This is a genomic window from Salmonella sp. SAL04157, from assembly GCF_046551635.1.
GTDB lineage: Bacteria > Pseudomonadota > Gammaproteobacteria > Enterobacterales > Enterobacteriaceae > Salmonella > Salmonella enterica.
In genome coordinates this window covers 1-56,182 of record NZ_JBGDVS010000005.1, presented here as the reverse complement: position 1 = coordinate 56,182, position 56,182 = coordinate 1, and the positions used below count along the sequence as shown (strand labels likewise).

Genomic DNA, 56,182 nt, shown 5'->3' with positions numbered 1-56,182 from the left:
TTCTCATCCAACAGCATCAGGGTCAGCACCTGCGTACTCTTCCCGTCCGCCAGCAGGACACTGCTCACCGGCGTGAAGGTCGAGGTCTGTTTGTTCACCTCCGTCGCCTGCACGGTCACCTGAGTGTCACTCCGCGAAGAGCGGTTGCCCTTCGTGTCCACCGCCACACCGCTGACGGTGTACGTGTTCACCCCCTGCGCCGATGACAGGTACGCCGGCAGCACCACCGCATAATCTCTTCCGTTCTGCACAATTTTACCGCCGGCTGCGTTCAGGGCTGAAGCATCCCAGTCGATGCGTTCCAGTCCATGCCTGCTGTTCACTGATACCCCCAGAGACTTCTGCTCACCGGTATAGCCCGTCACCAGGTCTGCCGTCTTCAGGCGGACAATCTCTTTCTTTCGGTACTCGAGCACAATATTATTGTTACGCTCCACCAGGTCATACTGGCTGCCAGCCAGGCTTCGCATCGCCGCCACCGCGGTCGGGTCCACCTGGGCGCGCCACGGCACCCCGAGGTGGTAATTCATATTCAACGTCAGCCGGGTGTCGCTTTTCCCTGACTGGCCCTGACGCTGTTCCGCCCCCAGGGTGATCAGCGGCACCGGGGTATAGTTAATCCCGACCGTGATGGCATGCGGGTTCCTCTGGCGACTGTCCACCCCGAACAAGGCGACTTCTTTGCCATAGTACTGCTCATACGTGAGCTTGCCGCCCAGCTGCGGCAGCGACGGTACCCAGGCCTGCCCCCGGACATCCCAGCCGTTTGCTGGCCGCTCCTGATAATCCTCCAGGTCCGGAGAGTCTTTCCATCCAGACAGACGCAGGTAACTATTGACACCCAACTTCAGGAAGTTTCGCCAGTACTCAAGACCGGCGCCGGCACGCGCATGGTCCCGGGACAGGTCGAAATCCCCGAACAGGTTGCCGCCCAGCATGTAGGTGGAGGTGGAGTGACGCCAGCCGGCGCCGAGGCTGGCCTGGGTACGGCTGTCGGTACGGTGCAGGCTACCCTGGGTGAACACAAGGTTATCGCCCTGGTCATACAGCGGCAGCAGCAGGTCAAACTGCGAGTTTTTCAGGGAGAAGTTTTTGTCCGCGTCCAGCTGCACGCGGGCGGTGCCGAAGTGGCTCAGCCACTGCTGAAATGCTCCGCCGGCCTCGACGGTGACCATATTGCGGGCCATGGACGCGGCGGCGTCACTTTTTGCACTGCTGGCCAGGAAGCTGCCAGCCTGTGAGGCATACCCGGCCACTTTCTGCGCCTGCTCATTGCCCTCTTCTGCGGAAGCGGACCTGCCGGGGGCGGCGGCATCTGACGCGTTTTTATTATCCTTTGCTGCCATCAGCGGCACATCCACGTCATCCCCAGACTGCAGACCATTGAGTCCGTGCGCGAAGGTGCGCAACTGATTGAGCTCGCGCAGCTGGTTCAGGGTGAGATCGAATTTTTTTGCAACCGAGATGGCCGTCTCACCGGGACCCAGCGTGTAGACCTGCGTGCGCTGCGTGGACAGCGGCGCAGGCTGCGGCAGGAAATGCTGTTCGCCGGCCATCGCCGGGGGGAACGCCACCGCCAGCGGAAAGGCCACCTGCACGGCAATGTTAAACCAGGCCAGTCGGCGCAAAGCCGGAGAGGCAACGGCATCCCCGGACGGATGCGGGAGAGATACAAACTTCATTAAATAGATTCCCTGCTGATACTATCGTCCACGCCCCTGCAGCCACGGGGTAATGAGGGGGAACACATCACTCTGTGGCTGCAGATAGCGGCTCAAAATTACTGCTACTGGACTTGCAATCCATCTGACAGACATGCAGTCCAGAACCGCTGACTCACATTAGACGCCTGCTTTCTATCATCTCAGGGGAACCGTGGAACTCGACATCATGCGCTCGGGTGCTCAGGTCAAGGTCGGGGTGTTGCACCTGTAGCGAAACCCGTGTTGGTTGTCGGCCCTGAAAATGAACGGTATGGTTGGCGGCTTCACTCTGTCCGTCCAGAATGTGGCGCGACAATCCTGCTAATTGTTTTGCGTGCTGGTCGAATACATGGCCCATCTTGTCAGGCTGGTCCAGAAGCGACATGCTGGCGCCTGCCTCGAAGAACTTGCTGTTTTTAACTGTCAGTTTCTGAGCGTCGGAAAAGGTTATTCCTTGTGGGTCACTCCTGGATATTGCTTCCGGCTTACCTTGCTCATTCATGCCGAAAATAGCGTTTAGAGTACTGCCTAATCTGGATACAAACATGGGTAACCTTACCTGGAGATATTCAAGTCACTTCTATGCCATGGGCTGTAATTGGAAACTTTCATAAAATGACTATTGAATTAAAAGTGTTAGTACAGCAGGGCAACTGATTAAAGTTTATGGTGACGTCAAAACGAAAATATTAGGAAGAGTATTACTCCAGGATTATTTTTTGCTTATGTCAAATTGGTGTATACCCTAACCTGACGTCAGACCTGATAATGAAAAACTGGCAGAGATCTTTTTCTTTATTCGTTCACGCTTCAGTAACTGAAAAAACTTTCTGCAACTGCATTGTCGTGGCAGTTACCACGACGGTTCATACTGCTCTCCAGTCCGTGTGATTTCAGGATAACGCTTACTGCTCATGTGCACATCTGTCTAAGCCATTTTTGACGCTGAGGAGTCTGTTAATCCTGTGGTGATTCAGCGCTTTCTTTCGGCTCATTTTCAACGCGATAATAGGTGTCTACATCATAATTCTGTTTACGAAGATCATCGTCACTGTAAACACTCAGCTTTTTTTAAGCCTGTTATCTTAAATACTCATTTTAAGGCATCTTTAATATAGCAAGCATCATCATAAGCATTCTCATCCGGAAAGTCTTTATAACCCATACGCAACGCAACAGCACTACCATGCTTACTAGCATAGTTATAACTCATAGCTCCCACTAATATATTATCTTTAATATCTCATATATAAACCATGAGAAAAACATATCCTGATAATCTACCCCACATGAAAGACAAGGCTTTATTCAACGTGTTCCTATAATGGCTTGTAATATCCAAAAAAGCAGCACTCGTCATGTAGGGATAGTTTTCAATTTATTAAGAGTTACAGTAGCCATACTTAATGTCAGCACGCTTCCCACTTAATATTTAAGCTACGCTTTATATTATTTAAATATAAATAAGTTAATCCTTAAATTGAACTATTTCAAATTTATACTAAATAAGTTTAAAACTATCTATCAGAAACAATTTGTAGGGATATTGCCTGTTTTTTCAATCAATAATCCTCTCTGACATGTAAAATAGAAACATTTATTCATAATATGAATATTGTTGTGATAACAGATTCGCGTGAAAGTAAATCGACTGAAGGTGATGCCGATGAATATTCCTTCAGAAAGAACTCAACAGGGTAATCCAAAATCGGCAACGGATTACTGTCATCAGCTTAAAAACGGAAATCGCCCCGGCGATTAATGACTTTAACACTGATAGTGATTATCAGTGAAAGGCAACAACAAGGAATGAATTATGTCTACACCCGCGAATTTTAACGGTCAACGCCCTGCCATTGATGCTAACGACGCAGTAATGCTGCTGATTGACCACCAAAGTGGCCTGTTTCAGACCGTCGGCGACATGCCGATGCCGGAATTACGCGCGCGCGCCGCGGCGCTGGCTAAGATCGCTACCTTATGCAATATGCCGGTCATTACTACCGCATCCGTACCACAGGGACCGAATGGTCCGCTGATTCCGGAAATCCATGCGAATGCGCCACACGCGCAATATGTCGCGCGTAAAGGGGAAATTAATGCCTGGGATAATGCCGATTTTGTACAAGCGGTAAAAGCGACAGGCCGTAAAACGCTGATCATCGCCGGTACTATTACCAGTGTCTGCATGGCTTTTCCAGCCATCAGCGCCGTCGCGGAAGGTTACAAGGTATTTGCGGTAATTGATGCCTCCGGTACGTACAGTAAAATGGCGCAGGAAATTACGATGGCCCGCGTGGTGCAGGCGGGCGTAGTACCAATGGATACCGCGGCGGTAGCCTCTGAGCTGCAACGTACCTGGAATAGGGAAGATGCCGCAGAATGGGCGGATGTATATACCAAAATATTCCCGGCCTATCAGCTACTGATTGAAAGTTATACCAAAGCGCAGGAAGTAGTAAAAAATAATGAACTGCTGGATTCTCAGCGCGCATAAATAACGCCCTGAAGCGGCTAAATAGCCCCATTTAATGGGGCTATTTTACTTGCCATTTTGGTCCTGGGCAGTGCTCAAAATCCTCACGTACTACGTGTACGCTCCGGTTTTTGCGCGCTGTCCGTGTCCAAACTGGCTGCGCCAATAACGCCTGGTGGGATAGGCTCTTAATCAAATACGCCATTAATAATCGCCGTGACCACCGCGGTACTGAGCGCGATCAGCACCAGATTATCCCCAACGATTTTCCACTCATAGCCCGGATAATAAGGTAATTGTCCCAGCATAGACGCCGGCACCGTTTTTTTAGCGATTCCCGGCGGCAGCGGTTTTCCTCTCGCCAGATTTTTCGCAATCCCCGGAGGTAAAGACTGATAACCCGTCAGCCCTAAATTCACTGCCAGTTGCCTGGCGACAGCATAGCTAATGTCCGACTCGACGTGATCCGGTTTACCGCCATTTTTACGGTGTTCCGTTTTTTGCCCGGCATTTCCTTTATGGCCGTTACCGTTATTACCCTGATTAGCCGCGTTATTACCATGTCCGCCGCCATTGCCATTTCCCGGATTCGCCAGCACAGGCGTAGCGCTCAGGGAAAACGTAATCAACGTCGCCAGGACGGCGGTTAAACCACGACGATTATTCATGATATTGCCCTTCTGATGTGGGATACCATGAAAATAGCGCCCCGCCATAAAAAGAACAACTACATCGATTCTTATTTTAAGCGGGGCTCGCCAACAGCAGCTTATCGTATCCAGATAGTCAGTAAAATCAGGATGATTGCTATCAGGACAACCTGATAAAAAATTTTGTCCAACCCTCTTTTTTGCATGGCGTCACCTCGTTAGAAAACGATTTGCCAGAGGGCTAAACACAACACCAACAGGCTAATCAGTAAAAATATCAGCGCGATGATTTTATCGGGTGAGCGATTCATCTGGGCGATCCTCAAACATCATTAAAACCACTGGCCAAAGCGTTTGATATAAAAGCGCTTCATGCCTTGCGCCACCAGACAGTAGCTCAATAATGTCGCCACTAACCACGGGAAGTAGCTCAGCGGCAGCGGCTCCAGTCCAACCATCGCACCCAAAGGTGAGAATGGAATATAAATGCCTATCGCCATAATCAAGCCGGTCGTCAATAATACCGGCAACGTCGCCCGACTTTGGATAAACGGTATTTTCTGCGTCCTTAGCATATGCACGACCAGTGTCTGCGAGAGCAGACCCTCAATAAACCAGCCGGACTGAAAGAGCGCCTGCGCCTCTACGTTATTAGCCGCAAAGACGTACCACATCAACGCAAAGGTTGTGATATCGAAAATAGAAGACGTTGGGCCAATCCATAGCATAAAACGACCAATATTTTTCGCGTCCCATTTCCGCGGCTTACGCAGGAACTCTTTATCCATTTTGTCCCACGGCAACGACAACTGCGAAATATCGTACATCAAATTCTGGATCAACAGATGAATCGCCAGCATCGGCAGAAACGGAATAAACGCGCTGGCTACCAGTACCGAAAAAACATTGCCGAAATTAGAGCTGGCGGTCATATTCAGGTATTTAATGATATTACCAAAGGTTTCCCGCCCTTTGATGACACCTTCCTCAAGCACCATGAGATCTTTTTCCAGCAGAATAATATCTGATGACTCTTTAGCAATATCGGCGGCGCTATCGACGGAAATCCCCACATCCGCATCACGAAGCGCGGGCGCGTCGTTGATCCCATCCCCAAGAAAACCAACGGTATGACCATTTTTCTGTAGCGCTTGCAAAATACGCGTTTTTTGTAACGGCGTCAGCCGGGCGAATACTGCGCGTTTCTCCACTTCAGACCCCAGTTCGGCATCTGACATCGCCTCAACCTGGGTTCCGGTCAGGATATCGTGCGTATCAATACCCACTTCCAGACAGATACGCGCCGTCACGACCGGATTATCGCCGGTGAGGACTTTGACCGCCACGCCGTTATCCCGCAACGCGGCAATCGCTTTTCCGGCGCTCTCTTTCGGCGGATCGAGAAAAGTGAGCATCCCTTCGATGGTAAGTTCGGTCTCGTCCTCCACACTTAATGTCGGATTGTTCCCGGAACCATCCAGCTTACGTGTCGCTATCAGCAATACACGGAATCCCTGCGCATTGTAATCTTCGGTTTTCGCCAGCAGCAGCTCGCGGCGTGTTTCCGTCAGCGCCACCACACGATCGCCTTCGCGAAGATGGGTGGCTACCATCATCATCTCTTCAACAGCGCCTTTACAGATCAGGCATCTGTCTCCATGCTGCGTATCCTCCACCAGGACCGATACCCGGCGACGTACAAAGTCGAATGGCAGTTCATCGCGTTTAACGAAGCGCGCTTTTGTCGATGGCGCGATGCGACCCTCGCCAAAACGCAGTATGGCGCGATCCATCACATTTCGGGCGCCGCTCTGGCTGCTACTATTCAGCCAGGCCAGCATCAATACCCGGCTGCTTTTTACACCGCTCACATCCAGATGATGCTCCAGAAAAATATTGTCCTGGGTTAAGGTGCCGGTTTTATCTGTACACAGCACATCCATCGCGCCGAAGTTTTGAATAGCGTTCAGGCGCTTGACGATCACTTTGCGCCGCGACATCGCAATCGCGCCTTTTGCCAGGTTGGAACTGACAATCATGGGCAACATTTCCGGCGTCAACCCCACCGCAACCGCCAGCGCGAACAGCGAAGCCTCTACCCAGTCTCCCTTACTGAACCCATTGATCAGCAGGACAACCGGCACCATGATCAGCATAAAGCGTATCAACAGCCAGCTCACGCTGTTGACTCCACGATCGAAAGCCGTCTGGGTACGCGTACCCACAATGGATTTCGCCAGCGAGCCGAACCAGGTACGGCTTCCCGTCGCAACCACGACCGCTTGCGCTCTGCCGCTGGTTACATTGGTTCCCATCAGACAGATATTGCCCAAATCTAACAGGCTTTTATCTTTGTCAGGCAATTGCTCGCTGTCTTTACCTGCCACATCAGCCATAACATCGTATTTTTCTACGGGTAATGATTCACCACTAAGAATTGACTGGCTGATAAAGAGATCGCGCGACGCCAGCAGCCGGACGTCGGCGGGCACCAGATCGCCTGCGGCCAGAAAAACCACATCGCCCGGCACCAGTTCTTCAATGGGAATCTCTTCCTGCACCGCGCCTATATTGCCCGGCCCACGACGCAACACCGTGGCGGTGGTGCGAACCATCTTTTTCAGCGCCTGTGCTGCTCTGTTAGTGCGAAACTCCTGCCAGAAACGCAATAACCCGCTCAAACTGACCATCGTCAGAATAATCAGCACGCCGGTGAGATCGGTCTCTTCGCCACGGCGTAACGGGAGCCAGTAATCCGTGATAAAACTGACCCCTGCCAGTGCCATCAGAACGTAAATAAACGGGTTATTGAATGCCTGCAGAAGCTGAACCAGCACCGGAGGAACTTGCTCATGCGCCACTTCATTGCGCCCATACACTTTCAACCGTTCGCTGGCCTCTTCTATCGTGAGGCCCTGACGATGGCTGTTCAGCCACGCCAGTGTCTCCTCCGGGCTATGAAAAGCTTCCGCTTCGATCGGAAATACTTTTTTATGCTGCTTATCATTTTCTGACGCCGGGCGATTGAGTTTCCGGTTTTCAATGTTCATGTCAGTCATGATGAATCCCCAAAATTAAGGTGTAGTGTTTCCTGCATATCACGCCCAGGGAATAGCAAACTCACGATTTGAAGGTGAATGCCCGGGAGAATTATCTATGCATAAAAAAGGTTATTGCTTACTCACTATTTTGAGTGGGTTTTATTTTATCGACTCGGGAATATCCATCATTCCCTCCTTATACGCCTGGCGTAATGTTGCAATTGAATAAAAACTATTATTGACTATCAATGCTCCAGTGAATTGCGGTGATATTATCGTTATCACCTATTCTGGATATAATCAGTTCTCGCGTTTTACGATAATCAGCATGACCCACGAGCTCGGCACGAATTTCTTTATAGCCCTGTTCCTGAGCGGGGACCGAACCTAACCCTTGTAAACAGATCGCGGCCTCTTTTACGATATTCAGTAACCACTGACGAACCGCGCTCTCATCTTCTTTATTACAGGTTACTTTCAGGATATAACGTTTTTCTCCCTCGGCGGATACCGGGAGTTGATTTATACGCTGCGCCGCTTCACGCAGTAAAATATTGGCACAAAGAATAATGATCGTCGCCGCCAGCGCATTTTTGAACTGCCCTAAGCCGCATAACACGCCGATGCCCGCCGAACACCATAGCGTTGCCGCAGTGTTCAGTCCGCGCACATTCATCCCTTCGCGCATGATGACGCCCGCCCCCAGAAAGCCAATACCAGAGACAATCTGCGCCGCAATTCTCCCGGGGCTGTCTGGCGATGTCGTCATGGAGCTCAGAATAAAAACGGCGGCGCCTGTCGCCACCAGCGCATTAGTGCGTAATCCCGCCATACGTTGACGCCATTGTCTTTCCGCGCCAATCAGCGCGCCCAATAGCATAGCGGCCAGTAAATTTAAAATATAAGGAAACATTAACATACGTTCCTCCATTTTTTCTGGAAGAATAAGTACGTGCTATATTTAGCACACGACAAATTTCTGCCCTGAGGCAATTAGCGTCGTGTTGACGGCGGAGGAAATAAAGCGTGTTTAAACATGAACATGACGATTACCTCGCGACAATGCGCGTGTTGTAACATTATTGGGATGACAATCGTCACAAGGGGAGATTGCTGCCCACCGGTTCGGCAAGCAGCGCAGGAATAGCGTGCGTTAACTTGCCAGATGATTTACGTAAAAGTGACTGTCCAACATATTACTCCTGCATGAATTTGCGCTTATTATAGTCAGTCAATATGTTCTGTAAAGTGCAAAGGCGGGGATAGTGACGATTTGTTTAAGTTTGTTTGATATTTTCTATGACAAAAAAATGACAATATTATGTCAATAACAGGCTCGTCTGAAATCATTAAACAATAAATTCCTGCTTAATGCCGGCGATAGCTCTGTTATGATGCCTGCACGTAAAAAAATAAAACAACATGACGAGGAAAAAATGGGTTCCACCAGAAAAGGGATGCTAAACGTCCTGATTGCCGCCGTATTGTGGGGGAGTTCAGGCGTTTGCGCGCAGTACATCATGGAGCAAAGCCGTATGTCGTCACAGTTCCTGACGATGATACGTTTGTTATTCGCCGGGCTGATACTGGTGACCTTCTCCTTTATGCACGGCGATAAGATATTTTCAATTCTTAAAAACCGCAAAGATGCACTGAGTCTGCTGATTTTCTCCGTGGTGGGCGCGCTCACCGTTCAGCTAACCTTCCTGCTCACGATTGAAAAATCCAATGCTGCCACCGCGACAGTGCTGCAATTTTTATCGCCGACCATTATTGTAGCGTGGTTTGCATTAGCGCGAAGAACACGACCAGGCATTCTGGTCTTAACCGCCATTCTTACATCGCTTATCGGCACCTTTTTACTGGTCACTCACGGCAATCCAACATCGCTGTCGATCTCTTCAGGCGCGCTGTTCTGGGGTATCGCCTCCGCATTTGCCGCCGCCTTTTATACGACCTGGCCTTCCAGGCTAATCGCCCAATACGGCACACTGCCAGTGGTCGGCTGGAGTATGTCCTTTGGCGGCCTTATTCTGCTGCCCTTCTACGCTAAAGAAGGAACGCACTTTGCGGTGAGCGGCAGTCTGATTCTGGCCTTTTTCTACCTTGTGGTGATCGGTACGTCGCTGACGTTCAGCCTGTATTTGAAAGGCGCGCAACTGATTGGTGGCCCCAAGGCCAGCATTTTAAGCTGCGCGGAACCGTTAAGCAGCGCCCTGCTGTCGCTGCTGCTGTTGGGGATTAGTTTTACCTTGCCGGACTGGCTGGGCACGCTGCTCATTCTCTCGTCAGTGATTCTGATCTCCCTCGATTCCCGTCGACGCGCGCGGGCCGCTTAACGCCGTTGATAATCACGATGACCGGGCGGAAGAGGGAAAAGTTTAATGGCGCTTTGCCTTAATCTCTTCGTCAGAAAGCCCGGTAATCATCAGCACCATCTCTCGCTCGATCCCCTGTTCCAGCATCGTATGCGCAATACGCAAGGCCTCCTCCTGCTTACCTTGATGTATACCTTGTTGTACGCCTTCACGCTTACCTTTTCTGCGCCCCGATTCACGTATTCTGTCTACGATCGTCATTAATCTCTCCTTGTGTTGGGGAACACGACGCGCCACCTCGCGGATAAACTTGCCAAAACGAGGCGTGCTGCCATGCTGTATTAGCAAATAATTAAACAGCGCTTTTAGCTGACTGTCATTAGCGTTTCCCGTAATCAGAAGTACCGCTAAGCGCTCGACCAATCCCATCAGGTCGCGCTGACGTATATGCTTTTGTACCAGCTCCAACATCGCGATACGTCGATGCTGCATAATCTCGTTATCCGGCACCACCGTAATGTCTACCAGTGGAAATGCCGTCGCATAAAGCTGACGCGCCAGTGCAGGATCGTCAAACTCATCCAGCCAGCACAGCGAAAAGGGATACGGGCTTTTCGCGCCATGGTAAAACAGCATGGGAATCACCAGCGGTAACGTTTTATGGCCAGCATCCAGATGGCGCTGCATCGCGGCAGTCGCGTAACGCATTAACCGGAACGCCATATGCGCGTCCGGCGTACTCTGATGCTCTATAACGACATAGATATAACCTTCGCCTTCACACGTTTTTAGCGACCAAAGGACGTCGGAATAAAACGCGCGTAAATTTTTCTCGATAAAACTGTCCGGCGCCAGTTTCAACGTCGTCAGATCGCAACGTATTCTTAGCGAATGGGGAAGATGAATATTGAGAAAATCCCGCGCGGTATCCGGATGACGTAAAAACGTTTTGAATACCGCATCATGGGGCGTAGACGTGGGGCTTTTTTTCATGGCGATCCGTCACCTGAGGAATAAGATGACGCCACTGTACTCGCCAAAAATACAGACAGCATTCAGGAAAATTTACCCCTGCGAGGAGGCTCGAAAGGGAATCACTGACGGCTGCAATACGTACATTTTTGCCCAGCCTGCTACGCATTATCGCCCGATAGCGTAACGCTAACCGGGCCTACAAATACACGTCATCTGTAGGCCAGGTAAACGCAGCGCTCTTCGGCGATAAATCTCACACCAGCGCTTTGACTATCTCCATCAACCGAATGATGTTTTCGGGGCGCGTATTGCCGGTTTGCGGATCGATAATCGAGCTGTAAACATGCGGCATGACGCGCGGCACGCCTGCTTCCAGGCAGGTTTGCAGGATAATACCGAAATTATCCAGTGAGATACCGCCGGTCGGCTCGATGAGCGTCATGCCGTGGCGGGCGGCGGTTGTCGCCAGCGCATAGAGTTCCGGTAACGACTTTTCGCCGCCCATCGGGAAAAACTTCGCCGCATGTGCGCCCATATCCTGCATCATGCGTACCGCCGCTTCACAGGAAACGCGGGCTGGCGTTCCCTGGCTGCTGCTGACGCCGGTAGAAATCACCACCTCGCCAGGCGTTCCCGTCGGGCTGACCAGGGCGTTAATATGTGTTTGCTCGCCGCCTGTCGCCGCCAGTGCGCCCGCTGCGAAGCCGCTGCCGGTAAAGGTCTGGTTGACATGGGCCGGGTGAGTATGGGCGGCAATCATCGCCGCTTTGTAGTACTGCGCCGGGTCGCCTGCGCCCAGCCCCACCGAGATAGACGGTACCTCCGCCATCCAGCGTTTCACCTCCGGTACGCCCTCTTCTACCGTAGCGAACTGCGCGGAAAGTACGCCAATGACCGCATGGCCTTCGGCGGCTTCATAGATAGCCTTCGCGTTGGCGATATCCTTTGCCAGCACGTTAATCGCTACCCGCTGACGATAAAAATTAATCTGCTGCATGTTCTACAATCTCCCTGAGTCGCGCCACAATCAATGCCATTTCCCCTTCGGCTACCGTGCGTGGATCGAGGCTAAAAACCCCCTGATGAAGCTGATATTTGCGGGCGTAAATCGCTATCTCGCCGCCGCGCAACTGCGCTTCGACGTCCTGCGCGTTCAGCCCCAATTCTGATGCGTTCACCCGCACACGAATACGCCAGATTGCACGCCCGGCCTCATCCTGTTCGATATCGGCATAAAGCCCATGGATGGCGGAAATCGCTTCCGCGACCGGCTGTAACTGTGCTGCGGTCACGGTCGTCTGGCCCTGGTGGTAATTCTCCAGGGCATACACCAGCCCAACCATGTTTTCCTTGCCGATTTTCATTGCCCTGGCAATCCCCTGGTGCTGCGCTTTGCAGGCGGCAATCCACGTTTTCTTACCAGTGATAAAGCCGGAGGTTGGCGCATTAAAGGCTTTCGCGCCGCTATAGATAACCATATCTGCGCCGCTCGCCACCCAGCCGCGCAAATCCTCTTCCGCCGCGGCATCGACAATCAACGGCAGGTGGTTGGCCTGCGCCACCTGTACAAAATCGTCAATGCTCAACATGCCTTTCTGTACGCAATGGTGTGATTTCACATACAGTAGCGCGGCGGTCTTTTCGCTAATGGCGTTTTCCAGTTGCCAGCGGGCCGCCAGATTGCTCGACCCCACTTCCACTATGCGCCCGCCGCCAAGACGAATGGCGCTGGTGACTGGCGCGCCGTAGTCCACATTATGCCCGCGCAGCATCACCACCTCATTGGCCATACCGGTACTGTCCGGCATCAGGGCGACGCGCGCCCGATCGCCGTGGGTGATAGCGGCAGCGACGGCAATGGCAATACCCGCCGAGGCGCACGAGGTGATATAGCTATCTTCAGCACCCGTATAGCGCGATACCAGTTCGCCGGTTTTTTCCACCAGCGCATCAATCTCGACGAAAGCGGAAGCCGCGCGCGCGGTGGCCTGCATGACCTCCGGCGCGACGCTTGAGACGCCCAGAATGGTCATTTTGCCGCAGGCGTTAATGACCTTTTTCAACCCCAGTTGTTGATAGATATTCGGCGTCATGATTTACAGCACTCCCAACAACGAACAGACTATGCTCAGTGCGACAATCGACAGCAAAATGGTGGTGTAGCGCGGCCCTTTTTTTACCAGATAGAAGTAGATGGCGAATACCGCCGCCAGTGGCAGTAAGCCCGGCGCGATAGAGTCGAGGATCTGCTGAACCACCACTTCAGATCCTTTCAAGGCGCTAATTTTTAACGGCGTGGTGATTTTGACGTAGCTGGCGGAAAGCGCGCCCATCATGATCAAACCCAGCACGTTGGCCCCGTAGATCAGTTCTTTGATTCGCCCCCCCTGCAGCAGGCCGATAATCGAATCACGCCCCAGCGTATATCCCTTGTGGACCATACCGTAGCTGATCGCCAGGGTGATCGCCGGGTAGAGAATCAGCGGGATAATACCGCCCATCGCGCTGCCATTTGCTGCGAACGGAATAAAGATCGCTATCAACAGCGGCATCACCGCCGCCCAGATAATCGAGTCGCCCATCCCGGCAAGCGGCCCCATCAGGCCCGTTTTAATGCCGGTGATAGACGAGTCGTTAATCGGCTCGCCGCGCGTTTTTTGTTCTTCCATGGCAATAGAGATGCCCTGAATCACCGCGCCGAAGGTCTGCTCGGAGTTAAAGAAGTTAAGGTGGCGTTTTAGCGCTTCTACCTGCTCCTCTTTTTGCGGGTAGAGTTTTTTGATGATCGGCGTCATCGAGGCGCAGAAAATCAGGCTTTGTAAGCGCTCATAGGAGCTGGAAACCTCGGCGCCCAGCCAGTAGATAAACCAGGCTTTGGTGATATCTGCTTTGGTCAGCGCCCCGCTTTCCCGCGCGCGCTCAACCAGTTCATGTTGCATTACGTCACTGCTCATCATGCTGCTCCTTCATTTTTCGCCAGGCCTTTAATCAGGAAGGCGACACAGGTGCCGAAGATGGCCATCGCCATGATGTCGACCTTGAGGTACAACACCGCGAAGAACCCGCCGATAAACCACGGCAACAGGCTCTTTTTACCGATCACCATAATGGTGATGGCAAAGCCCAGCGCCGGCAGAATGCCGCCCATGATTTCAAAGGAGTGGGTTAACCAGTGCGGCATCAGTTTAAGGAAACTTTCCACCACATCCTGGCCAAAGTAGTTAGCGGCAAAGACCACCGGGAAGCGCAGTACCAACCCCAGCAATGCCGGGTAAAGAAAGGCGCAACGCATGATGCCCGCCATGTTTGCCGTTTCCGCGTGTTTATCCGCCATATGCACCCAGGCGGCGTTCAGCGTGCGCCTAAGCTGATCGAGAAACACGCCAATCACGCCAAACGGGATTGCCAGCGCGATCGCCAGGTTTGGGTCCATACCGGCCTTCACCGCGATAGGAATGGAGATACAGGCCGCCAGCGCCGGATCCGACGGCACGTTGCCGCCCGGCGTTGAGGTCACGCCCAAATAAACGAGCTGCATCCCTGCGCCGATAATCATCGCAGTCTGCATATTGCCAAGCAAAAGCCCGACAAATACCGCGATCACCACCGGTTGTAACAGCATCGCGGAGAAGGTGTAGCCGAGGCGTAAACGGGCAAACCAGTAATACAACCCCATCAGGCTTGCAAAGAGTAAGGTATCCATAGTGTTATCCTATACACTTCATCCTTCAGGCTGCCTCTTTGTTGGCTGCCTTCGCTCACCCCAGTCACTTACTTTAGTAAGCTCCAGGGGATTCACTCAGTTGCCGCCTCGATGCATCCAGAATGATTTTGTGTCTATTAAAGGGTTAGAATTTTTTCAGGATATCGTCGAGCGGCTGCGGCTTATCTTCCGGGATGGTCTGGAAAAATACCTGAACGCCACGGTTTTTCAGGTCGTTAAGAATGCCGACGTCTTTTTCATCCAGCGTAATATTCTGAAAAACCGCCTTGCGGTTTGGCCCGCCGCCGAGACCGCCAACCTGAATGCGGGTAACGTCAAAGCCCAGTTGTATGGCGTCCTGCACCGCCGCCAGTGAGGGAAAAAGCACCAGCACGTTACCGTCGCCAAGCTGATTTTCTTTCCATGCGGCGGCAAAACTCTGGTTGCCGAAGCAATCCACTTTGATATTTGGCGGCGCGGCCATCAGGTAGATATTTTTCATAAACGGATCGGCATCCAGTTCATCACTCACAACGGCTATCCGGTTCGCCTGAGATTGTCCGACCCACTTCGTGACAACCTGCCCATGAATGAGACGGCTGTCGATGCGGCATAAAACGATATTGGCCATGATGTTTTCCTTAGAGTGATTGTTGTAGCTGACGTACATGGGCGACCACATCCAGGCAGCTACTGCGCCCGGCCTCAACTAACTCATCCACGCAGGCGGTTAGCATCCCTTGTTCGCGCCTGTCCAGCGCCTCCAGCAGTAGCGACGCATTCAATCCGGCAATCACCGCCACCGGATAATCGGCGCTTAGCCGCGCCGCGACGTTGGACGTCGTGCCGCCGACAAAATCCGTCAGGATCAGCGAGCCTTCCGGCAGCGTTTTCACCACGGCCTCGACGCGTTGATAAAACTCGCCCAGCGTATCGACAGGCATTAGCGCGATTTCCGTCACGCCTTTAATTTCGCCCGTGACCATACGCAGGCTGTTGCAAAGCGGTTGTCCCCAGCCGCCATGCGTCAGCAGCAGGATGTGGGGCAACGGTTGTGTGGTAGTCAAAATGGCCTCCTGGCGCAATTACATGAGGACACCGGCATATATTGCCCGGTGGCACTGCGCTTACCGGGCCTACAGGACACTCCCGGTAGGCCGGATAAGGCGTTTACGCCGCTATCCGGCATAACGCATCATCAGAAGAGCAAAGGTTGTGCCAGAATTTGTGTCACGCGAGGAAGAAGAAAGGTCTGGCGAGGCGCGAAGCCCCGCCAGTAAAAGGATTAGCTATAGAGCAGTTCGTAGATATAAAAATATTCCGCATCTGATAAACGGATGGCGTAGGCATCTTCGATCGGCAGAAAAGCGGATTTGATGACACTAAACGCGCGCGCGTCCAGATTCGGCTGACTTTCCAACGCCATCTGTAACGGTTTTCGGTTAATCACAATACGCTCTACCATACAGCAGCAGTGGATCAGGAAGCGCAGTGTCACCTGGCGGCTTGGTTTCAGGGAAAGCGAAGACGTCAGATGGTTAAAAACGCCCTCCATCTCTTTCAGAATACGCTGCGGGTTAAGCACGGAAATATGATTGATGATGCTCTCCATCGTTAGCGCGCTGATAAAGCGCATGGCGCTGCGCTCCATCTCCAGACGGCGTTCAGCGTTGGACAGATCGGGCGTTAACAGGCTCAACACCAGTTCCGGCCCTTGTTCGGAGAAAAGCTCTTCCAGCGAAATAAACGGAATATCCGGCAGCCCCGGCTGGAAAGTGCCGACAATCCCCGCCAGCCGCTCGCTGGCATTCAATGCCTGCTGAACGCGCTCCAGACTTCGTACCTCGTTATAATCAAGGATCACCATCCTGGTATCTTGCGACATCAGTTCGCCAAAGCTCTCCTCCAGCACCTTTTTGATTTTTTCCGCCGTTCCCATGCCGGTAATACAGGAGATGACCAGCACTTTGCCGCCGTTCTCCTGCTGCGGCGTACAAAGCTGGCAGGGGATATTTTTACTCTGCAGGAGCGCCGTCAGCTGTGGTAAATCGCTGGTTTCATAGCTTAAATCCAGCCCGACTTCCAGCAGACTGGTCAGCGTGATGTTCGGCATGAGCAAAACATCTATCTGGAATAACTTACTGATCGTACTGCCAAAATGGATCAATGAACCGATGTCCACCAACAGGATAAGCCGCCGATATTGGCGGGTTTGAATCATTTGGGTCAGCGTTTCCAGCGTGTCATGCACCGACTGCTCAAACGGCATGTCGATGGCGCTGAACAGCTCGCGCTCCAGCACACGGTTGACATATTGCGCCTGACTGGTGGCAGTGGTCGCGCCGTGGGCGATCAAAATGACCCCGCAGTCGGGGCTGGCATCGATACGCTGACGATAATGGCGGCACTCTTTCAGGAACAGGCATAGCCAGACCACTTCCGTCGCCGGACACTGAATATGCAGCAGTTCGTTGATTTTCCGACACAGCAGCGCGGCGTTGTCATATTCGTCTTTGCAGCGATCCAGGATCAAACTGGAAGAGTAAAGCTGCGGGATCAGGCCACGCTGCACGTAGCCTATCAGCGCCAGGAAGTGTTTACGCAGTGGGTTAACCAGATTTTCCGGCAGCGAAAAGCCCAACACCTGCTCTACGCAGCCAATCAGCAGCGTCACGCGCTCTTCAATCTGGTCGCCATAGCGCGGCGGATGCGCCACGCTGTCGCGGCTGTAGAGACCGTATTCAAAAATCGAGCTGAGTTTATTTTTCAGGATCGCCAGCGTCTCCGCCGGGGGGACGTTACTGTTGCGCAAATTAACATATTCGCGCGTCAGGAAGCTGTAAAAGAGGTCGCTCTCTTCAATTTCCGCCCCGGTCGCCAGCGACGTCTTCAATGCGGGCAGCGTGCGCGCGTCTATATTTAGCCGCGCTTTACCGTCAAACAGAGTATCCACCAATAGACGCTGTTCCGGCGTCGGGTTAACCGACATCTCCGCCAGCCGTTTATCCAGCTGTAGCGTGTCGTTATGCTCGGTCATTCCCGATGCCCACGCCTGAGCGCAAAGAAACTGAATATCGCTTTTTAGCTGACCGATATTGCCTTCCAGGGGTTTATTCAGCAACCAGAGCAACAACGGTTTATCAATGCTGACCGTGCGTTCTATTTTGCGGCTTTCCCGCTGTAAGAACCCCACGATCAGTTCGATCTGTTCTTCAACGGAGCGCTGGCGAATGCCCGGCAAATCAATGCATACCTGAATACGCCGCTGGAAAGTACGTAACAGCGCCGACCCGACCGGCTCGGTAGTGGCGCAAATCAGGCGTACCGAAATTGATCGCGGCTGGCTGCTCACGCCGAGCGGACGGTACTCGCCTTTATCCAGAATAGAGAACAGCTTTTCCTGCCCTTCATAAGACAGACGGTGCACCTCGTCCAGCAGCAGATAACCACCGTCCGCCTGCTCCACAAGGCCTGTTTTATGTTCATTCGCACCGGTAAACGCCCCCTGCCGATGACCAAACAGATGCGAGGAGAGCAGTTCCGGGTTATGGGCGTATTCCGCGCAGTTAAAGTAGACCAGCGGCGGGATAGCGCCGCTCGCCTGTTCACAGGCGAAACGGTGCATCAGTTCCGCAAAAAAGGTTTTACCGACGCCGGACGGCCCGGTAAGCAGAACGTGTAAACCGTGCGGATAGAGCACTGCCGCACGGCCTTTTTCTACCGCATCGCGCAGGCTGCGATCGTAACCAATCAGGCTGGTAAACGGATCGTCGGGCGCATAATGCTCTTCATGCGGCAGCACATCCGCCACCGACCGCACCTCGCGTTCAGACTCTTCCAGCTGTCGTCCCAGCAACGTTTCCAGCGCCTGGCGATGCAAAAAATAGACCGGGCGGCCACGGCTTTTGATTGCCAGGCCGTCATTCCATAACTGATTGAGATCTTTGCTGACGGAGTTACGCGCCAGCCCAAGATTGAAACCTATCGCCTCCGCCGTAAACGCCGTCTCCTGCGCCAAATCGGCAAGGCATAGCCCGCGCGTCAGCCGTTCCAGCTCTCCCAGTACGATCTCAATACGTCTCATTACACTACCGCTTACGAAATAAAAGAGTGTTCAGAACATACACTATTCTGCCACGCAAGAAAGTGAAGGCGCAGCGAGAAACCGCCTTCCCACTTTTGCCTGACTTCAACGCCAACGGATAGCACGCCACGATGAGTGAACGTCGCACGGTCTACACTTACTCTTGAAAAAGTGCAAACCGATAAGGATACCGTTTATGAAACGAAAAACGCTTCTGCTTATTGCCGCGCTTGTCGCGCTACCGGGCGTCACGTATGCCGACTCTCCGTTTAGCTCGCTTCAGACGGCACATGAAAAAACCACGATTTTAAAGGATTTGCGCAAAATGTGTACGCCCAAAGGCGCTCTAACCGATGAAGCCTGGGAGAAAAAAATCATGGCGAGCGAGGGGAACCAGCAGCATATTCGGGAGGCGATGATCGCGATAGAGCGCAACAATCAGCATAACTACTGGCAGGCTCTCGGCAAGGTGGAATGCCCGGAGATGTAGCACACCTTTTCCGTTTTTTGGTCGCGAAAATGCGGACTGTAACCGGTTTCTGTTCGCCAAAACCGCGTATTCTGGAGCGAATTTACGCGATCAAGGAGCACGACAATGCGATACCGTTTTCCCGATAACTTCTGGTGGGGCAGCGCCTGCTCAGCGTTGCAAACCGAAGGGGATAGTCTGAATGGCGGTAAAAGCCAGACCACGTGGGATGTGTGGTTCGAGCGCCAGCCGGGTCGTTTTCATCAGGGCATCGGTCCAGCAGAAACCTCAACGTTCTATCGCCACTGGAAGCAAGACATCGCGCTACTGAAACAGTTAAAACATAACAGTTTTCGCACCTCGCTAAGCTGGGCGCGGCTCATTCCAGATGGCGTAGGCGAGGTGAATCCACAAGCGGTGAGCTTCTACAATCACGTCATCGACGAGCTACTGGCGCAGGGCATCACGCCGTTTATTACGCTGTTCCATTTTGATATGCCGATGGTCATGCAGGAGAAAGGCGGCTGGGAAAATCGCGACGTCGTAGAGGCGTTTGGTCGGTACGCGCAAACGTGTTTTACCTTGTTTGGCGACCGCGTGAAGCACTGGTTTACCTTTAACGAGCCGATTGTGCCGGTGGAAGGCGGCTATTTGTACGACTTCCACTATCCCAATGTGGTGGATTTTAAACGTGCAGCCACCGTGGCGTACCATACCGTGCTGGCGCACTCGACCGCCGTGCGCGCCTGGCGCGCCGGACGCTACGACGGTGAAATCGGCGTAGTGCTGAATCTGACGCCGTCCTACCCACGCTCGCAGCATCCCGCCGATGTGCAAGCCGCGCATCATGCGGATCTGTTATTCAACCGCAGTTTTCTTGACCCGGTATTAAAGGGAGAATACCCGGCGGACTTGGTGGCGCTGCTGAAAACCTATGACCAGTTGCCTGCCTGTCAGCCAGGCGATCGTCAGCTTATTACCGACGGCAAAATCGATTTACTGGGGATTAACTATTATCAGCCGCGCCGCGTGAAATGCCGTGATACGGCGGTGAATCCGCAAGCGCCGTTTATGCCGGAGTGGTTATTTGACTATTACGACATGCCGGGGCGCAAGATGAACCCTTACCGCGGCTGGGAAATTTACGCGCCAGGAATTTACGACATCATCACCAACCTGCGGGATAATTACGGCAATCCGCGCTGTTTTATCTCCGAAAACGGGATGGGCGTTGAGAACGAGCAGCGTTTTGTGCAAGCGGGACAGATTCACGATGATTACCGGATTGACTTTATCTCTGAGCATCTTAAATGGCTGCATAAAGGCATTAGCGAGGGCTGTCACTGTCTTGGCTACCACATGTGGACCTTTATCGATAACTGGTCATGGCTGAACGGCTATAAAAATCGCTATGGTTTTGTACAACTGGATTTAGCCACCCAAACGCGCACGGTGAAAAAAAGCGGAGAATGGTTTGCCGCCACCGCAGAGCATAACGGTTTTGATTAAGCGTTTATTATTGCCGGATGACGACTAACGTCGTATCCGGCCTACAAATGGCAGCAATATCAACTCATTGGCGTAATACGGACTTTCGCCGCCACGACTAATGCCGTCAACAGCATCAGTCCGCCGGAAAGCGCCAGCGGCGAAAGCAGCCCGAAATTGTCGAGCGCATAACCGCCCACTGCCGCGCCACAGGTATTTGCCAGTTGAATCACCGCGACCTGGATGGAACCGGCTTTTTCCGCCTGATCGGCAAGGGAACGAGTGATCCACGTTGACCATCCCACCGGCACCAGCGCAAACGCCAGTCCCCAGATAATCGCTATGACCGCCGCCACGGTTTTGTCGCTTCCCCACACAATGAGCGTCAGCGCGCTCAGCGCCAGTAGCAGCGGCGCACCGGCCAGCGCCAGTTTTACCGAACGTTTCAGGACATAAGATGAGAAAGAAGTACCAACGAAGCTGGCAATACCAAAACTTAGCAACACCAGCGTCAGACCATCAACGTCAAAGCCCGCCAGATTCATATAGACCGGGCGAATATAGGTAAAGAAAGCGAACTGCCCGGCAAAAGACATAAAGATGGCGATCATCCCGGCCATCACGCCAGGGCGTTGCAACAGGCTAAACATATTCTGTTTCTGGTGAGAAGGTTCGCCCGGCAGCGACGGCAGTGATTTCACCACCCAGATGACGCACAGTACGCCCATCACCGCAGCGGCGTTAAAGACATTACGCCAGCCAATAATACCGCCCAAAAAACTGCCCAGCGGCGCGGCGATCACTAACGCGATGGAAACCGCGCCAAAAATCACCGACAGCGCTTTCGGCACGGTACGCGCGGGAACCAGTCGCATGGTCAGCGACGCCGACATCGCCCAGAATCCGCCCAGCGCCAACCCAAGACAGGCGCGGCCCAGCAATAGCAGCGTAAAGCTGTTGGCAAAGGAGACCATCAGACAAGAAGCCGTCAGCAAAACGGCGAACAGAATAACGATATAACGCCTGTCGGTCGCCTGAATAATCTGGGTAATGAACAGGCTGGAAAACATCGCGACAAATGCCGTAACGGTGACCGACTGACCGGCGACGCCCTCGGAGATCCCCAGATCCTGCGCCATCGGCGTCAACAGACTAACGGGCAAAAACTCAACGGTAATCAGGCAGGCGACACAAAACGCTACGGCAAAAACGGCTGACCAATTAGGCCTGGCAACCCCATCAGCGCGGAATTTTTCTGCGATATTTTCATTCATTGTGGTTACCTGCGTCGTTTTAGTGCGGAAAATCCACGCAGTGTAACATTACAAAATGTGATCTGATTAACGTTTTAGCAACTGACATTGTTGCGCTGCATTTTGCGAGGCTGGTCGAGCGTTGAGAATTATCTTCTCTCGCTGCGTGCAAAACCAAAAGGTAAGACATAGTGTATCACCTGGTGCTATACTTTAGATTACAGGATGTCAACCTGATGCGAATCTTCAAAACCAGGTGGTTTAACAGAGAAGCGAAGTCCCACACGATAAAAGATGACGAGTTAAGCGAGGCCATCAACGCCGTACTGCAAGGAAAAGCAGATAATCTTGGCGGCGGAGTTTATAAAAAACGTCTCAATCAAAATCGCGATCGCGCAATCGTGTTGGCAAAGGGAGGCGAGCATTGGTTTTACACCTTCCTGTATGCCAAACAGGATATGGCCAACATTAGCTATCGTGAACTCGCGGGTTTCCGTGAGTTAGCAAAACACTATGCTTGCCTGACCGAAGATCAGATAACGGCACTCATTAATAACAAAGAACTGGTAGAGGTGCGCCATGTCAGCAAAAACTAAATTCAAAAGCCCTGCCTTTGAAGCGATTCATAGCGCGGCATCTGGATTATTTAGCGTGGATGCCATTCCCCAGGAGACAATGCGCAGTTTTGACACGGCCTGCTTAAGCAGCATCAAAGACCTGCAGCCACTTGAAATAAAAGCGTTACGAGAAGAACTCAACGTTAGCCAGCCGGTTTTCGCTCGGTACCTGAATACCAGCGTATCAACGGTTCAAAAGTGGGAAAGCGGCGCCAAGCGTCCCAGCGGGATGTCACTGAAACTACTTAATGTTGTCCAAAAACACGGGCTAAAGGTGCTGGTATGAGGGTTTTACCGATGGTCTGTTAAGGCTATTCATACGATAATGAGTGCAGGAAGCCTCTACAACTTCCTGCGCTGTTTGACGGGAATTGCACTATACTGACTCACCAAAGCCATCAGCAAATGCAGATTTTAATTCATCCATAAAAGCCAGTTCATCCTGTCCATCACAAATTAAATCAATCATTGTGTTTCCCTTTACGCCAGCCCCCAAAATACTCATCATTCCTTTAATGGGAATTTCTTTGTCATTATTAACTAGCGTTAATGAAGACTGGTATTTTTTGACAATTTTCGCAAGCGTAGCGGCTGGCCGCGCATGAAGCCCCGTACTGTTCATAACGAGTACTTTTTGTCTAATCATATATTTTCCTTAAGAGACTTTGCGGAATGCTGAGTGATTTTTATTCATCATCTTAATTTTAGAATAAACATCATCCTCAACTGCCTGTTTTGCGTTCGCCATGACACGCGCCAGATTAGCCTCGTTGTTATTATTTACCCAAGCCTTACCGACAGTAGTAATAAAGGCTTTACGCAAATCACTCGCAATATTCACTTTGGCTACTTTGTAATTAACAAAGCTGCGAAGAATATCCGCGTCAATACCAGAACCTCCATGAATAACCAAAGGGACCGGACTGACAGACGCGATGCGTTGTAATAGCGGGATATCAATGCGTGGGATATCTTCAAGACCATGTACATTACCAATTGACACTGCCAGCATGTCGCACCCTGTCTCCTCAACAAAGCGCTGAACCTTCTCAGGTTCAGTTTTGCAGTCAGCCTCGCTGACATGATCATCTTCCTTACCCAGAATAGCGCCTAATTCCGCTTCGACGGGAACACCAAATGATTTACAGAAATCGACGGCTTCTCGGGTAAATGCAATATTTTCTTCGAACGGTAGCGCCGCGCCATCAATCATTACTGAGGTAAATCCGGCCCGGACAGCCTGCTTAACATCTTCCAGAGTTTTCCCATGATCCAGATGCAGGCTGACAGGAATATCCATTTTATCGGCATGTCGCTTAACTATTTCATAAATGTAATCGTAACCTGAAAGCTGTGCATTAGTAGGAGCAATTTGAATAAAATTGGGCAATCCGGAACGTTCTATTGCATTAAGAATGGAAATTGTTGTCTCCAGGTTCGTTGTATTAAATGCACCCGCAAGGACATGTTTTTCCTGAATACAATTTAGCAGGATCCTACCATTGACTAAAGGCATATTAACTCCAGATATTTATGTGAGCAGTGTAAGTAAATTATCGAACTATTGATTTATCACAGTTATTCACCAATAAGCGCCCCTTCTTGCCGCAGTTTAAATTGGTAAAATGACAGCCATTGCTGCTGATATATTTTCAACTTTGCAGAACGAACCGCGTCAGGAAAATATCGCTCAGCCACAGGAACAGTCGGGGGGACAACATTCGGACAGGCTATCAACAATGCTCCAAGGGAGACGGTTTCATCAAAAGCAATGGCCTCAATTGGACACTGGAGGATGTCAGCCTTCAACTGGAGCCAGTATGGGTTTTTCACCGCAGGGCCAATGACTTTTACTGTCCTGCCCGCCGGGATATTAAAGCACCCGTGACAGTGTGCAAACTCCATCGCCAGGCCAATAAAGACACTCTCAAGCAGAGACTCCGGAGGAAGTGAATCCGTCAGACCAAAAAGCAGGCCACGGGTGTGCCGATTTTTATTTGGCGAACCCGAGCCCCGCAAATGAGGAATAAATACCGGCACATGCTCGACAGACCAGGAAGGTTTGAGGTATTGCTCCATGGCTTTTTCCAGGCCTGTGCTTATTTCCTTATCAGTTAAACGAAAGGTTTTTTTCACCCATTCAAGCGCATAACCGCCGACAGGCAGAGAAGCGAAAAGCGTGAAAAATTCACCATCGGAGTAACAACCATTTGCCAGCTTATCCCTGCGAGCCTGCACATCAAGCGTTGGTTGTGTATTCAGCAGTAAAATACCCTCTGTCGTGCCGGTAGAATTCAGCACATCGCCCGGTTGCAGCTGTAATGCGCGGGCACCGACCATATGATCGTGCCCGGCCAGGGTAACTTTTACCTCATGAGAGAAGCCCAATTCCTCTCTAAGCGTTGCCGTCACCCATCCGGCCACTTCACCTGGCTTTATCAACGGAGCCAGTACACCGAACGGTATGCCGAGAATCCCGGCAGCATTACGAGACCAGGTACGGCGAGCAATGTCCAGACACAACGTTCTACTGGCCAGGGATATTTCCGTCTTTTTCGCACCTGTCATTCGCCACAACAACACTTCTGGTGCATGTAACCAGCAGATATCTTTTCTTTCATGCAAGGAGTAGTTATCAAGCAACCATCTCATTTTAAATGCTGAGTAATTACTGTGAGGTGGCAATCCCGTTATAGAATACAGTTCTTCAGCCTCTGCCTTGCTTAATGACGAGAGATAAGATTCACCACGTCGATCATACCAGGCCAGCATCGGGGTAAGAATGACGCCCTCCTTATCCACAAAGACACCAGACTCACCGAAACTCGCAATACTGATATTTTTTACCGGAAACGGTACTGAAGCCACCAGTTCAGCCATTACCAGTCGCAGTGCCTGCCACAGCGCTTCGATATCGAAATCTACCTCGCCTTTGTCCGACGATATTATTGGCGTCGGAAACTTGCGGACTTCCAGAACTGACACGTCATGACAGGAATAACAGCTGACTTTGCAGTTAGTTGTGCCAATGTCAATGACAAGCGCTGCGTGGTAATCAGGCATAGACCGTTCCTTTTGTCAGGCGAAAAACACCATAAATAATCAGCGCAAGCACAGGAATCAGCCCGATAGCAATAATATTTCCGTTGAATATTTCAAGCAGCCAGAAACGGAAGGGGTTACCGCCATCAAGGAAGCTTGATACCTGACCACTTGACCCCTCAGCCATTTTGAAATTGACATCCTTAGCCATACTGGTAATAAATGGCGCAATTTTGGTCGCAATCCACAAGTCGGCGACAATAACAGGAATTGCGGTTATCACAGCCCGGAAAATATTGCCACGACATGCCAGTACAATCATGGAAGCCATGACTGCCAGGTTCGCAAGGTCTCCGAGTGGCAGGACTTTATTGCCAGGAAGAAGGAATGCAATAAAGACAGAGATGGGTGTCAGAATCAGTGCTGTAGATATAATGGCTGGGTTACCTACTGCTACCGCGATATCCAGTCCGATAAAGAGATCATCACGGCCAGGATATTTGGCATTCAAATATTTCTTAATGGCTTCAGACAGAGGTAATAAACCTTCCATCAAAATTCGTACCATACGCGGAAGAATGAACATGACACCGCCAATGCTGATCCCCAGCAATAGGATATGTTTAAAGTCATACCCGGCAATGATGCCCAACAAGACCCCCAGAATAGTCCCCACCATCATAGGCTCACCGAAGATTCCCATTTTTTTCTGAACGTTTTCCGGATCAATATGAATACGGTTAACGCCAGGGATTTTGTCGATAATTTTGTCGAACAGCAATCCAATCGGAAAGAAGACGACAGATGACAGGGTCGGAAGTGAAATACCTTCCAGACCGAAGTACTTTGCCACTAATGGCGCAGACCAGTCCGCCAGTTTGAGAACCACGATCGCGGCAATAGCGGCTGCGGACAGACCCAAAACAAAACTCCCTGTGCTGTAGTAAACCAGCGTTCCAGCCAGGGCAAAGTGCCAGTAGTTCCACATGTCGACATCAACAGTACGTGTCTTATTCAGGGCCAGCATGGCGACATTAATCAGCATCGTCAGCGGAATGACAAAGGGTGCGATTGGTGAGCCCCAGGTAATTGCGGCCAATGGTGGCCAGCCTAAATCGACAACAGGAAGGCTAATACCAGTTCGCTCAACCATTGCCTGTGCAGCCGGGCCTACGTTGCTGGTAAGTATGTCAAAGATGGCATAAATTCCGACAAACCCTATTCCGACAATTAACGATGAGCGAAGTGCTTTAGCGGGTTTTACTTTGAAGAACAATGCCAGGAAAAAAAGGACCAGCGGCAATAAAACCGTTGGGCCAAATCCCAGGACATATTGCACAACGGTATAGAGAGTATGTGCTATATCATTCATATCCGACCTCTTATTCAGATGTGACCAGACCTCGCGTTAGCGCCTGGGTAATTTATCTGTTTTTTATTTATGAAATCAGGCTTGGCCTTTAAGGATTGAAACTATTTTTTCAAGAACTTTATCTTCACCTACTCCGGTAATGATTGGCAGACCACTAACAACCGGAATATCCAGTTCATAAGGAACTTTCGTTGTTGATACAACCAAAGCTGCACCATCGGTATTGTTTGGCAATGAGGCTACATTAGTTTGTGAATAATTAACATCAAGCCCATTGTCTTTACAATATTCCATTACTTTTTCTGCCACAGCCGTGGAAGTAGCAACACCCGTTGCGCAAACAAATAGTATCATTTTACTCATACTTCACCTCTTTCAGATATGCGTGTGTAAATTGACTGATAAATTTCATCATCATTCATGACCAGTAACTGCTGCATAAAATCCTCATCCTGGATCACATCCATAATCCAACCCAGTACGTTGAGCTGCTTATTGCTTTCACCTAAAGCAAGCATAAACACCACCCTGACAGGTACGGGATCTGGTTCCCCGCCCATATCTTCGAAATTGACGGGTTCTGCCAGTATTCCAACGCTAATGGCGTTTTGGCGAACATACCTGTGATCAGTATGTGGAATAGCGACACCTACAGGCTCAACCGGTAGACCCGTTGGAAAATTCTGTTCTCGCGTAATGACGTGATCGGCAAAATCAGATACAACCATACCATCGTTAATTAACGGACTGGCAAGAGCCTTGATTATGTCATTCTGACTCACCTCTTTAGGGAGGTGGCGAACATAATGACGGCGAAAATGAATATCCTGCATAGATTCCTCTTTGCTAGTTAGGCATCCAGGCGCTGTAAAATAGTGCCAAGATAATATTTATTACCTTTTAACCAGACGTTACCAAAATCAATGGCCAATCCACTAGAGAAAAATACCAACTGTTCCAAATGCAAAACAGGTGCGTCTTCACCAATATCAAGATAATGGCCTCGCTCATTACCAATTAATTTGGCTGCGTAACGGCTTTCAGAAAAACTTATTTTCTTATCAGATAATCTTTCTATTGCTGAAAATAAATTCTCCCTGGTAAAATCTACATCAATAATACCGGGGCAGAGATCAATGTTGATACGATTTTCAATCAACATGACTTTTTCATCGCCAATACAACGAAGGCGTTTAAGAAATAAAACATCTTGTCCCGGTTTGATACTCAGTTTCTCTGCTACAAAGCGGTTAGCGGGTTCCAGTCGGGAGGTTATGACGCTGGTTGTGAAGTTTATCTTCTGGCTGGCTAAGGCTTCAGCAAAGGAGAGCAAACCTTCACCCAGTGGGTAAGCAACATTTTCCTTCTTTACGAAAGTTCCTTTACCCTGCACTTGCACAAGAACACCTTCCCGGACAAGTTGGTCAACCGCTTTTTTAACGGTACCGCGACTCACCTCCAGCATATCCATGATTTGAAACTCTGAAGGTATCCGGTCATCCTCAACTAATTCTCCGCTATAAATACTTTCCCTTATCCACTCCACAACCTGTTGATACAGTGGGATGTGTGAACTTTTACTCAATGTTTTCATGGGGCGCGCCTAAACATTTAGAGTTGTCTATAGACAATCATGTACAACTTCGAGTTTATGATAAGAAATTTTGAGACAGGAGGTATGGCAAGGAGTCACAGTTTTAGTGTTCAAAACAAGATCACATTTCCGTGATATATGTCACGGAAATGATGAGCTATAAGTCTCTGATGTTTTGGCGTCGTTAGCGATTATTCGGTGCGTTACTTCTGTGGTTCACCCTTAGCAAATACGATGGCGGCTACGCTTTATTTGGCTAACGATGAATCGCGCCATCCGGCCGTTAATCGTGGCTCGCCGCCCCTGCCAGCCTCATTCATCTCGTCTTTTGTTAACGAGATAGTGAAGAGTATCAATGCAGCCAGTGGACACCCTCTTCCGGCTGAAAAAAGGCGTTATAGCGCAGTTGAAACGCGTTGATCTCCTGCATATCAGGTTCCATTTCGCGCAAAAAACCCAGCGCCAGCCGTACCTGTGTATCGGTGATCGGCGCAGCTAAACGCGCTTTTTGCAGCAACCGATGCCACCGCTGCAAATTCTGATCGCCGCCATCGACAATCACCATTTGCCAGATCAGTAACACCTGAGCAGCATTTTGCAAATGCGACTCATCAGGGCGATGCAGATACTGTAAAAACTCACCGCCCGCCGTTTTACCCATCTGATCAATCATCGATTCTATCGGCACTACATCAATATTCAGACGTTCGCTCAGGCGGCGAATCGCCCGGCGAGTATCCGATGTCAGCACCCGAAAACCCACAATAAACACCACCACAAACGTGGCCAGAATCAACCAAATCATGCGCACATCCGTCACCAAACAGGATGCCCATCATAACGGTAAATTTATAACTGTCGACGTTCTGGCCTGTCAGGATGTGATTTATTAACGCCTGTCTTCATTTACGCCAGACGCCGGATGTCCTGTCTGACGAACGCAAGGCATAAAAAAGCCCGGCGTTAAGCCGGGCAAAACGTTACCAAATGCACACATTTAAGCGATATTGACTTGCTGAATTTTTTTCTCACGGCGGATTTTGCGCTCTTCCATCACGGCGACCATCGCCATCAGGCAGATACAGCCGATCGCGGCGGCGTCCAGCGCGGCGAAGGTGCCCGCCCAGCCGGTCAGACCAAAAACGGGGGTACCGTCGGCAATCATGCCCAGACCCAGCTTGGCAAAGCTATCGCCGATAAGATAAGCGAAGGTTCCCTTGATACCGTCCGCAGCGCCGATGGCTTTTTTCGGTACGAAACCGACTGCCGCCACGCCAATTAATAGCTGCGGCCCAAACACCAGGAAACCGAGCGCGAACAGCGAGGCCAGATAGACATACTGGTTGCTGGCGTGCTGGTAGACGCCGAGGGTGGCGATGATTAACGCCAGCGCCACACAGGCTACCAGCGCACGACGACCGTTCGCCAGGTCAGAGAGCCAGCCCCACAGCAACGTGCCGACCAGCGCGCCCACTTCGAACAGGGTAAAGCCCTGAATCGCCACCTCTTTAGAAAGTTTCAGTTCCTGGAAGGCGTAGACGGTTGACCACTGGTCGATACCAATACGCACCACATACAGGAAGATATTGGAGAAGCACAGCAGCCAGATCACTTTGTTTTTCAATACATATTCAACAAAGATCTGCCACTTGGTCATTTCGTTTTCTTCAGTATCTTTATCCTCTTCGCTGATCTCTTCGCCGAACAGTTCTTCAGCTTTACCCAGACCGTAAGACTCCGGGGAGTCGCTGCCAAAACGCAGACCGATAAAGCCAACAATCAGCGCGATAATCGACGGGAAGATAAACATGCCGATGACGTGACCGTCGAACAGGTAGTTGGCGCCGAACAGCGCCACGCCTGCCGCGCCCGCGCCGCCGAGGTTGTGGGAGATATTCCAGAAGCCGAGAAAGGTGCCGCGTTTACGACGCGGAGTCCATTTGGTGATGGTCGAGTAGCTGCACGATCCGCCGGTACTCTGGAAGAAACCGCTCAGGGCATAGAAAGCGATCATCAGAAACAGACTGGTTGACCCCGCGCCCATACTGGCGCTGAAGCCGAGCATACAGATAGCGGAGAGGATCAACATAAACGGTAGAAACTGCTTGGTATTTTTACCGTCAGCGTAGTAGGAAACCAGCGTTTTCCCCACGCCGTAGGTGATCGAAAAGCCCAGGCCAATCATCCCCAGCTCGGTCATGCTCAACCCGTAGGTAGAGATCATGTCGTTCTGCGCGATGTTAAAGTTTTTGCGGATCAGGTACATGGTCAGGTAGCCGATAAAAACCACCAGATAGGACTGCATGAACGGCTTGAACCACATTTTACGCCGCACATCGAGCGGCAGATCCAGGGTCGGCTTGCGCACCTGGTTTAAGAAGGCCAGCATGGATTACTCCTGAGCTAATTTTTATACCTGCGAATGGCAGGCATTGTAAAAATCCACAGGAAAAGTGGCCTGCGACAGCGTCCAGGCAAAACCGGGAAAATTTCTTAGTTTTGCCCCATTCAGCGCAAAAAGGTGAGGTGCATCACGCTTCGCTGGTCTCGCGTGGGGCCTGGGCGTTCAGAAATGGCAGCAGCAATAGCGCGGAGATCCCCGCCGCGATGGCGATGACCGCAAAAAAACCGGTCCAGTGCCAGATCTCCAGCACTTTCGCTAACGGCCAGCCGGAAAGCGACGCGCCGAGATAGGCGAACAGGCCGACAAAGCCGGTGGCCGCGCCCGCCGCCTCTTTATGCGAGCACTCCGCCGCCGCCATGCCAATGAGCATCTGCGGGCCGAAGACAAAGAAACCGGTGGTGAAGAAACAGGCCGCCTGCATGACGTAGCTGGCGAACGGCATCAGCCACAGCGAACCCACAGAGAGCAGAATCCCGGCAGCGAAGATTAAATTCATCGGTCCGCGGTTACCGTTGAAGAGTTTGTCCGAGCCCCAGCCCGCCACCAGCGCGCCGATAAATCCACCCAGTTCAAACATCGATACTGCCGTGTTGGCCGTGACCAAATCCACGCCCAGCGTCTCGGACATATACAGGTTGCCCCAGTCATTGATCGCCGCGCGCACCACGTACACTAAGACGTAACACAGCGAAAGCAGCCAGATATAGGGATTCAACAGCACATATTTAGCGAGGATTTCTTTGCGGCTTAGCCCTGCGCCCTCTTGCTGTTGGGCTACCTCCAGCGCATCGTGCCGCCAGTCGCCTACCGGCGGTAAACCAATCGCCTGCGGACGGTCGCGCAGCCGCCAGCAGAGGACCATGCCCACCCCGATGGCAAGCAATCCGGCCACCATCATTCCGACGCGCCAGCCATAATGCAGGGCGACAGCGGCCATAACGAGAGGGATCAGCGCCCCGCCGACATTATGCGCGGTGTTCCATAACGCCCACCAGCCGCCGCGCTCGGTACGCGAGTACCAGGCAGTCAGCAAACGGGCGCAAACCGGCGATCCAAACCCCTGGAAAAAGGCGTTCAGCGCCCATAGCAGCGCAAAGGCCCACAGCGAGGTCGAGAAGCCGAACAGAATATTCACTATGCCGGTCGCAATCAGCCCGATACCCATAAAATAGCGAGCGTTAGAGCGATCGCTAACGATGCCGGAGACAAATTTCGACACCCCGTAGGTGATGTAAAACAGCGTCGCCAGCAGGCCGATATCGCTGCGGGTCAGAATGCCGCTGGCAAGGATTTCCGGCGCGGCGGCGTTAAAGCTTTTACGGGTGAAATAGAACAGCGCATAACCCAACCAAATGGTGATCAGGATGTGCCGCCGCCAGTAGCGATAGCGGGCGTCAACCTCGTGCTTATCGGTGATGAGCGGCGCGTTGGCCGGGGCTTTTAAAAACGAAAGCATTATCCTTCCTTAAACGTAACGCTGGGGCAACGAGACGCTCACCCGCGTACCGTGGGTACAAGAGATGGTTAGCGTCCCGCCGAGCGCCGACACGCGTTCGCGCATTCCGGTCAGGCCGAAGCCCTGCTGCTGAGAGCCCGGCGGCAGGCCGCTGCCGTCATCCTCAATCACCAACATCAGCCGCTCATCCTGCTGCCAGCCCTGGAGCGTCACCGCGCTGGCATTGGCATGTTTTACGATGTTATTCAGCCCTTCCTGACAGACGCGAAACAGCGTCACGCGCTGACTTTCACTCAGCGCCGTTTCGTCAATTCGCCAGTCGAGGTGACTGACAATACCGCGGCTTTCCAGCTCCATTTCGCGCAGCAGCGAACGGATGGCCTGCGCCAGCGTTAAGTCGTCTAGCTGGCGCGGGCGCAAGCGCCCCAGCAGGCGACGCACGGCGTCATACACGCCCAGCGAAAGCTGCTCGATAAGTTGCCCGCTCTGCTTCACGCCGCCGTTATCCGCCGCCAGTCGTTGCACAATGCCCGCCTGGGTACGAATCGCGGTGATGGTCTGCCCGATGTCATCGTGCAGCTCACGCGCAACATCGCGCCGCACGCTCTCTTCGGTCTCCAGAAGACGCTCCGCCAGCCGATGGTTGCGCGCCAGCTCCTTTTGCAACGACTGGTTCAGCTCGCGCAGACGCTGAATGCCCGCGCCAAGCAGTAACCCGGTCAGGCTTTGCGCCAACAGCGAAAGTAATAAATCGACGGGATGATCGTGCCAGGTCTGGCTGGCGATCAGCGCGATAGCGTTCATCAGTGTGGCAATGAGCGCGCCCTGCCAGCCATAATGCCAGGCGAGCGCGATAATCGGCAACGCCAGGCAGAACGGCGTAAAGCGCGAAAGTTCAGCAGGTAACCCCAGTTGCAGCCACAGACTGACGATAAACAGCAGCAGATACCAGATCAGATGCCGCCCGCGCCAGTTTACCGGCTGCGATACCAGCGATGGTCCCAGCGGCAGCCAGGTAGTGCTGGTGAGATAGTGCCAGAAAACCAGGCAGATGGGGGCCAGCGTCAGCCCCCCCGTGAGGGTCAGCAGTAGCGCGTTCCATGCCGCTTCCCCCTGCCCCAGCCAGGGCAGGGATTGCAGTAGCGCCGCGGCGGTGAGGGCCGCGCCCTGAAGCAATAACGTGCGCCAGTCGCGCTGATGGCGGTAACGCGAAGTCAGCGCCACGGGCAGTAGCGTCAACACACCACCGATCATCAAAAGCGGCAGATGGGCCAGCGCAACTTCCTGCGCCAACCAGTACACCAGCAGCCACTCCGCGCCCAGCAATACTGGCCAGTATCCACGCGGGCATTGCAGCATAAGTCCCAGGCGCAGGCCGAAGGGAAAGAGCAGCGCCGCCAGCTCCGGGCGCTCTACCAGATGCAGGCTGATGCTCCACAGGCAGAACCACGCGGCGGAGAAAATAAAAAAGCAGGCAACAACGGTGATTAAACGGGAAAAAAAGGTGTTCATTACCAACCATCAAACATGCGATGCGCCAGTTCAACGTCATTGCTGACGCCTAATTTTTCCAGCAGATTCGCGCGATGGACATGCACCGTTTTTGGCGACAGCCCCAGCTCGGCGGCAATCTCTTTTACCGCCATACCCTGGGCGAGTTTTTCCGCCACCTGACGCTCGCGTTTGGTCAGCGGATCTTGCCGACCCGCCGCCAGTTTCACGGCAATATCGGGGGTCAAATAGCAGCCGCCTGTCGCCACCGTATGCACCGCGGCGATCAGTTCATCCGGACTACAGCGTTTAGAGAGAAAACCGCGCGCGCCAGCGTTCAACGCCTGTTCCACCAGCGCCGGGCTATCGTGAACCGAGAGCATGATCGTCGCCATCCCTTTTGGCAGTTGGCTTAGCAGCTCCAGTCCGGAAATATCCGGCATTGAGATATCGCAGATACACACCTGTACGCCGCGCCCCGGCAAGCCTGCCAACGCTTCGCGCCCGGAACCAAATTCGGCGACCACCTGCAAATCAGGTTCCAGCCCCAGTAGCTGTGCAAAGCCGGAGCGGACGATAAGATGGTCGTCGATAAGGGCAACGGTGATCATGGGTTCATCCTGGCGCTAAGACATGCCTGATGGCGCTGCGCTTATCAGGCCTACGGGCAGGTGCCGTTGTAGGCCGGATAAGGCATTAATGCCGCCATCCGGCAAAAGCACTTACCTTAACGATAAGTGCCTGGGTGTTCAAGCCTTGAGCGGTCAGACAATGCCTGTCGTGACGGTGAACGTCCGGGTTTGCTGCGGTTCCAGTTGAAGCAAGGTTCCATTTCGCTGCGCCGCGAGAAAACCTTCAGGCCGACAGGTCGCGGGCAGGGCAAAGGCGGCAACCTGCTGATCGCCGTTATAAAGAATCCAGCGGGTCACGTAATTCAGCTCCGCGCTGGCGAAACGTGTCACGAACGTGGTGCCATCCGGGGCGATCATACTGAATTCCGGGGTATCCGTGTATCTGTCCAGTTCATCGGCGAAGAACACGATTTCCGGGTCGTAAAAGCCAGACGCGTTGAGCGTTGCCAGCGAGGCTTCACCCTGCAAAAGCCGTTGATTAAACGCCAGCCACTGCGCCGTGGGTTTGACATGCGCCGGCACCGACTCGCGTAGCGTCAGCGCGGTATCCGGGATATTCTGGCGGAACGTGGCGTTCGGCACATAGGCATAGTTCATGTGGCACATGTACTGTAGCGGCATGGCGACTGAAGCTAGGTTAGTCACTGTCATCTGAATATCAAACAGCGCGCTTGCTTTACGCATTACCACCGTAGGTTGCGCCTGATAATGATGACCGAACCCCATCACATACTCGTAGCGCCCGGTCACGCGCAGACTGTCGCCCTCTAACTCCAGCCAGGCGTCGTCCATGGCAGCGCAGGGCATCTCGCCGTGCAGCGGATGTATATCTTCCGGCGACGGGCAGCCATTCGCCAATAGTCCGGAATGGAAAGCAAAGCAACCATACGTTGCCACCACTTCCGCAGCTGGCTTCGGCTGGCGGAACATGTTGCGCATAGTCAGATCATGACCGTCAAACTGCGCGTCCCAAATCATCTGCCCCATCCAGGGCAGAATCACCAGATGACCGCGGCTGTTTTGTATTTTCAATCCTTCCACGCCGCTGGCGTAACGAAACGCCGTAACCGTAAAATCGTCATTTTCCAGCAAGATACGCGGCTGCTCGTTAAAAAGCTCCCGCCATAATGTAATACGTGTTGTCATGGTTGATCTCCTCAGGACGCGGCGACTTCAGCCAGGTTGCCGCGCACTTTGCTTTCGCGCCAGAAGTAAACGCCAACGTAAACAAAGCACAGCATGGAAACCAGGAATGAGAGCTGTAGCGAGTGGAACATGTCCGCCACATAACCCTGAATCGCAGGAACCACCGCCGCGCCGACAATCGCCATCACGATCACCGCCCCCGCCATTTCGGTATGCTCGTTATCGACGGTATCGAGCGTTCCGGCATAAATGGTCGCCCAGCAGGGGCCAAACAGAACACTGACCAGCACCGCCACGTATACCGCGCTAAAGCTGGGCGCCAGCGCCACGTAGGCCAGGAACAGCGCGCCGATCACAGAGTAAAGGATCAGGACTTTTTCCGGGTTGAAGCGTGTCATCAGAATGTTGGCGATAAACTTGCCGATAAAAAAGCAGGCGAAGCTGTAGACCATAAAGGTTGAGGCATCGCGCTCATTGATATCGCCTAACTCCAGCGCCAGACGGATAGTGAACGACCAGACCGCCACCTGCATTCCCACATACAGGAACTGCGCCACAATACCGCGACGGAAACGGGCATTGCTGGCGAGATAGCGTAACGTATCCAGCGCCGAGGGGCGTTTATGACTCGCGGTTTGCGCGACTTTACAGGTCGGGAAACGCGTCAGCAGGAACAGTACCATCACCACTACCAGAACCATAATCATGTACTTATAGGGTTCCAGAGTGTTTTCCAGCATCAGCACCTTGAAGTTGTGGACTTGCTCGGCATTCATGCCCGCCATCTGTTTTTCCAGGCTTTCCCCTTCGGAAAAGACCAGATATTTACCCAATAAAATGCCTGCCGCCGCGCCGATCGGATAAAAGGTCTGGCTGATATTCAGCCGCAGCGTGGCGTAGGCTTTCGGCCCGATCATCGAACTGTAGGTGTTCGCCGCCGTTTCCAGGAAACTCAGGCCAATCGCAATGGCGAAAATCGCCGCGAGGAACATAGTGTAGGTCGCCATGTGCGACGCCGGGAAAAAGAGCGTACAGCCGACAATGTATAGCGTCAGGCCGATAAGTATCGCCACTTTATAACTGGTTTTTTTAATGACCAGCGAGGCCGGAATAGCAATTAAAAAATAACCGCCATAAAAGGCGCTTTGTACTAATGCCGAAGCAAAGTTGCTCAGCGAAAATACACTTTTAAATTGCGTGATCAGAATATCATTTAACGCGGCTGCGCATCCCCATAATGGGAATAAACAGGATAACAAAATAAACTGGAACAGAGGTGTCTTATTCAGATACCCGTCGGGCATCTGAACGATGTTTTTATCGTTCATAGTGCTACCTTTAACAGTGCAGGGTGATTGTTATTCGTTCAACGAAAGATACTCATTAAATTGCTCAATGCTTGGATAAGAGGATTGGGTGCCTTTCCCGGTGACGCTGAAAGCGGCAAAGAGGACGGCTTTTTTCATGGCGGCTTCCACATCCCCGCTCTGGACATAGTAATGCGCAAAACAGCCGATAAAGGCATCGCCCGCGCCGCTGGTATCGACAGCGTTCACTCTAAACGCCGGAACATGGACTTCCTGGTCACGCGTCATCCACAGCGCGCCTTTCTCACCCATGGTGACGATAATATTGTTCAGCCCTTTATCCACCAGCGAACGTGCCGCTGCGCGAATATGGTCATAGGTATCCACTGGCATACCGGTTAATATTTCCAGCTCGGTTTCATTGGGTACAAAGAAATCGCATTTACAGGCATAAGACATATCTAATTCCCGTAATGCTGGCGCAGGGTTTAATAACACTTCAATCCCGTGTTTCTTGCCAAATTCTATTGCGTGATAAACCGTTTCAAGCTGAACTTCCAGTTGCAGAACAATAAGCTGGCATTTTTTTAAATCTTCCGCTGCGCGATCGATATCTTCCGGCGAGAGAAACTTGTTAGCGCCTTTGATGATCAGGATGCTGTTGCTGGAGTTGGCGTTGACGAAAATCGGCGCTACGCCGCTGCTGGTACACGGTACTTTTTCTACATACGTCGTATTGATCCCCCAGGATTCGAGATTACGAATGGTGTTGTCGGCAAAAATATCGTCGCCCACTTTGGTCAACATCAATACTTTTGAATTGAGCTTAGCGGCCGCCACGGCCTGGTTCGCCCCTTTTCCGCCGCAGCCGATTTTAAACGCCGGCGCTTCCAGAGTTTCCCCTTCTTTGGGCATCTGGTTGGTGTAAGTGATAAGGTCCACCATGTTAGAGCCAATAACCGCGATATCCATTTTACTCCCTCTCAGAAATCGTCACACGACAATGATATTAAAGTAACATTATCATGTTACTTCCGTATCATTTGTGACTATGATCGCGATTAGAGGATCATTTTGCCATTTACTTCGTGAACAATCCCTGGCGGAACATACGCGCATCAAATCATTTTTAGGGTTACAATTTACTGAAAATTAACTATTTATTGTTATAAAACGCGAATAAACCCACTTTTATTTCCTGACAGCCAGACGTATAGTAGTGCCACACTGTAATGTTCTCAGAAACACATAAATGTTACTGATGGAACATAACAACATGATTTGCGGAGAGGGTGAATGGAGACCAAGCAAAAAGAACGTATCCGACGCTTGATGGAGTTACTGAAAAAGACCGATCGAATCCATCTGAAAGACGCCGCGCGGATGCTGGAAGTTTCGGTGATGACCATTCGCCGCGATCTCAGCCAGGATGATGACCCTTTACCGCTGACGCTGCTCGGCGGCTATATCGTCATGGTAAATAAGCCTACGTCTTCAACCAATATGCCGCTGCCGGCGAAAAAGACGCATCATCGGGACGACCTTCCCGTTGCGATCCTGGCCGCCGGCCTGGTGCGTGAAAACGATCTGGTTTTTTTTGATAACGGTCCGGAAATGCCATTAGTTATCAGCATGATACCGGATGATATTACCTTTACCGGGATTTGCTACTCGCATCGGGTATTTATCGCGCTGAATGAAAAGCCTAATGCCACGGCGATTCTGTGCGGCGGCACCTATCGGGCCAAGAGCGATGCCTTTTATGATGCCAATAATCCTTCGGCGCTGGATTCGCTCAATCCGCGCAAAGTGTTTATTTCCGCCAGCGGCGTACATGAACATTTTGGCGTGAGCTGGTTTAACCCGGATGATCTTGCCGCCAAACGTAAAGCGATGGAGCGCGGTCTGCGCAAAATTTTGCTGGCGCGTCACGCCCTGTTTGATGAGGTCGCGCCTGCCAGCATTGGTCCGCTTTCTGCCTTTGATGTCCTGATTAGCGATCGCCCATTACCGACAGATTATGCCGTTCACTGTCGGAATGGTTCCGTCAAAGTCATCACGCCTGATTCGGAAAGTGAATAACTTACTCAAAAAAGACGGCAATTTTATTGAACATGGTGGGATCGGACTGGTTTCGTACCACCTTCGCCACGTCTTCCAGTTTATCGATCTGACTGATCATCTGTTCAAGCCGCTGATCGTCATTGACCAGAAGCCAGATGCGGCTCTGATCGCTACCCTGAATCGGTAAACAGAGAATACCCTCAACGTTGAAAGCGCGTCGGGCGAACAGCCCGCAGACGTGGGTCATCACGCCAGGATGGTTGCGAACGGTCAGCTCCAGAATAACGTTATCATGTGATTGTTTCTGCATGGCTTATTCCCCCACCATCTCTGTATTTGCCGCGCCCGGCGGCACCATCGGATACACTTTTTCTTCCGCATCAATGCGCACGTGGATCAACGCCGGTCCAGGACGACGAATGATAGCCTGCAACGCCGCCTGCGGATCGGCTTCGTTATTCAAATCACAGGTGTCCAGACCAAACCCGGCGGCAATCTGCATAAAATTGATGCTTCCCGGATAGGTTGCCGCAAAAACGCCCTGTTTATAGAACAGACTCTGTTGCTGATGTACCAGTCCCAGCGCGTCGTTATTCATCAGGATGATTTTCACATCCAACTGGTTTTCGCTGGCGGTAGCCATCTCCTGAATATTCATCATCAAACTACCGTCGCCGGAAAAACACAGCACCTTGTTGCCCGGATTCGCCAGCGCCGCGCCAATCGCCGCGGGCAGACCAAACCCCATGGTGCCCAGCCCGCCGGAAGTCAGCCACTGACGCGGACGGTTGAGCGGATAAGCCTGCGCGGTCCACATCTGATGCTGACCTACGTCAGTGGTAATAATCGCGTTGTCGTCCACACAGGCGGCGACTGCGTTAATCAGCCCATAGTGACTAAGCGGGTTATTTTCCTGGGGAATACTGCAGGGGAATTCTTGCTGCAAGTCCGCCACCAACTGATGCCATGCTTCCCGCGGCTGTGCCTCGATATGGGGAATTAACTGTGCCAGTACATCATCGACATCCGCCTGAATAGCCACATGCGGCTGCTTAATTTTGCCTAACTCGGCGCGATCGATATCCACATGGATGATTTTGGCGTTCGGACAAAACTGCTCCGTTTTGCCAATCGCCCGGTCATCAAAACGCGCGCCCAGGACAATCAGTAAATCGGCCTCTTGCAGAATAAAATTGGTACTGCGCGCGCCGTGCATCCCCAGCATTCCTAACGACAGCGGATGCGCCTTAGGCAGCATTCCCAGCGCCATTAAGGTCATTGTCGTCGGCAGTTGCGCTTTTTCCGCCAGTTCGCGCACGCGTGTCGGCGCATTGATCACGCCGCCGCCCAGATACAGCACCGGACGCTTCGCCGCGTTAATCATTGCGGCGGCCTCGCGGATACTCTCTGCGCTAAACTCCGGCGGGGGTGATTTTTCCGCCGGCGACGGCAACGCATCCAGCTCAATTGTCGCCGTCTGCACATCTTTAGGAACGTCTATCCACACCGGGCCAGGACGCCCCGACTGCGCCAGACGAAAAGCATCGCTCATCACCTGAGGCAGCTCGTTGATATTTCTGACCAGATAGTTGTGCTTGGTGATGGGGATAGAGATACCGTAGGTATCCACTTCCTGAAACGCGTCAGTACCGATCATGGACGCCGGAACCTGCCCGGTAATGCAGATTAACGGAATGGAATCCAGGCGCGCATCGGCAATGGCCGTGACCAGATTGGTCGCGCCCGGCCCGCTACAGGCCATACAAACAGCAGGTTTACCCTCCGTCCGCGCCATCCCCTGCGCAATAAACCCCGCGCCTTGTTCGTGGCGCGCCAGAATATGACGGATTTGCGTGCTTTGGCTTAACGCGTCGTAAACGGGGAGGATCGAACCGCCGGGAATGCCGGTGACGATACGAATCCCCTGGCGCTCCAGAAAATGAACAATAAATTCCGCGCCCGTAAAGCGCTGAGGTGTAGATGTTGTGCCCGAACTTGCCATGCTCCATTCCTTTTATTCTGAGCCGACGTTCCGGGAAGGTGTCTTAAACAAAAAACCCCGCCCGGTTTGCGCCGGCGGGGTTTTGGAATCGTGTGTGTTCCGGACCCTACGGCGCATTGCCGACGACCACCACCACACGCACGACGACCACTGCGCGAGATGGCGCAGTTGTTAGTAGGGTCGCGTTCAGCATGGAAGGGTTCATTAGGGGCCTTGTCTGTTTGTTATTAACACGTTTTATACAAGCACAGCGCTTTCAGCATGACAACGGAAAAATTTTCATCTGCACAAAAATGCTTCAGCGATCACATTTTTCTACGAATTTACACGCTTTGAGTATAGGCGTGATAAGCGTAGCGCCCTCCGGTAATCGCCGGGATTGATGATCACGCGTTTCACAATGCCGGAAAACAAAAAACCTCGCCGAAGCGAGGTTCTTACAGCGTAATGCGGGTGGTAGCCGCGAAGCACACTGTGTTATGTCAACAGCAGAAGTATACGCGTTCTGTGCAGAACGCGCAATTTCGGCGCGAATTTTGATGAATTTGAGTATGGATCAGAAGCTCCGTTCTGTCTATAAATTACTGTTAATTTATACAGTACTTAACTATAATGTCTTTGACACAATGTGTTATGCGGGGGCCGCATCGTAAACCGGCGCAACGAAGTCCTGGCTGAAACGGGTGGTGCCGTCAGCGCCTTAACCCCCTCGTGAGCACACTGTGTTATGTCAACACGCACACTATTCCTCGCAAAAGGGATCGCGTGCGCAACAGCTGGCAACAGGCAGCGGAAAGGTACGTCGGCTGGCAGTGCTCCTTAACCACAGGAGACGCGTATGAGCGTAGTGGATATCACCATTCTTATCCTGAAACTCATTGTTGCAGCACTGCAACTGCTTGATGCTGTTCTGAAATACCTTAAGTAATTCAGATTCAAGCCGCACCGAAGGGGAGCGGGCAACCGCTCCCCTTTCACCTTATCCGCTGGTCTTTCGCTTCCCGGGTATGTTACGTTTTTATGACATCTTCAACGACGCCTGACGCTATGACCCTTTCCGTTTTCTGCATTTTGCTGTTCGCCGCGCTGCTACATGCCAGCTGGAACGCCATTGTCAAAGCGGGAAACGATAAGCTCTACGCCGCGATCGGCGTCAGCGGTTCCGCGGCGGTCATGGCATTGATCCTTTTGCCCTTCTCGCCGCAGCCAGCTCACGCCAGTATCCCTTTTTTAGCGGCCTCTACCGCGCTCCAGGTGGTGTATACCGTCCTGGTGGCGAAAACCTATCAGATCTCGGACATGAGCCAGACCTATCCTCTTATGCGCGGCACCGCGCCGCTGCTGGTGGCGCTCATTAGCGTTCTGTTTCTTGGCGACAGCCTGTCGTCGCTAGCCTGGGTCGGCATCGCAGTGATCTGCATGGCGATACTTGGGATGGCCTGTAATGGCCGCGCCAGCTCTCAACGTGGTGTCGTGCTGGCATTAACTAACGCCTGTTTTATTGCCGGATATACGCTGGTGGACGGGACCGGCGTAAGACTCTCCGAAACGGCGCTGGGCTATACGCTATGGTCATTTTTTCTCAACGGCGCCTGCCTGTTAACCTGGGCGATGATTGCGCGGCGGCGGGAAGCGTCGCGTTATCTGGCGCAACAGTGGAAAAAAGGCATTTTTGGCGGGATTGGCACTATGGGATCTTATGGGCTGGCGCTATGGGCCATGACCCAGGCGCCGCTGGCGGTGGTCGCCGCGCTGCGTGAGACGTCGATTTTATTCGGCGCGCTGATAGCCTGGCTGCTGCTTAAAGAGAAAGTGGCCGGGCTACGTCTGGTGGCGGCTGGCGGGATTGCCCTCGGGGCGATTTTACTCCGTCTGTCATAATTGCCCAATAACAGCCGCAGACGTAACACATTCTCGGCAACATTTGTTGCCGCTTTTGTTTACATATCCTGCCGTTCCTTCGTCTGCCATTGCTGGTCGCTGTCTGGCCTTCTTTTTCTGGTGTGATAGATTCCTCTCGCATTTATGGGAATGCGCAGCAAGTTATTCTTATTTTTTCTTTTTTTGAAAAGTAATCAGCGAAATGAAAAGGCAGAGAAACGTCAATTTGTTGTTGATGTTGGTGTTACTAGTGGCCGTAGGGCAGATGGCGCAAACCATTTATATTCCCGCCATCGCCGATATGGCACAAGCGCTAAACGTCCGGGAAGGCGCCGTCCAGAGCGTAATGGCTGCTTACCTCCTGACCTACGGCGTCTCGCAACTGTTTTACGGCCCGCTTTCCGACCGGGTTGGGCGCCGCCCGGTAATCCTCGTCGGCATGTCTATTTTTATGGTAGCGACTCTGTTCGCCATGACCACGCATAGTTTGACGGTGTTGATTGCCGCCAGCGCCATGCAAGGGATGGGAACCGGCGTTGGCGGAGTAATGGCGAGAACGCTCCCGCGCGATCTGTATGAAGGAACGCAACTTCGTCACGCCAATAGCCTGTTAAATATGGGGATTCTGGTCAGCCCGCTGTTAGCGCCGCTGATTGGCGGTCTGCTGGACACCCTGTGGAACTGGCGCGCGTGTTACGCTTTCCTGCTGGTGCTTTGCGCTGGCGTCACCTTCAGCATGGCGCGCTGGATGCCGGAAACCCGCCCCGCCGGCGCGCCGCGCACACGGCTGATCGCCAGCTATAAAACGCTGTTTGGCAACGGCGCATTTAACTGTTATCTGCTGATGCTAATCGGCGGGCTGGCTGGCATTGCGGTCTTTGAAGCCTGTTCCGGCGTGCTGATGGGGGCAGTATTAGGTCTCAGCAGTATGGTGGTAAGCATTCTGTTTATTCTGCCGATTCCGGCGGCGTTCTTCGGCGCCTGGTTTGCCGGACGCCCGAATAAACGCTTCTCAACCCTGATGTGGCAGTCAGTTATTTGCTGTCTGCTGGCAGGCCTTATGATGTGGATTCCCGGCTGGTTTGGCGTGATGAACGTCTGGACGCTACTCATCCCCGCTGCACTGTTTTTCTTCGGCGCCGGGATGTTATTTCCACTGGCCACCAGCGGCGCGATGGAGCCGTTTCCGTTCCTTGCAGGCACCGCTGGCGCGCTGGTCGGCGGGCTGCAAAATATTGGTTCCGGCGTACTGGCGTGGCTTTCGGCAATGTTGCCGCAAACCGGTCAGGGCAGTCTGGGACTGTTGATGACCCTTATGGGATTACTGATCCTGGCGTGCTGGCTGCCGCTGGCGTCACGGATATCGCATCAGGGACAGACGGTTTAACGTTCCCCTCGCCCGGCTTTTTGCCGGGCGTTTCACATTCCGGCGCGATCATCGCATTGAGCAGGGACTCTTGCGCCGGACGCCACGCTCCTTCTTCGCCGTCATAAAACTGTGTGTCCGCGTTTATCGCATACGGAATATGCGCTTTTTTCAGCTCGCAGGCCATAAAACGGGCAAACGCGAACTGTGAAGCGACCGGCGTCATTTTTATCGACTCTCCCGGCGCCCATCCGCCCACCCAGCTTGCATGGCCGGTCTTATGCTGCCAGCGAACTGCAGCGTTAATCCGTGCCCGAATCGCCGCTTTTTCCGCCGCCGTGCCTGACGTCCACGGATATTTACCGCCGCTTTTCAGGGGTCCCCACGGGAAGATGTGCCACTCCGCCAGTACATAGTTCTGGCTTTGCGCCGGCAGTTTAAGCGCCGACAAATCCTCCGGCGCGGCGCGCATTCGGGGGGCAACGAAAATCATCCGCTGTGGGTCAATGGCGTGAATCAGGCGGATGGTTTTGTCATATACGCGATTCAGCGACGCCATATTATGATTGAGTTTGTCGGCAGGCTCATAAATGAGATCGAACCCCAGAAGCGGGGATGTCTGACCAAAATAGCGCGCGACCACGCTCCACCAGTTGATCAGCTCCTTTTCATGGCTGGCGCTGGGATCGGTTTTATACGCATCCGCCTGATAGGCAATAATGGGTATGACACCATAGTATTCGCAGGCTTCTACCAGCTTACGCAAATGAATGAGGCGCGCTTCCGTCGGCGCGCCTGCCACACGAATACGGACATGCGTTAACCCTTTTGCCTTAAAATCCCGCACGACCAGCGGATCAAACTCGCGAATACCCCGTTCCGTTCGCGCCCAGTCAACATCCATCCCAACGCCAAGCTGCTGCGCATAGCGCGCCGCCGTCAAAGGCATCGGTTTCGCATAGACGACCGCGCTGGTCAGCATGAGAGAGGCAATAAGCGGTTTAAACACGACGCCCCCTAAAATTTTTACCACGGTGATAGCACGTATTTAGCATATTCACTCCCGGCAGGTGTAGCGGCAAAGCGTAATAAATCTTCACACCTGTTCCTGCAACCAGCGAATAAATGCCTCGATTTTCGGCCACTGCCTGCCAGGCAGAGTGGTGACATAATAATGCTGATGACATTTCAGCCTCATGTCACCAAAAGGCGCAATCAGTTCGCCGCTGTCGAGACGCTTTTGCACCAGCCGTTTACGCCCCATCGCCACGCCAATGTGGTTCATCGCGGCAATCACCGCTAAATCAGAACGATCGAAGCCAATGCCGGATGAATCCGGCAAATTTACCGCAAAATGCTGCGCCCAACTGTGCCACTCATCGGTGCCCGAATCGTTACTCCACGCCTGTCTGTCGTGTAAGAGCGTACAGTGCCGCAGGTTATTCAGGTTGTCCTGCAAGGCGAAACGATGGGCGTAATCCGGGCTGCAAACGGGCAAAATCGCCTCATCCATTAAAAAATGGTGCGTGAGCTGCGCCGACGGCGCATCGTCAAAATAGATAGCCAGGTCAATGCCGGCACGCTGTAGGTTAACGTTATCGTTGCCGGTCAGCATAGTGAGAGAAATTGACGGATAGCGACGGGTAAAGTCCCCCAGCGCGGGCACCAGCCAGCACTGGGCGATAGAGGGACGTGAATACACGGTCAACGTGCCGGACAGTTCCTGATTTTTGATATCGAGGATTTCCTGATTCAACGTATCCAGCGACGATTTCAGCGCCCAGAATACCCGTTTGCCTTCATGGGTAAGCTCCACTTTACGGTGAGAGCGGACAAATAGCTGGATTCCCAACTCGGCTTCCAGTTGATTGATACGATGGCTTACCGCACTGGGGCTTAACGACAGCTCATCTGCCGCCAGAGCAAAGGACTGGTGTCTGGCCGCGACTTCAAAAGTATAGAGTTTGGATAACTGCCAGCCGTTGAGTAAGCGGTTTCGGGTATCGCGAAGGGGTTCCATGGCAACCTCAGTCATCTTTTAATTTCCCGAAGTGTAAAAAAACACGCTGAAAAAATCCGCACATAGATGAAGCAAAATGAACCATATCGCAAAATAAAGGCAATATTAGATGGAAATCACATAGTTGATTCAATTTACATCATGTGAATGGCAAATTATATCGTTTGTCAGGAGGTGCTGTTTTTCTGTCCAATAAGAACAGATTAATCACAGGGTAGGTGAGATATGCACGCTCAAATCTGGGTAGTGAGCACGCTGCTGATCAGCATCGTGTTAATCGTATTGACCATCGTGAAGTTTAAATTCCACCCCTTCCTGGCGTTACTGCTCGCCAGTTTCTTTGTCGGCGCGATGATGGGCATGGGGCCGCTGGAGATGGTCACGGCGATAGAAAACGGAATAGGCGGTACGCTCGGTTTTCTGGCCGCCGTTATCGGTCTTGGCACCATCCTCGGCAAAATGATGGAGGTTTCCGGCGCGGCGGAACGCATCGGGCTTACGCTCCAGCGCTGCCGCTGGCTCTCAGCTGACGTGATCATGGTACTGGTAGGGCTGATTTGCGGAATCACGTTGTTCGTGGAAGTGGGCGTCGTGTTGCTCATCCCACTGGCGTTTTCTATCGCTAAAAAGACCCATACCTCGCTGCTGAAGCTGGCCATTCCGCTGTGTACCGCGCTGATGGCCGTCCATTGCGTGGTACCGCCGCATCCGGCTGCGCTGTTTGTCGCAAATAAACTGGGGGCGGATATCGGCTCGGTGATTGTCTACGGTCTGCTGGTCGGACTGATGGCCTCATTGGTCGGCGGCCCGCTGTTCTTAAAGTTTCTGGGTAATCGTCTGCCGTTCAAGCCCGTACCGACAGAGTTTGCGGATCTTGAAGTGCGCGCCGAAAACACCCTGCCATCGCTGGGCGCAACGCTGTTTACCGTTCTGTTGCCGATTGGCCTGATGCTGGTGAAAACCGTCGCTGAACTGAATATGGCGAAAGACGGCACGTTGTATACGCTGCTGGAGTTTATCGGTAATCCGATCACCGCGATGTTTATCGCTGTCTTTGTAGCGTATTACATACTCGGTCTGCGCCAGCATATGGGTATGAGCACGCTACTTACCCACACCGAAAACGGCTTTGGCGCCATTGCGAACATCCTGCTGATTATCGGCGCGGGCGGCGCGTTCAACGCCATTCTCAAAAGTAGCGGGCTGGCGGACACGCTGGCGGTGATCCTCTCAAATATGCATATGCACCCGATTCTGCTGGCATGGCTGGTAGCGCTGATTCTGCACGCGGCGGTCGGCTCTGCGACGGTGGCGATGATGGGCGCCACCGCGATTGTTGCGCCCATGCTGCCGCTCTATCCTGACGTCAGCCCGGAGATCATTGCGATTGCCATTGGTTCCGGCGCCATTGGCTGCACGATCGTGACCGATTCCCTGTTCTGGCTGGTCAAGCAGTATTGCGGCGCTACGCTGAATGAAACGTTTAAATACTATACGACGGCCACGTTTATCGCATCTGTCGTTGCACTGGCTGGCACATTCCTGCTTTCCTTTATCATCTGATCGTAAAGAGACGTACTATGGAAAACATACAAAAGCTCATCGCCCGGTATCCTTTGGTCCAGGATCTGGTCGCCCTCAAAGAAACCACCTGGTTTAACCCGGGCACCACCTCTCTTGCACAAGGTCTACCGTATGTCGGCCTGACGGAGCAGGACGTAAACGCCGCCCATGACCGTCTGGCGCGCTTTGCGCCGTATCTGGCGAAAGCGTTTCCGCAAACCGCCGCCGCTGGCGGCATGATCGAATCTGACGTGGTCGCTATTCCGGCCATGCAAAAGCGGCTGGAAAAAGAGTATGGGCAAACGATCGACGGTGAAATGCTGTTAAAAAAAGACAGCCACCTGGCAATCTCTGGTTCCATTAAAGCGCGCGGCGGCATCTACGAGGTGCTAACGCACGCGGAAAAACTGGCGCTGGAGGCGGGTCTGTTAACCACCGACGATGACTATAGCGTGTTGCTTTCGCCGGAATTTAAACAATTCTTCAGCCAGTACAGTATCGCCGTCGGTTCAACCGGCAATCTGGGGCTATCGATCGGTATCATGAGCGCCTGCATCGGTTTTAAAGTGACGGTACATATGTCTGCCGACGCCCGCGCCTGGAAAAAAGCGAAGCTGCGTAGCCACGGCGTGACGGTCGTGGAATACGAAGATGATTACGGCGTGGCGGTTGAGCAGGGTCGTAAAGCAGCGCAATCCGATCCAAACTGTTTCTTTATCGACGATGAAAACTCCCGCACGCTATTTCTGGGCTATGCGGTAGCGGGTCAGCGTCTGAAAGCGCAATTCGCGCAACAGGGACGCGTCGTTGACGCCAGCCACCCACTGTTTGTTTATCTACCGTGCGGCGTTGGCGGCGGCCCTGGCGGCGTCGCCTTTGGCCTGAAACTGGCATTTGGCGACAACGTCCACTGTTTCTTTGCCGAACCGACCCATTCACCCTGCATGTTACTCGGCGTTTATACCGGTCTGCACGATGCCATCTCAGTACAAGATATCGGTATTGATAACCTGACGGCGGCTGACGGCCTGGCGGTAGGTCGCGCTTCAGGCTTTGTTGGTCGGGCAATGGAGCGTCTGCTTGACGGCCTCTATACCTTAGACGATCAAACAATGTATGACATGCTGGGCTGGCTGGCGCAGGAGGAAGGAATTCGACTGGAGCCATCAGCTCTGGCAGGGATGGCCGGGCCACAGCGCATTTGCGCCGCCACCGAGTATCAGCAAAGGCATGGATTCAGTCAGACGCAGCTCGGCAACGCGACGCATCTGGTATGGGCAACCGGGGGCGGCATGGTGCCGGAGGATGAAATGGAACAATACCTGGCAAAAGGACGCTAATACTCGCTCAGTGCCGGAAAGACGGCAGCGCCATCCGGCACGCCATCGCCTGATGGCGCTACGCTTATCAGGCTTACGACGCTAACGCAGCATCGCCATCAACTCCTCCGGCGAGCGATGCTGTTTCAGTAAATCCCGCATCACCCGCATATGCGGCGAGGAGTAGTTAAAAAAGGTCTGGTAGCCCTCGCAAAGCCGGTTTTTCCCCTGGCTATCCCGATGCTCAGGGCATCCGCCGCCGCAAAATCGTAATAAAGAGCACTTCTGACATTCAGCGCTTAGCGGCGCCTTGTCCGGCGCTTCAGCGCCATTCCTGCCGCCGCACCACTGCTGTAGCGTCTCATCAAAAAGGCGAACCGAGATACGCTGAATATCTTCACGTACCCAAATATCAAATACGCTATTTAAAAACCGCCCCCAGTCTGCTGAACACAATGAATCCTCGGTCAACATTCCGTTCCGGTCATGTTCCAACAATGGGATAAAATGGACATTGCGAATGCCGAGCCGTTGTAAGTTACGGTACAGTTGCTGAGGGCGCTGGCTATTCTGGCGATTTACGACGACCTGAATCTGGTCATCACTCACGACAATGTCCTGACGTCCTGTCATATAAAGTTCCCGATAAATGCAATAAGTTGGCGAATATGGGTAACAGCAAACAGGATTGCGAGCGACAACACCGCGAGGGAGATCAAAAATTTGTCACGCACGACATGAGTTTCGGAAAAATCGCTATGCGCGACATCCATCAAATTACGACTCAGGGTATAACGCCAAAGAATCACCGCCACTATCGCCAGAACGCTGATCGACACCCAGAACAAGAACCCCGCCTGATGCCAGTGGTGCCTGACGGCTAACGCCATTAACGCCCCGTATCCCAGCAGCGTGCGAAACCAGGCCAGCGACGTACGCTCCGGTTGCAGTCCCGGATCGTTCTGCCGACGGGCTTTACGACTATCCGGCATACAGTACCAGCCCCATCACTATCACCGCGACAATCATCAAAATAACGCTGATGATCAACAGGCTGTGGGTATAGGGCAAATCCTCTTTCAGACGCATCGCTTTTTCATTACGTAACCAGCGTAGATAGCCATAAATCGCCAGGCCGCCCGCAAACAGACACAACAGTAGCGCCAGCAGTTCACGGATCACCGGCGTGGCAAAATCCGGGGCGAGCTGATCAAGACCGACGCCTGCCGCCAGAAATCCCAGCGAGGTGCGAATCCACGCCAGAAAGGTACGCTCATTTGCCAGCGAGAAGCGATAATCCGGCGCTTCTCCGAGGCGGGAAATCTTCATGACGACTCCTTTTACGTTCTTATGTATTCCCGTTCGTTTTCAGAATACCACTCACGTTGTTGCTGATATGCTTCACATTATCCCGCAGCAAGGGAATCTTATTGCAAAATAACTGTAGTTCACTGGTGATGTGTTTCGGCGCAACCGCGCTCATTGCCGCTATTTTTCATTTCAGTTGCGACCTTTTTCAACGCCACCGCCAGGAAAGGCATTATTGCCGAATTAAAAGCTGAAAAACCACCCGTCGCGACGAAAAAAAAGGCGAAGAAGATTGATAACTAACTGAAACAAATTGGAATTATGCTCGTTGCCATTACGCTGATTAGCGCGTTCATTGAGGAAAGAGATAAGAAGAAGAGCAGAAGTGTGACCGGTGCGGCGCGCGTTATCCAGCCTGGATTTAACACAGTGCATAGGCCGGATAAGCAACGCGCCATCAGGCGCTAACCCATTCCCCAAAAAATCACCGCCAGCAGTTGTGGCGTGATAATACGCAGGAACATCACTAACGGATAGACAGTCGCGTAAGAGAGCGCCGCCGCGCCGCTGGTGGCATGAAGATTGTTGGCAAATGCCAGCGCTGGCGGATCGGTCATCGAACCGGCCAGCATCCCGCACAGCGTCAGATAGTTCATTTTGGCAAAAATCCGCGCCAGCAAACCGACGGTAATCAGCGGAATAGCGGTGATGAAAATACCATAGCCAATCCAGCTTAATCCTTCGCCCTGCGTCAGCGTATCGACAAAATCGCCGCCGGATTTCAGCCCAACGACCGCCAGAAACAAAACGATGCCTAACTCACGCAGCGCGAGGTTGGCGCTCGGCGGCATAAACCAGTACAGCTTACCGATGCTGCCGATACGCCCCAAAATTAGCGCCATGATCAGCGGCCCGCCGGCCAGCCCCAGTTTTAACGCGACCGGGAATCCCGGCACAAACAACGGGATTGACCCAAGCAGAACCCCTAATCCGATGCCGATAAACACCGGCAGCATCTGCACCTGCTGGAGTTTTTGCTGCGCGTTGCCGACCACATTGGCTACCGCATCAATCGAGGCTGGACGCCCCACCAGATTGAGAATGTCGCCAAACTGCAGGCTGGCGTCGCTACTGGCGACCAGCTCAACGCCCGCGCGGTTAAGACGGGAGATAACCACGTCATAACGCTCTTTAAAGTGCAAATCGCGGATACGTTTGCCGAGCACTTTTTCGTTGGTGACGACCACACGCTCGACGCGTAAATCCGTGCCGCGCGTCGACAACGAGGTGTCCACTTCCTTGCCGATCACCAGTTGCGCGTTATGCAGGTCGGTAGATTGGCCGACGAGGTGCAGCAGGTCGCCTGCCTGGATAATCGTCCCCGGCGACGGCACCATCAGCGTGTCGTCGCGTTTCAGGCGTGAGCAAATGATTTTATCGCTGTTCAGGATCGGCACATCCTGAATAGCCATATTATTGAGGTTCGGATTCTCGACACGGATATTCATTGTTTGAATTAATGAATGACCGTTAGCGAGAGAGGATTCATGCCTCTGCGCCTCCGCCTCGACGTTAACGCGAAAAATCAACCGCATCAGCCACATGGTGAGCAAAATACCGCAGATGCCAAACGGATACGCCATCGCATAGCTCATCCCCATCTGATCCACCAGATCCACTGGCGTTCCCAGATCGCGCAGGATTTGCTGACCCGCCCCTAACGCAGGCGTATTGGTGACTGCGCCGGAGAAAATCCCCAGCACCACTGGCAGCGGAATAGCGAAAATTTTATGCAGAATCGCGGTGACCAACCCGCCCATAATCACAATCAGAACAGCAAACAGATTGAGACGCAGCCCGGAAACGCGTAGCGAGGCGAAAAACCCCGGCCCCACCTGTATGCCGATGGTATAAACAAAAAGGATCAGGCCGAATTCCTGGATAAAGTGCAGCATATCGCCGCTCAGCGTCACCCCAGCCTGATCGACGAAGTGGCCGACGATAATACCGCCGAACAGAACACCGCCAATACCAAAGCCGACACCGCGCACTTTAATGTTGCCGATCCATAAACCGACAACCGCCACCAACGCCAGAACGCTGACCGTCAATGCGATATCACTCATCTTCTCTTCCCTGTGAGTAACATTTCAATTTATAGGGATTATGACTGAACCGTTAAGGCATATATACAGCATGGCGCACATTCTCATGTTACAAAACCGCCCAGACGTCCTGACTTCGGCAGCGTCTTACCCTTTTTCGTGGCATAAAAAAGCCCCGCCATCTCTGGCGGGGCAAGGCAAGGAGCTCATTAGCTATTTAATGCGGAGCGTTCGTTAATGGCGATACGCTGCGGCGCAATGGTTTCCGGCTCGTTGCGGGTTAAATCAATATGCAGCAGGCCGTTGGTAAACGTCGCGCCGGAAACTTCCATATTCTCAGCCAGCGTAAAGCTCAGGCTAAAAGGCTGCATGACCAGGCCCTGATGTAACCATTTGGGCTCGTTTTCCGGCTGTTCCGGCGTGCCTTTCACCGTCAGGCGCGTGCCTTCCAGTTGAATATCCAGATCTTCCTGACGGAAACCGGCTAACGCTAAGGTAATGCGATAATGGTTATCGTCGCTTTTTTCGATGTTATAGGGCGGGAAGCTCTGGCTTTCGCCGCTGTTTTGCAGCGCATTGGCCAGCTTGTCAAAACCGATCCATTGACGCAGCAGTGGGGATAAATCGTAGTTACGCATAATCATTTCTCCTTCTAAGAAGCGAGTTTTTACCTTCACACTTTACGTGCGAATATGCTCCCTGACGGCGAGCATGGGATGACAGGCCGCGCAACGCGACCCGACGGAATCAGTTAATTTCGATACGGCGCGGTTTGTTCGCTTCCGGAATCACGCGCTCCAGTTCGATATACAGCAGCCCGTTGACCAGGTTTGCGCCGCGAACGTGAATGTTCTCCGCTAACTGGAACTTACGTTCAAAGTTACGCTCGGCAATGCCCTGATACAGGTAAGTACGTTCTTTCTGCTCGTCCGCATGAGCGCCTTTTACCACCAGTAAATTATCCTGGGCAGTAATCTCCAGTTCGCTTTCCGCGAAACCGGCAACGGCAATGGCGATGCGGTAGTGGTTTTCGTCTACCAGCTCAACGTTGTACGGAGGGTAGCCGCCATTACTTTGGCTTTGGTTATTTTCAAGCAGGTTAAACAGACGGTCAAAACCAATGGCAGAACGGTACAGCGGGGATAAATCAAAGTTACGCATAATCATAAACTCCTGAAATCAGCGAGAATGTCAGACCTTCCATCATGGACAGGCCAGGATTGCCAGAACACCCATCAGGCGTGCCCTTCTATTCACTACGTCTTATAAATGGGTCTGAATACGTACTTTTCAAGTATTTTAATCCGACTTTTTTTTGCAGTTTATTGGCTATTGCATAGACTGGTTGGGACAGCACTGATTGTTAAAGTGCGATTACTGCCACAGTGCCGCGTACTGGTGATGTTATTTTTAGCAACGGATCGCTATAACTCATCATGCAAATAACGACAACCAACAGATGAATGAGTGATGATAAAAAACGTGTTGTTAACGCTGATAATATGGAATGGGATGCTTTTATTAGGCGGTTGTTCAAGCGTCATGTCGCACACCGGCGGTAAAGAGGGTACTTATCCTGGCACGCGCGCCAGCGCTACGATGATCGGTAACGATGAGACAAACTGGGGCACCAAATCGTTGGCTATCCTGGATATGCCGTTTACCGCCGTGATGGATACGATCCTTCTGCCGTGGGACATCTTCCGCAAAGACAGTTCGGTAAGATCGCGCGTAGAGAAAAGCGAGGAGGAGACGAAAATGACCAATGCCGTCATCCCCCCGGCGAAGATGCCTCCTCCCTGATCTATCGCCCGGTTTCCGTCACCCATAGCTGACGGAACCCTTTCACCTCTTCCATCCATGCGACGTGTCGCCCATCCGGTGAAAAAACGACGGCGTCTGCAGAAGGCGGGTTGTCGTGCCTGGCGGTTAAGAAGTCGATCCTCCCACTTTGTGCGTCGCAGCAGGCAATCCGATTTTCCAGCACCAGTCCCAGCCATTTACCCGACGGATGCCAGTTAAACGCTGACTGTACGCCGGTCGCATGATGCGTTAACTGCCGGGGCTCGCCTCCCTGCGGCGATATCAGCCACAGTTGCGCTACGCCGTTATCGTCTCGCATCAAAAAGGCGATCGCCGTCGCCTGCGGATTACTGCGAACCCAGTGGCGTGGTTCGTTAGTGAGTCCAGGATAAACACGCTGGTGAGTAAAGGTAAGACGCCGCTGAACTACGCCCAACGGCGGCGATGGCATCGTTGATTCGGTTCCCGTCAGCGGCGTGTCGCCTGCCTGTTTCCAGCCGTTTTCATGACACGGTAAATCGACAATAAACAGCTCCGGGACTTTTTTGCCCGTCAGCGACAGCGTATCGCCAATAAAGGCGATCTGGCGGTTGCCCACCCAGCCCTCTTCATAGGCGCGGTTAATGTCATCGCTGCCAGGTCTCGGCGCAGGCGTCGTGCGGCTAACCAGTACGCACCAGTGGCTACCGCTGTATTCGCGCGGATGCTGAACCGGCACCGTTACCGGCCCATACGGCACGGCCACGCCGACATTACGCAGATCCAGCGCCGGATCTCGCTCATGCAGAACGTGGTCATTATAGGTAAAACTCACCAGCTCGCCGTTCGGGCTAAATACATGGACGTGGCTGCCGCCGCGCAGCGCGCCGGGAGTATACGGCGCAGTAATATCCATCGCATCGAGGTTAGTCACGCCCCTCGGCGTTGCAATAACGCCCCGGCGGTGGTGAAAATCGTAATGCCACGTCTCATCAGGGTTTTCAGGGCCATGAATAAACACATAGTGATTGTCGGCAGGATGCACCGTCACCACGCCGACATGCGCGCCCTGCACGGCGCGATAAATCACCTCCACGTCGCCGGTATGCACATTGACACGCTCAATAGTCTTGCCCGTAAATGACGCGCCTGAAGGCCGCACATCAAAGACCAGCCACTGGCTGTCAGGTGTCCAGGTATTGGTGTTGGTAAGCTGGTGATGGCGCGGCGTAAAGGTGATTTGTTTCATGGGATGTCCTGATAAGAGACGATGCTCGCCATCATACTTCACACGGGCTTTACTTTCAGGCTTTAGCGTATCGTTGAGATAGCCAGGCCCGGTGGCGCCACGCCACCGGGCCGTCAGGGTCTTATTTCTCCTGCGCCAGCCGGATACTGCGCTCTATCACCGCCCGCCGGGCGTCACCCGCCGGCAGCAGCTTCAGCATCATCTCCCAGGCCGCCACCGCCTCGCCAAAGCGCTGCTGCTCAAAGGCGCTGAACGCATACAGGCTTAACACCCGGATATCCGTGTGGTCGCGGCTCACCAGC

Annotated in this window: 57 protein-coding genes, 2 pseudogenes and 1 other annotated feature (1 of these 60 cut by a window edge); of the genes and pseudogenes, 14 read left to right on the top strand and 45 right to left on the bottom strand. The window is 52.7% G+C overall.

What is annotated here, in order from left to right:
* From ACLJRE_RS12670 to ACLJRE_RS12660, 3 genes and pseudogenes are all read right to left on the bottom strand, one after another.
* Positions 1-1,682: the 5' end (the start) of an inverse autotransporter beta domain-containing protein gene (locus ACLJRE_RS12670; RefSeq protein ID WP_053296620.1), read on the bottom strand. It extends 1,768 nt beyond the left edge of the window; 1,682 of the gene's 3,450 nt are visible here — the first part of the coding sequence; its start codon is at positions 1,680-1,682; the stop codon falls past the left edge of the window.
* Positions 1,683-1,836: 154 nt separating this feature from the next.
* Positions 1,837-2,250: a hypothetical protein gene (locus tag ACLJRE_RS12665; RefSeq protein ID WP_410957403.1), complete on the bottom strand. Its 414-nt coding sequence runs from the start codon at positions 2,248-2,250 to the stop codon at positions 1,837-1,839.
* A gap of 425 nt (positions 2,251-2,675) precedes the next feature.
* A pseudogene (locus ACLJRE_RS12660) lies at positions 2,676-2,916 on the bottom strand (hypothetical protein); the annotation flags it as partial.
* A gap of 603 nt (positions 2,917-3,519) precedes the next feature.
* Here ACLJRE_RS12660 and ACLJRE_RS12655 point away from each other — a divergent pair.
* On the top strand, positions 3,520-4,200 hold the full coding sequence (locus ACLJRE_RS12655) for an isochorismatase family protein (protein WP_000106461.1): 681 nt from the start codon (positions 3,520-3,522) through the stop codon (positions 4,198-4,200).
* 167 nt (positions 4,201-4,367) lie between these two features.
* Here the strand turns inward: ACLJRE_RS12655 and cigR are convergent, their stop codons facing one another.
* The 5 genes from cigR to ACLJRE_RS12630 form a co-directional block, all read right to left on the bottom strand.
* Positions 4,368-4,847 (bottom strand): anti-virulence regulatory inner membrane protein CigR, encoded by a 480-nt coding sequence (gene cigR / locus ACLJRE_RS12650; protein WP_001065324.1) that lies wholly within the window; start codon positions 4,845-4,847, stop codon positions 4,368-4,370.
* Between the two features lie 101 nt (positions 4,848-4,948).
* A complete protein-coding gene (mgtU, locus tag ACLJRE_RS12645) occupies positions 4,949-5,035 on the bottom strand; it encodes a magnesium transporter protection protein MgtU (RefSeq protein WP_252515021.1) in 87 nt (28 codons plus the stop codon).
* A 12-nt stretch (positions 5,036-5,047) separates the two neighbouring features.
* Positions 5,048-5,140: a protein MgtR gene (mgtR, locus tag ACLJRE_RS12640; protein WP_001082117.1), complete on the bottom strand. Its 93-nt coding sequence runs from the start codon at positions 5,138-5,140 to the stop codon at positions 5,048-5,050.
* A 21-nt stretch (positions 5,141-5,161) separates the two neighbouring features.
* Positions 5,162-7,888, bottom strand: coding sequence for a magnesium-translocating P-type ATPase (gene mgtA / locus ACLJRE_RS12635; RefSeq protein ID WP_023212124.1), 2,727 nt, complete (start codon positions 7,886-7,888; stop codon positions 5,162-5,164).
* A 217-nt stretch (positions 7,889-8,105) separates the two neighbouring features.
* Positions 8,106-8,801, bottom strand: coding sequence for an MgtC family protein (locus ACLJRE_RS12630; protein WP_000392699.1), 696 nt, complete (start codon positions 8,799-8,801; stop codon positions 8,106-8,108).
* A gap of 505 nt (positions 8,802-9,306) precedes the next feature.
* Between ACLJRE_RS12630 and ACLJRE_RS12625 the strand changes: the two genes are divergently transcribed.
* Positions 9,307-10,209: an EamA family transporter gene (locus ACLJRE_RS12625; RefSeq protein ID WP_000535970.1), complete on the top strand. Its 903-nt coding sequence runs from the start codon at positions 9,307-9,309 to the stop codon at positions 10,207-10,209.
* 42 nt (positions 10,210-10,251) lie between these two features.
* On the opposite strand, the gene ACLJRE_RS12620 is transcribed toward ACLJRE_RS12625, so the two are convergent.
* From ACLJRE_RS12620 to dagR, 8 genes are all read right to left on the bottom strand, one after another.
* Positions 10,252-11,181, bottom strand: coding sequence for an Rpn family recombination-promoting nuclease/putative transposase (locus ACLJRE_RS12620; protein ID WP_023212123.1), 930 nt, complete (start codon positions 11,179-11,181; stop codon positions 10,252-10,254).
* A 235-nt stretch (positions 11,182-11,416) separates the two neighbouring features.
* On the bottom strand, positions 11,417-12,160 hold the full coding sequence (gene dagF / locus ACLJRE_RS12615; RefSeq protein ID WP_023212122.1) for a 2-dehydro-3-deoxy-phosphogluconate aldolase: 744 nt from the start codon (positions 12,158-12,160) through the stop codon (positions 11,417-11,419).
* Entirely contained in the window at positions 12,147-13,256 is a 1,110-nt protein-coding gene (gene dgaE, locus ACLJRE_RS12610; protein ID WP_023212121.1) for a D-glucosaminate-6-phosphate ammonia lyase, read from the bottom strand. The genes dagF and dgaE overlap by 14 nt, the downstream gene beginning before the upstream one ends.
* 3 nt (positions 13,257-13,259) lie before the next feature.
* Positions 13,260-14,120, bottom strand: coding sequence for a PTS system mannose/fructose/sorbose family transporter subunit IID (locus ACLJRE_RS12605; RefSeq protein WP_001526325.1), 861 nt, complete (start codon positions 14,118-14,120; stop codon positions 13,260-13,262).
* Positions 14,117-14,866 (bottom strand): PTS mannose/fructose/sorbose/N-acetylgalactosamine transporter subunit IIC, encoded by a 750-nt coding sequence (locus tag ACLJRE_RS12600; protein WP_000380259.1) that lies wholly within the window; start codon positions 14,864-14,866, stop codon positions 14,117-14,119. The genes ACLJRE_RS12605 and ACLJRE_RS12600 overlap by 4 nt, the downstream gene beginning before the upstream one ends.
* Positions 14,867-15,011: 145 nt before the next feature.
* Positions 15,012-15,497, bottom strand: coding sequence for a PTS system mannose/fructose/N-acetylgalactosamine-transporter subunit IIB (locus ACLJRE_RS12595; RefSeq protein ID WP_001284295.1), 486 nt, complete (start codon positions 15,495-15,497; stop codon positions 15,012-15,014).
* A 10-nt stretch (positions 15,498-15,507) separates the two neighbouring features.
* The gene (locus ACLJRE_RS12590; protein WP_000214106.1) at positions 15,508-15,933 is read right to left on the bottom strand and encodes a PTS sugar transporter subunit IIA; all 426 of its coding nucleotides are present in this window, start codon (positions 15,931-15,933) and stop codon (positions 15,508-15,510) included.
* A 218-nt stretch (positions 15,934-16,151) separates the two neighbouring features.
* Positions 16,152-18,950 carry a transcriptional regulator DagR gene (gene dagR, locus ACLJRE_RS12585; RefSeq protein WP_001252667.1) on the bottom strand — a complete coding sequence of 933 codons (2,799 nt, stop codon included), beginning with the start codon at positions 18,948-18,950 and terminating at the stop codon, positions 16,152-16,154.
* A 196-nt stretch (positions 18,951-19,146) separates the two neighbouring features.
* Between dagR and ACLJRE_RS12580 the strand changes: the two genes are divergently transcribed.
* Both ACLJRE_RS12580 and ACLJRE_RS12575 read left to right on the top strand, forming a co-directional pair.
* On the top strand, positions 19,147-19,440 hold the full coding sequence (locus ACLJRE_RS12580) for a YicS family protein (RefSeq protein ID WP_000824215.1): 294 nt from the start codon (positions 19,147-19,149) through the stop codon (positions 19,438-19,440).
* A gap of 105 nt (positions 19,441-19,545) precedes the next feature.
* Positions 19,546-20,928, top strand: coding sequence for a glycoside hydrolase family 1 protein (locus ACLJRE_RS12575; RefSeq protein ID WP_001270481.1), 1,383 nt, complete (start codon positions 19,546-19,548; stop codon positions 20,926-20,928).
* Positions 20,929-20,987: 59 nt separating this feature from the next.
* On the opposite strand, the gene nepI is transcribed toward ACLJRE_RS12575, so the two are convergent.
* Positions 20,988-22,181, bottom strand: a complete 1,194-nt coding sequence (gene nepI / locus ACLJRE_RS12570; RefSeq protein WP_001004800.1) for a purine ribonucleoside efflux pump NepI — start codon at positions 22,179-22,181, stop codon at positions 20,988-20,990.
* 215 nt (positions 22,182-22,396) lie between these two features.
* Between nepI and ACLJRE_RS12565 the strand changes: the two genes are divergently transcribed.
* Both ACLJRE_RS12565 and ACLJRE_RS12560 read left to right on the top strand, forming a co-directional pair.
* Positions 22,397-22,756, top strand: a complete 360-nt coding sequence (locus ACLJRE_RS12565) for a type II toxin-antitoxin system RelE/ParE family toxin (protein WP_001217953.1) — start codon at positions 22,397-22,399, stop codon at positions 22,754-22,756.
* Positions 22,740-23,063 (top strand): helix-turn-helix domain-containing protein, encoded by a 324-nt coding sequence (locus ACLJRE_RS12560; RefSeq protein WP_001274841.1) that lies wholly within the window; start codon positions 22,740-22,742, stop codon positions 23,061-23,063. The genes ACLJRE_RS12565 and ACLJRE_RS12560 overlap by 17 nt, the downstream gene beginning before the upstream one ends.
* A gap of 90 nt (positions 23,064-23,153) precedes the next feature.
* On the opposite strand, the gene ACLJRE_RS12555 is transcribed toward ACLJRE_RS12560, so the two are convergent.
* From ACLJRE_RS12555 to rbsK, 15 genes are all read right to left on the bottom strand, one after another.
* On the bottom strand, positions 23,154-23,423 hold the full coding sequence (locus tag ACLJRE_RS12555) for an HPr family phosphocarrier protein (protein ID WP_000621024.1): 270 nt from the start codon (positions 23,421-23,423) through the stop codon (positions 23,154-23,156).
* 9 nt (positions 23,424-23,432) lie between these two features.
* Positions 23,433-24,293, bottom strand: coding sequence for a class II aldolase (locus ACLJRE_RS12550; protein ID WP_001131798.1), 861 nt, complete (start codon positions 24,291-24,293; stop codon positions 23,433-23,435).
* A 62-nt stretch (positions 24,294-24,355) separates the two neighbouring features.
* Entirely contained in the window at positions 24,356-25,840 is a 1,485-nt protein-coding gene (locus ACLJRE_RS12545) for an FGGY-family carbohydrate kinase (protein ID WP_001113551.1), read from the bottom strand.
* Positions 25,833-27,191 carry a PTS galactitol transporter subunit IIC gene (locus tag ACLJRE_RS12540; RefSeq protein ID WP_000997827.1) on the bottom strand — a complete coding sequence of 453 codons (1,359 nt, stop codon included), beginning with the start codon at positions 27,189-27,191 and terminating at the stop codon, positions 25,833-25,835. The genes ACLJRE_RS12545 and ACLJRE_RS12540 overlap by 8 nt, the downstream gene beginning before the upstream one ends.
* 75 nt (positions 27,192-27,266) lie before the next feature.
* Entirely contained in the window at positions 27,267-27,554 is a 288-nt protein-coding gene (locus tag ACLJRE_RS12535; protein WP_000041396.1) for a PTS sugar transporter subunit IIB, read from the bottom strand.
* On the bottom strand, positions 27,551-28,024 hold the full coding sequence (locus tag ACLJRE_RS12530) for a PTS sugar transporter subunit IIA (RefSeq protein WP_001152237.1): 474 nt from the start codon (positions 28,022-28,024) through the stop codon (positions 27,551-27,553). The genes ACLJRE_RS12535 and ACLJRE_RS12530 overlap by 4 nt, the downstream gene beginning before the upstream one ends.
* A gap of 17 nt (positions 28,025-28,041) precedes the next feature.
* A complete protein-coding gene (locus tag ACLJRE_RS12525) occupies positions 28,042-28,785 on the bottom strand; it encodes a GntR family transcriptional regulator (protein WP_000854957.1) in 744 nt (247 codons plus the stop codon).
* A gap of 352 nt (positions 28,786-29,137) precedes the next feature.
* The gene (locus ACLJRE_RS12520) at positions 29,138-29,590 is read right to left on the bottom strand and encodes a DUF1198 domain-containing protein (protein WP_001519640.1); all 453 of its coding nucleotides are present in this window, start codon (positions 29,588-29,590) and stop codon (positions 29,138-29,140) included.
* 192 nt (positions 29,591-29,782) lie between these two features.
* Complete coding sequence (gene uhpT, locus ACLJRE_RS12515; RefSeq protein WP_023212120.1) at positions 29,783-31,174, bottom strand: hexose-6-phosphate:phosphate antiporter; 1,392 nt, start codon at positions 31,172-31,174, stop codon at positions 29,783-29,785.
* Positions 31,175-31,316: 142 nt separating this feature from the next.
* Positions 31,317-32,645 carry an MFS transporter gene (locus ACLJRE_RS12510; protein WP_000948165.1) on the bottom strand — a complete coding sequence of 443 codons (1,329 nt, stop codon included), beginning with the start codon at positions 32,643-32,645 and terminating at the stop codon, positions 31,317-31,319.
* Between the two features lie 9 nt (positions 32,646-32,654).
* Entirely contained in the window at positions 32,655-34,157 is a 1,503-nt protein-coding gene (gene uhpB / locus ACLJRE_RS12505) for a signal transduction histidine-protein kinase/phosphatase UhpB (RefSeq protein ID WP_001091258.1), read from the bottom strand.
* Positions 34,157-34,747: a transcriptional regulator UhpA gene (uhpA, locus tag ACLJRE_RS12500; protein ID WP_000633672.1), complete on the bottom strand. Its 591-nt coding sequence runs from the start codon at positions 34,745-34,747 to the stop codon at positions 34,157-34,159. Before uhpA ends, uhpB begins: the two co-directional genes overlap by 1 nt.
* A gap of 153 nt (positions 34,748-34,900) precedes the next feature.
* Positions 34,901-35,914 carry an aldose 1-epimerase family protein gene (locus ACLJRE_RS12495; protein ID WP_023212119.1) on the bottom strand — a complete coding sequence of 338 codons (1,014 nt, stop codon included), beginning with the start codon at positions 35,912-35,914 and terminating at the stop codon, positions 34,901-34,903.
* 11 nt (positions 35,915-35,925) lie between these two features.
* A complete protein-coding gene (fucP, locus tag ACLJRE_RS12490; protein ID WP_000998359.1) occupies positions 35,926-37,242 on the bottom strand; it encodes an L-fucose:H+ symporter permease in 1,317 nt (438 codons plus the stop codon).
* A gap of 30 nt (positions 37,243-37,272) precedes the next feature.
* Positions 37,273-38,193: a ribokinase gene (gene rbsK, locus ACLJRE_RS12485; RefSeq protein ID WP_000350272.1), complete on the bottom strand. Its 921-nt coding sequence runs from the start codon at positions 38,191-38,193 to the stop codon at positions 37,273-37,275.
* Positions 38,194-38,517: 324 nt separating this feature from the next.
* On the opposite strand from rbsK, the gene ACLJRE_RS12480 reads away from it, so the two are divergent.
* Positions 38,518-39,303, top strand: coding sequence for a DeoR family transcriptional regulator (locus ACLJRE_RS12480; protein ID WP_000448642.1), 786 nt, complete (start codon positions 38,518-38,520; stop codon positions 39,301-39,303).
* 1 nt (position 39,304) lies between these two features.
* Here the strand turns inward: ACLJRE_RS12480 and ilvN are convergent, their stop codons facing one another.
* The 3 genes from ilvN to ivbL form a co-directional block, all read right to left on the bottom strand.
* On the bottom strand, positions 39,305-39,595 hold the full coding sequence (gene ilvN / locus ACLJRE_RS12475) for an acetolactate synthase small subunit (RefSeq protein ID WP_001171826.1): 291 nt from the start codon (positions 39,593-39,595) through the stop codon (positions 39,305-39,307).
* Positions 39,596-39,598: 3 nt separating this feature from the next.
* Complete coding sequence (ilvB, locus tag ACLJRE_RS12470) at positions 39,599-41,287, bottom strand: acetolactate synthase large subunit (RefSeq protein ID WP_000168439.1); 1,689 nt, start codon at positions 41,285-41,287, stop codon at positions 39,599-39,601.
* 106 nt (positions 41,288-41,393) lie between these two features.
* Positions 41,394-41,492: an ilvB operon leader peptide IvbL gene (gene ivbL / locus ACLJRE_RS12465; protein WP_001541152.1), complete on the bottom strand. Its 99-nt coding sequence runs from the start codon at positions 41,490-41,492 to the stop codon at positions 41,394-41,396.
* A gap of 522 nt (positions 41,493-42,014) precedes the next feature.
* Between ivbL and ACLJRE_RS12460 the strand changes: the two are divergent.
* The 4 genes and pseudogenes from ACLJRE_RS12460 to emrD all read left to right on the top strand — a co-directional run bounded on the left by ACLJRE_RS12460 (position 42,015) and on the right by emrD (position 44,555).
* Positions 42,015-42,129: pseudogene (locus ACLJRE_RS12460) on the top strand (hypothetical protein).
* Positions 42,126-42,215, top strand: coding sequence for a type I toxin-antitoxin system toxin TisB (gene tisB / locus ACLJRE_RS12455; protein ID WP_000117642.1), 90 nt, complete (start codon positions 42,126-42,128; stop codon positions 42,213-42,215). Before ACLJRE_RS12460 ends, tisB begins: the two are co-directional and overlap by 4 nt.
* 92 nt (positions 42,216-42,307) lie before the next feature.
* The gene (locus tag ACLJRE_RS12450; RefSeq protein ID WP_076018258.1) at positions 42,308-43,168 is read left to right on the top strand and encodes a DMT family transporter; all 861 of its coding nucleotides are present in this window, start codon (positions 42,308-42,310) and stop codon (positions 43,166-43,168) included.
* A gap of 202 nt (positions 43,169-43,370) precedes the next feature.
* Positions 43,371-44,555, top strand: coding sequence for a multidrug efflux MFS transporter EmrD (gene emrD, locus ACLJRE_RS12445; protein ID WP_000828737.1), 1,185 nt, complete (start codon positions 43,371-43,373; stop codon positions 44,553-44,555).
* Here emrD and ACLJRE_RS12440 read toward each other — a convergent pair.
* Complete coding sequence (locus tag ACLJRE_RS12440) at positions 44,482-45,567, bottom strand: cellulase family glycosylhydrolase (RefSeq protein ID WP_023137362.1); 1,086 nt, start codon at positions 45,565-45,567, stop codon at positions 44,482-44,484. The two genes, emrD and ACLJRE_RS12440, sit on opposite strands and share 74 nt — an antisense overlap.
* 63 nt (positions 45,568-45,630) lie before the next feature.
* Entirely contained in the window at positions 45,631-46,554 is a 924-nt protein-coding gene (gene dsdC, locus ACLJRE_RS12435) for a DNA-binding transcriptional regulator DsdC (protein WP_001522218.1), read from the bottom strand.
* A 225-nt stretch (positions 46,555-46,779) separates the two neighbouring features.
* Here dsdC and dsdX point away from each other — a divergent pair, with 225 nt between their 5' ends.
* On the top strand, positions 46,780-48,117 hold the full coding sequence (dsdX, locus tag ACLJRE_RS12430) for a D-serine transporter DsdX (RefSeq protein ID WP_000543319.1): 1,338 nt from the start codon (positions 46,780-46,782) through the stop codon (positions 48,115-48,117).
* Positions 48,118-48,134: 17 nt separating this feature from the next.
* Positions 48,135-49,457 (top strand): D-serine ammonia-lyase, encoded by a 1,323-nt coding sequence (gene dsdA / locus ACLJRE_RS12425; RefSeq protein WP_000428003.1) that lies wholly within the window; start codon positions 48,135-48,137, stop codon positions 49,455-49,457.
* Positions 49,458-49,538: 81 nt separating this feature from the next.
* Here the strand turns inward: dsdA and ACLJRE_RS12420 are convergent, their stop codons facing one another.
* The 6 genes from ACLJRE_RS12420 to ibpA form a co-directional block, all read right to left on the bottom strand.
* Positions 49,539-50,069 (bottom strand): radical SAM protein, encoded by a 531-nt coding sequence (locus ACLJRE_RS12420; protein ID WP_000147831.1) that lies wholly within the window; start codon positions 50,067-50,069, stop codon positions 49,539-49,541.
* Positions 50,066-50,428, bottom strand: a complete 363-nt coding sequence (locus tag ACLJRE_RS12415) for a DUF202 domain-containing protein (RefSeq protein WP_001113454.1) — start codon at positions 50,426-50,428, stop codon at positions 50,066-50,068. Before ACLJRE_RS12415 ends, ACLJRE_RS12420 begins: the two co-directional genes overlap by 4 nt.
* Positions 50,418-50,765 carry a YidH family protein gene (locus ACLJRE_RS12410; protein WP_000703964.1) on the bottom strand — a complete coding sequence of 116 codons (348 nt, stop codon included), beginning with the start codon at positions 50,763-50,765 and terminating at the stop codon, positions 50,418-50,420. Before ACLJRE_RS12410 ends, ACLJRE_RS12415 begins: the two co-directional genes overlap by 11 nt.
* A 443-nt stretch (positions 50,766-51,208) precedes the next feature.
* A complete protein-coding gene (locus ACLJRE_RS12405; protein ID WP_023212118.1) occupies positions 51,209-52,870 on the bottom strand; it encodes a putative transporter in 1,662 nt (553 codons plus the stop codon).
* Positions 52,871-53,058: 188 nt separating this feature from the next.
* Positions 53,059-53,487, bottom strand: coding sequence for a small heat shock chaperone IbpB (gene ibpB / locus ACLJRE_RS12400; RefSeq protein ID WP_001246919.1), 429 nt, complete (start codon positions 53,485-53,487; stop codon positions 53,059-53,061).
* 109 nt (positions 53,488-53,596) lie between these two features.
* The gene (ibpA, locus tag ACLJRE_RS12395) at positions 53,597-54,010 is read right to left on the bottom strand and encodes a small heat shock chaperone IbpA (RefSeq protein WP_001532742.1); all 414 of its coding nucleotides are present in this window, start codon (positions 54,008-54,010) and stop codon (positions 53,597-53,599) included.
* Positions 54,004-54,077 (bottom strand) — a sequence feature (ROSE (Repression Of Heat Shock gene Expression) occurs in the 5'-region of heat shock genes and acts as an RNA thermometer to modulate expression.). Its footprint overlaps the gene before it by 7 nt.
* A 242-nt stretch (positions 54,078-54,319) precedes the next feature.
* On the opposite strand from ibpA, the gene ACLJRE_RS12390 reads away from it, so the two are divergent.
* Complete coding sequence (locus ACLJRE_RS12390) at positions 54,320-54,652, top strand: YceK/YidQ family lipoprotein (protein WP_001543704.1); 333 nt, start codon at positions 54,320-54,322, stop codon at positions 54,650-54,652.
* A gap of 1 nt (position 54,653) precedes the next feature.
* Here ACLJRE_RS12390 and ACLJRE_RS12385 read toward each other — a convergent pair whose 3' ends face one another.
* Together ACLJRE_RS12385 and ACLJRE_RS12380 are read right to left on the bottom strand one after the other, a co-directional pair.
* The gene (locus ACLJRE_RS12385) at positions 54,654-55,880 is read right to left on the bottom strand and encodes a DUF3748 domain-containing protein (RefSeq protein ID WP_000809949.1); all 1,227 of its coding nucleotides are present in this window, start codon (positions 55,878-55,880) and stop codon (positions 54,654-54,656) included.
* A 121-nt stretch (positions 55,881-56,001) separates the two neighbouring features.
* The coding region (locus tag ACLJRE_RS12380) for a tetratricopeptide repeat protein (RefSeq protein ID WP_045718909.1) at positions 56,002-56,182 on the bottom strand (181 nt) is incomplete at its 5' end.

Bases quoted from the DNA above. Each gene is read 5' to 3' on its own strand.
- ACLJRE_RS12665 (WP_410957403.1), bottom strand. From the start codon at position 2,250: ATGTTTGTATCCAGATTAGGCAGTACTCTAAACGCTATTTTCGGCATG.
- ACLJRE_RS12655 (WP_000106461.1), top strand. From the start codon at position 3,520: ATGTCTACACCCGCGAATTTTAACGGTCAACGCCCTGCCATTGATGCT.
- cigR (WP_001065324.1), bottom strand. From the start codon at position 4,847: ATGAATAATCGTCGTGGTTTAACCGCCGTCCTGGCGACGTTGATTACG.
- mgtU (WP_252515021.1), bottom strand. From the start codon at position 5,035: ATGCAAAAAAGAGGGTTGGACAAAATTTTTTATCAGGTTGTCCTGATA.
- mgtR (WP_001082117.1), bottom strand. From the start codon at position 5,140: ATGAATCGCTCACCCGATAAAATCATCGCGCTGATATTTTTACTGATT.
- mgtA (WP_023212124.1), bottom strand. From the start codon at position 7,888: ATGACTGACATGAACATTGAAAACCGGAAACTCAATCGCCCGGCGTCA.
- ACLJRE_RS12630 (WP_000392699.1), bottom strand. From the start codon at position 8,801: ATGGAGGAACGTATGTTAATGTTTCCTTATATTTTAAATTTACTGGCC.
- ACLJRE_RS12625 (WP_000535970.1), top strand. From the start codon at position 9,307: ATGGGTTCCACCAGAAAAGGGATGCTAAACGTCCTGATTGCCGCCGTA.
- ACLJRE_RS12620 (WP_023212123.1), bottom strand. From the start codon at position 11,181: ATGAAAAAAAGCCCCACGTCTACGCCCCATGATGCGGTATTCAAAACG.
- dagF (WP_023212122.1), bottom strand. From the start codon at position 12,160: ATGCAGCAGATTAATTTTTATCGTCAGCGGGTAGCGATTAACGTGCTG.
- dgaE (WP_023212121.1), bottom strand. From the start codon at position 13,256: ATGACGCCGAATATCTATCAACAACTGGGGTTGAAAAAGGTCATTAAC.
- ACLJRE_RS12605 (WP_001526325.1), bottom strand. From the start codon at position 14,120: ATGATGAGCAGTGACGTAATGCAACATGAACTGGTTGAGCGCGCGCGG.
- ACLJRE_RS12600 (WP_000380259.1), bottom strand. From the start codon at position 14,866: ATGGATACCTTACTCTTTGCAAGCCTGATGGGGTTGTATTACTGGTTT.
- ACLJRE_RS12595 (WP_001284295.1), bottom strand. From the start codon at position 15,497: ATGGCCAATATCGTTTTATGCCGCATCGACAGCCGTCTCATTCATGGG.
- dagR (WP_001252667.1), bottom strand. From the start codon at position 18,950: ATGAGACGTATTGAGATCGTACTGGGAGAGCTGGAACGGCTGACGCGC.
- ACLJRE_RS12580 (WP_000824215.1), top strand. From the start codon at position 19,147: ATGAAACGAAAAACGCTTCTGCTTATTGCCGCGCTTGTCGCGCTACCG.
- ACLJRE_RS12575 (WP_001270481.1), top strand. From the start codon at position 19,546: ATGCGATACCGTTTTCCCGATAACTTCTGGTGGGGCAGCGCCTGCTCA.
- nepI (WP_001004800.1), bottom strand. From the start codon at position 22,181: ATGAATGAAAATATCGCAGAAAAATTCCGCGCTGATGGGGTTGCCAGG.
- ACLJRE_RS12565 (WP_001217953.1), top strand. From the start codon at position 22,397: ATGCGAATCTTCAAAACCAGGTGGTTTAACAGAGAAGCGAAGTCCCAC.
- ACLJRE_RS12560 (WP_001274841.1), top strand. From the start codon at position 22,740: ATGTCAGCAAAAACTAAATTCAAAAGCCCTGCCTTTGAAGCGATTCAT.
- ACLJRE_RS12555 (WP_000621024.1), bottom strand. From the start codon at position 23,423: ATGATTAGACAAAAAGTACTCGTTATGAACAGTACGGGGCTTCATGCG.
- ACLJRE_RS12550 (WP_001131798.1), bottom strand. From the start codon at position 24,293: ATGCCTTTAGTCAATGGTAGGATCCTGCTAAATTGTATTCAGGAAAAA.
- ACLJRE_RS12545 (WP_001113551.1), bottom strand. From the start codon at position 25,840: ATGCCTGATTACCACGCAGCGCTTGTCATTGACATTGGCACAACTAAC.
- ACLJRE_RS12540 (WP_000997827.1), bottom strand. From the start codon at position 27,191: ATGAATGATATAGCACATACTCTCTATACCGTTGTGCAATATGTCCTG.
- ACLJRE_RS12535 (WP_000041396.1), bottom strand. From the start codon at position 27,554: ATGAGTAAAATGATACTATTTGTTTGCGCAACGGGTGTTGCTACTTCC.
- ACLJRE_RS12530 (WP_001152237.1), bottom strand. From the start codon at position 28,024: ATGCAGGATATTCATTTTCGCCGTCATTATGTTCGCCACCTCCCTAAA.
- ACLJRE_RS12525 (WP_000854957.1), bottom strand. From the start codon at position 28,785: ATGAAAACATTGAGTAAAAGTTCACACATCCCACTGTATCAACAGGTT.
- ACLJRE_RS12520 (WP_001519640.1), bottom strand. From the start codon at position 29,590: ATGATTTGGTTGATTCTGGCCACGTTTGTGGTGGTGTTTATTGTGGGT.
- uhpT (WP_023212120.1), bottom strand. From the start codon at position 31,174: ATGCTGGCCTTCTTAAACCAGGTGCGCAAGCCGACCCTGGATCTGCCG.
- ACLJRE_RS12510 (WP_000948165.1), bottom strand. From the start codon at position 32,645: ATGCTTTCGTTTTTAAAAGCCCCGGCCAACGCGCCGCTCATCACCGAT.
- uhpB (WP_001091258.1), bottom strand. From the start codon at position 34,157: ATGAACACCTTTTTTTCCCGTTTAATCACCGTTGTTGCCTGCTTTTTT.
- uhpA (WP_000633672.1), bottom strand. From the start codon at position 34,747: ATGATCACCGTTGCCCTTATCGACGACCATCTTATCGTCCGCTCCGGC.
- ACLJRE_RS12495 (WP_023212119.1), bottom strand. From the start codon at position 35,914: ATGACAACACGTATTACATTATGGCGGGAGCTTTTTAACGAGCAGCCG.
- fucP (WP_000998359.1), bottom strand. From the start codon at position 37,242: ATGAACGATAAAAACATCGTTCAGATGCCCGACGGGTATCTGAATAAG.
- rbsK (WP_000350272.1), bottom strand. From the start codon at position 38,193: ATGGATATCGCGGTTATTGGCTCTAACATGGTGGACCTTATCACTTAC.
- ACLJRE_RS12480 (WP_000448642.1), top strand. From the start codon at position 38,518: ATGGAGACCAAGCAAAAAGAACGTATCCGACGCTTGATGGAGTTACTG.
- ilvN (WP_001171826.1), bottom strand. From the start codon at position 39,595: ATGCAGAAACAATCACATGATAACGTTATTCTGGAGCTGACCGTTCGC.
- ilvB (WP_000168439.1), bottom strand. From the start codon at position 41,287: ATGGCAAGTTCGGGCACAACATCTACACCTCAGCGCTTTACGGGCGCG.
- ivbL (WP_001541152.1), bottom strand. From the start codon at position 41,492: ATGAACCCTTCCATGCTGAACGCGACCCTACTAACAACTGCGCCATCT.
- tisB (WP_000117642.1), top strand. From the start codon at position 42,126: ATGAGCGTAGTGGATATCACCATTCTTATCCTGAAACTCATTGTTGCA.
- ACLJRE_RS12450 (WP_076018258.1), top strand. From the start codon at position 42,308: ATGACATCTTCAACGACGCCTGACGCTATGACCCTTTCCGTTTTCTGC.
- emrD (WP_000828737.1), top strand. From the start codon at position 43,371: ATGAAAAGGCAGAGAAACGTCAATTTGTTGTTGATGTTGGTGTTACTA.
- dsdC (WP_001522218.1), bottom strand. From the start codon at position 46,554: ATGGAACCCCTTCGCGATACCCGAAACCGCTTACTCAACGGCTGGCAG.
- dsdX (WP_000543319.1), top strand. From the start codon at position 46,780: ATGCACGCTCAAATCTGGGTAGTGAGCACGCTGCTGATCAGCATCGTG.
- dsdA (WP_000428003.1), top strand. From the start codon at position 48,135: ATGGAAAACATACAAAAGCTCATCGCCCGGTATCCTTTGGTCCAGGAT.
- ACLJRE_RS12420 (WP_000147831.1), bottom strand. From the start codon at position 50,069: ATGACAGGACGTCAGGACATTGTCGTGAGTGATGACCAGATTCAGGTC.
- ACLJRE_RS12415 (WP_001113454.1), bottom strand. From the start codon at position 50,428: ATGCCGGATAGTCGTAAAGCCCGTCGGCAGAACGATCCGGGACTGCAA.
- ACLJRE_RS12410 (WP_000703964.1), bottom strand. From the start codon at position 50,765: ATGAAGATTTCCCGCCTCGGAGAAGCGCCGGATTATCGCTTCTCGCTG.
- ACLJRE_RS12405 (WP_023212118.1), bottom strand. From the start codon at position 52,870: ATGAGTGATATCGCATTGACGGTCAGCGTTCTGGCGTTGGTGGCGGTT.
- ibpB (WP_001246919.1), bottom strand. From the start codon at position 53,487: ATGCGTAACTACGATTTATCCCCACTGCTGCGTCAATGGATCGGTTTT.
- ibpA (WP_001532742.1), bottom strand. From the start codon at position 54,010: ATGCGTAACTTTGATTTATCCCCGCTGTACCGTTCTGCCATTGGTTTT.
- ACLJRE_RS12390 (WP_001543704.1), top strand. From the start codon at position 54,320: ATGATAAAAAACGTGTTGTTAACGCTGATAATATGGAATGGGATGCTT.
- ACLJRE_RS12385 (WP_000809949.1), bottom strand. From the start codon at position 55,880: ATGAAACAAATCACCTTTACGCCGCGCCATCACCAGCTTACCAACACC.